Here is a 57,190-nt window from a genome sequence, read left to right as displayed (position 1 = left end):
GCTCCCGAGAAGGTCGCGGGCATCAAGATCCTGAACGTGCCCACCGACGACGGCAAGCTCACCCCCGAGCTCGTCGACCGCGAGGCGTGGGGCTGGGGCGACGAGCACCGCGCGCAGCCGCTCGTCGTGTCGATCACGCAGTCGACCGAGCTCGGCACCCTCTACACGCCCGACGAGATCCGGGCCCTCGCCGACCACGCGCACGCGCGCGGCATGCGACTGCACCTCGACGGCGCACGGCTCTCGAACGCGGCAGCGGCCCTCGACCTGCCGATCCGCGCGTTCACGCTCGACGCGGGCGTCGACGTCGTCAGCGCCGGCGGCACGAAGAACGGCGCGCTCGCGGCCGAGGCGATCGTCGTGCTCGACCCCGGGGCATCCGCGGGGCTCCCCTTCCTGCGCAAGCTCAACATGCAGCTCTCGTCGAAGATGCGCTTCGTGTCGGCGCAGCTGATCGCGCTGTACGAGGACGACCTCTACCTGCGCAACGCCCGCCACGCCAACGCGATGGCCGCGCGCCTGCGCTCCGCCGTCGAGGCCGGGCTCGCGGACGGGTCGATCGCCGGGGTGCGCTTCAGCCAGCCGACGCAGGCCAACGGCGTGTTCGCGATCCTGCCCGACGGCGTCGCCGACCGGCTGCGCGAGTCGTTCCGCTTCTACGACTGGGATGCCTCGAAGAACGAGGTGCGCTGGATGTGCTCGTTCGACACGACCGAGTCGGACGTCGACGCCTTCGTCGCCGAGCTCTCGCGCCTCACGCGCGGCTGAGGCTCAGCGCAGGGCGCCGACTCCGCGGCCGCGCCTGCACGTCCCCCGTCGCCGAGTCACCGCCGGATTGCCGAAACACCACTCGAATGCCGACTTTTCGGTGGTGATTCGGCAGGTGGATGGTGATTCGGCGTCAGACGCGAGGCGCCCGGCTCAGCGCGAGGCGCCCGGCTCAGCGCAGGGCGCCGACCGAGGCGAGCGCCTGCCGCACGAGCGTCGACCGGCCGCCCTCCATCTCGGCGGCGAGGGCGTCGGATGCCGCCTCTTCGGGCGACATCCACGTCACCTCGAGCGCGTCCTGACGCGGTTCGCACGTGCCCGTCACCGGCACGACGAAGGCGAGCGACACCGCGTGCTGCCGGTCGTCGTGGAACGCGCTGACGCCCGGGATCGGGAAGTACTCCGCGACGGTGAACGGCGCGGGCTGCGGCGGCAGCAGCGGGAAGGCCATCGGGCCGAGGTCGTTCTCGAGGTGACGGAACAGCGCGTCGCGCACCGTCTCGCCGTACCGCACACGGCCCGACACGATCGTGCGCGAGATCTCCCCCATCGGTGTCGCGCGCAGCAGGATGCCGACCTCGGTCACCGCCCCCATGCCGTCCAGTCGCACCGGCACCGCCTCGACGTAGAGCATCGGCAGACGCCGACGCGCCTCCGCGAGCTCGACGTCGCTCAGCCAGGCCGGATTGCTCGCAGACCCCGGCCGCCCCATCGACGAGCCGAGCCCCCGCAGCGGATCGCGCGCGGCCCCCTCGTCGTCGCGCTCGTTCGGGTCGGGGTCGGGAGTGCGGACGGCCATGCCTCCATGTATACCCGAGCGGATGCCGCACCGCCCCGCTCGTGCGCCGGTGCCGCCGGAGCGGTGTCGGCGCCCTGGTGCAGGATGGACGCATGGCCGCCGCCTCCCCGCTCGATCCCGACGTCGTCCTGTGGTCCGCGCCCGCCGAGGAGCGCGGCGACCGCCCCCTGCTCGTGCTGCTGCACGGGTACGGCTCGCACGAGGGCGACCTGTTCGGGCTCGTGCCGCACCTGCCGCCGGAGTTCGTGACGGCCGCGGTCCGCGCGCCGCTCGCGCCGCGGTTCCCGATGCCCGGGTACTCGTGGTTCACGATCGACGGCGTCGAGAGCCGCGACCACGGCGAGGTCATCGCCTCGACCGAGGCGGTCTGGGATTGGGTCGACGAGGTGCGGGGGGACGCGGCATCCGTCGGTCTCCTCGGCTTCTCGCAGGGCGGTGTCATCGCGCTGCAGATGCTGCGGATGCGGCCACGCGGCGCGGCGTTCGCCGTGAACCTCGCCGGCTACGCGTTCCCCGAGCCGCATCCCGGCGACGCCGAGCTCGCCGAGGTGCGCCCGCCGGTGTTCTGGGGGCGCGGCGCGCGCGACGAGGTCATCCCGCCGCGGTTCGTCGACCACACGGCGCAGTGGCTGCCGGGCCACGTCGAGCTCAGCGGACGCGTGTACCCGAACCTGGCGCACAGCGTCTCGGAGGAGGAGCTCGGCGACGTGCGGGTGTTCCTCGAGAAGCAGCTCGCGAAGCGCGCGGGCTGATCGTCAGCCCGCTGCGGCGAGCGCGACGAGGAACGCCGCACGCCCGCGCGTGTCGAGCGGGCTGAGACCCGTCAGTGCCTCGATGCGGCCGACGCGTTTGCGCACCGTGTTGACGTGGACGAAAAGCTCTTCCGCCGCCGCCTGCACCGAGCCGTCGAGGCGGCAGAGGTGTTCGAGTGTCTCGACGAGCACGGTGCGGTGCCGGGCGTCGTAATCCGCGATCGGGGCGAGGAGCCGGTCGCGGAACGGGGCGAGCTGCTCCGGGGTGAGCCGCTCGATGAGTCCGTCCCAGGTCGCGAGGTCGCGCGGGCCGCGCGAGGCCCCGTGGCGGGAGGCGAGGGACGCCGCGGCCACCGCCTCCCGCAGCGCGCCGGCGAGCGCGCCGGGGTCCGCGGGACCGCTCCATCCCACGTCCGTCCCGAGCAGGTCGTCCGGCGGCGGACCCGGCCGGGTCGCGGGCACGATCGCGATCGAGTGGCCGGCGGTCGTCCCGACGAGCGAACGATCCCCGGGTCGCAGGACGCGCCCCCGAGCGGCCAGCACCCACACACCGGGCACGACGCCCAGCGCCGCCTCGAGTTGCTCGCGCAGGACGACGGGACTGGCGAGCCCTCGACGGACCATGTCGAGGATCGCGCCCACCGATTCGCGCGCGAGTTCCTCGGCGTCATGGCGCTGCTGCTCGTGGGCGATCCGACGCGTGATCTCGAGGAACGGGACGTCGGGAGGCACCGACAGGACGGCGATCCCCGCCGCGTTCGCCGCCGCGATGAGCGCTGGGGGGACGGCCGAATCCACGACTCCCAGGGCGTACCCGATCGCCGCGGGACGCGTGCGGAGGACGGCGGCGACGAAGGCGCGCTGGGAGGCGGCATCCCGCATCGAGATCCCCGAGGTCAGCACGAGCTCGCCGCCGCGCAGATACGGGGAGGGATCGAGGAGGTCGGTCGGAAGCCCCCACCGCACCGTGCGGTCGAGGCCCACCGGGTCCCCGACCAGATCGACCCGCGGCTGCCCCCAATGGATGAGATCCGAGACCCGGAGGACGTCGACGTCCGTGTCGCCGAGGCTCGGGGCGGCGGAGGTCATGCCGCCCACGGTACGACCGGGCCGTTTCCCGCCCATGACGCGCCCGTTTCGGGCGGGTGGAGATCCGTACACCCGTCGCCGCGCCGGGCTGTCACCCGGTCCACTCTTCGAGCCCGCGCAACGGATCGGAAACACGGCGCGGGTGTGATGTGACCACTCGGAAAGGAGTGCTCATGACCTCGACCACAGCGGCATCCGCCGCCCCGGAGCGCGTCGACCGCGACTACCCGCTCGGCCGCGTCCCCCTCAGCGCCCGGCAGGGATGGTTCGCCATCCTCGTCGTCGTCGCCGGCTTCATCTTCTTCACCCCCACCATGGTCACCGGCGGGCAGGTCGCCGGGGCGTTCGGCTTCGCCGCCTTCGTCGGCCTGGCCGCGATCGCCTCGGTCGTCCTCGCGCTCTACATCGCGACACTCGGCGCGACCAGCGCCGCGACCGGTCTGTCGACCGTCCTGCTCGCACGGCTCTCCCTCGGCCGCGTGGGGGGCAAATGGGCCTCGATCGTCCTCGGCGGCACGCAGGTCGGCTGGTACGGCATCACGGTCGGCATCTTCGCCGACCTCCTCGCCTCCGCGATCGGCTGGGAGGTCTCGTGGCCGCTTGCGATCTTCGGCGGCCTGCTCATGGCGACGACGGCCTACTGGGGCTTCAAAGGCATCGAGATCCTGTCCTGGGTCTCGGTCCCCCTCATGTTCGCTCTCTGCATCTGGATCACCGTGGTCTCGGTGGACGAGGTCGGCGGCTGGGGGGCGATGCTCGCGACGACGGGCGACGGCTCGATCTCGCCGGGTCTGGCCCTCACGATGATGATCGGCACCTTCATCTCGGGCGGCACGCAGGTCGGCAACTGGACGCGCTTCGCGAAGAGCCCGCGCACGGCGTTCCTCATCTGCCTCGGTGTGCTCCTCGTCATCGAGACCGCCATGCTCGTCTTCGGCGGCATCGGCGCGATCGCCTTCGGCGAGGCCGACTTCACCGCCCTGCTGTTCACGATGGGACTCGCGCTCATGGGCGTCCTGCTGCTGACCTTCAACCTCTGGACCACGAACGACAACACGGCCTACGCCTTCGGCGTCGCCGGTGCCGAACTCGCGAACCGCAACGACAAGCGCCCCTTCATCATCATCGGCGTGGTCGTCGGCATCGCGCTCGCCGTCACCGGCGTGGCGAACGCGCTGATCGGGTTCCTCGTGACCCTCGGTACCGTCATCCCACCGCTCGGCGGGGTCATCATCGGCACGTACCTGTTCGTCTGGCGGCGACGCGACCCGGGCACCGACGTCACCCGCGTCGGAGCCTTCGTGTGGCCGGGCATCGTCGCATACCTGCTCGGCACCGCCGCGGCGGCGTTCGGCGCCTTCACCGGGAGCGGCAGCCCCGCCGTGCAGGGGATCATCGTGGCCATCGTCGCGGCACCGCTCTGCCACGCGGCGGCGCGCCGCATCACGGGCGCCCCGACGGCCGATGCGGGATCCGAGCCCGTCGAGGCGGAGGTCCGCGCATGACCGGCACCTTCATCCGCGGCGCCCAGGTGATCACGATGGATGCCGCGACGGGATCCACCCCCGTGGCGCGGGACCTCCGCATCGAGGACGGCGTCTTCGTCGAGATCGGCACGGACCTCACCCCACAACCGGGCGACGAGGTCATCGAGGGGGCGGGCATGCTCGTCACCCCCGGGTTCGTCAATGCGCACACCCACTCGTGGGAGTACCTCTACAAGGGCCGCTACGACAACATGCCGCTCGAGCTGTGGATGCTGTACTCCTACCCGATCCTCGGCGGCGCCCCCACGAGCCCCGACATCGTGCGGCTACGCACGCTCATGTTCGCGATGGAGTCGATGAAGAACGGCGTCACCACGCTCGTCGACGACGTCCTCGAGACGCCCGGTCAGGACCTCGACCAGCTCGCGGCCGTCGCGCGAGCATACGAGAGCATCGGCATCCGGGCGAACGTCTCGGGTCACGTCATCAACCGGCCCTTCGTCGACACGCTGCCCTTCGTGACCGACTGGCTGCCCGACGAGCTCGTCCGGCAGGTGCGGGCGCAGCCGGTGCTGACGGCCGACGAGTACCTCGACTACTCGCGGACCGCCTTCGAGCGCCACCACGGCACCGCCGGCGGGCGCGTTCGGTACATGCTCGCGCCCTCCGGTCCGCAGCGGTGCACCGACGACCTGCTCGTCGGAGCCACCCAGCTCGCGGCCGAGTTCGACGCCGAGGTGCACATCCACGTGCTCGAGACGAAGACGCAGGCGGTGACGGGTGACGAGCTGTACGGCGGGCAGACACTCGTCGAACACCTCGACACGATCGGTGCGATGAGCCATCGGACCACGTTCGCGCACGGCATCTGGGTCACCGACGAGGACATCGAGCGCATCGCGCGACGCGGCACATCCGTCTCGCACAACACGATCTCCAACCTGAAGCTCGGGTCCGGCGTCCTGCCGTGGCGGCGCTACCACGATGCAGGCGTCAACCTCGGCCTCGGCACCGACGGATGCTCCTCGAGCGACACGCCCCGTCTGATGGAGGTCATGAAGACGGCGGCGCTGCTGCACAAGGTCACTGAGCCCGATCCGGCCCGGTGGTCCACGGTCGACGAGGTGCTGACGGCCGCGACCATCGGCGGTGCGCGGAGCGCCGTTCTCGACCGCACCGTCGGCTCCATCGAAGTGGGCAAGCGCGCCGACCTCGTGATGTTCGACACCGGCACGCTCGCCTTCCTCCCGACGAACAGGCTCGAGAACCACCTCGTCTACAGCGAGAACGGCTCGTCCATCGTGCGGGTCATGGTCGACGGCGTGACCACCGTCCAGAACGGCCGGCTCACGCTGATCGACGAGGACGCCGTGATCGCCGCGTTCCGTGCCGAGATGCCCGGCATCCGTGCGGAACAGGACCGGCTGGACCGCGTGAACGACGCTTTCGCGCCGGCGTTCTCGCGCATGTACGAGCTCGCGTCGGGCCGTCAGACCGCGGTCAACCGTTGGACCGGTGACGAGCGGGCCTGGGTGCACGAACGGGTGTGATCCGAGCGGATGCCGGGGCTCGCCGCCGTGCAGGTGGGGCGAACCCTGGCATCCGCTCGTCTTCGTGGCTACCATGGGCGAGTCCCTGTCCCGAGTGTGAGGAAGAGCCGTTGAAGGCTGTCGACGCGATCGCGCTGTGATCCCGCGCTGACCCGTCGACCCTCCTCGAGGACGATTCCGACGGTCCGCCCGGTGATCGATTCACCGACCGGCGCGGACCGTCCCCCTTCGACCGCAGCACCTCGTGCTGCCCGGATGCATGAAGCGCTGCCTCCGTATCGTCGAGGCCGGCGTCCGCGCACCCCCATCACAGGGAGGCGCTCATGCCCACCACTCTCACCTCCGCGGTCACCCTCGACCGCGTCACCTACGCCTGGCCCGACGGCACCGTCGCGCTGAGCGACGTGTCCGGCGCCTTCGGCGGCGGCCGCACCGGCCTCGTCGGGCGAAACGGCAGCGGCAAGTCGACGCTGCTGAAGCTCATCGCGGGGACCCTCGTCCCGGCATCCGGGTCCATCTCGACGGCCGGACGCGTGGACCTGCTGCCGCAGCAGCTCACGCTCGACACCGGGCGCCGCGTCGCCGACGTGCTCGGGATCGCGCCGGTGCTCGACGCCGTCCGGGCGATCGAGCGCGGCGACGTCGACGAGCGGCACTTCGACACCGTCGGCGACGACTGGGACGTCGAAGCGCGCGCGACGGCGGCCCTCGCCGAGGTCGGCCTGCCCGACGGGGCGCTCGACCGCCGTGTCGGCGAGCTGTCGGGCGGCGAGGCGGTGCTCGCCGCGCTCGTCGGCGTGCGGCTGCGCGGCGCCGAGATCGCGCTGCTCGACGAGCCGACGAACAACCTCGACCGCGACGCGCGGGCGCGGGTGCACGAACTCGTGCGCACGTGGCGCGGCACGCTGATCGTGGTCAGCCACGACGTCGCGCTGCTCGAGGAGCTCGACGACACCGCCGAACTCTACGAGCACGAGCTCTCGGTGTTCGGCGGCCCGTACTCCGCGTGGAAGGCGTGGCTCGACACCGAGCAGGCCGCGGCCGTGCAGGCCGAGACCGCCGCGCGGCAGCTGCTCCGGCGCGAGAAGCGCGACCGGCAGCAGGTCGAGGCGGCGATCGCCATGCGGAACGCGCACGGCAAGAAGCTCGCCGCGAAGAAGGCGGCGCCGAAGATCGTGCTGGGGGCCATGAAACGCTCCGCCGAGGTGACCGCGGGCAAGCTCCGCGTCGAGGCGAACGAGAAGGTCGAGGCCGCCCGGGCCGCCGTCGACACCGCCGGCCGGCGCGTGCGCGACGACGACACGGTGCACATCGACCTGCCCGACCCCGGCGTCGGCACCGGTCGGCGCATCGCGACGATCGGCGACGGCGAGCGCTCCTGGACCATCCAGGGGCCCGAGCGCGCGGCGCTCGTCGGGCCGAACGGCGCAGGCAAGACGACCCTGCTCGAGCGGATCGTCGCCTCGGCGGTCGGCGACGGCATTCCGTACTCAGGCTCGGCGGATCGAGAGCCGCTCGCAGGTGCCGATGCGGCGCGAACCGCGGGCGGTGCCGACTCGGCGGGACTGAGTTCGGAACGCGGGGCGGCGGCGCCCGCGGTGCCGTTCTCCGGTGACGAGGGGGCCGATCCTGCTGAGGCGAGGCCGGACACGGCATCCTTCCGGAGTTCGGTACGGGCCGAGGCGCACACCGACCGGGTCGGATACCTGTCGCAGCGGGTCGACGGGCTCGACGAGGCAGCGTCGGTGCTGGCGAACGTCCGCGCCGGAGCGCCCGGGGTCGGCGACGCCGAGCTGCGGAACCGGCTTGCCCGGTTCCTCATCCGCGGCGACACGGTGCTGCGGCCGGTATCGGCGCTGTCGGGCGGCGAGCGGTTCCGCGTCGCACTCGCCCGGCTGCTGCTCGCCGACCCGGCGCCGCACCTCGTGGTGCTGGACGAGCCGACGAACAACCTCGACCTCGACACGGTCGACCAGCTCGTCGACGCCGTGTCGGCGTATCGGGGCGCCGTGCTCGTGGTCAGCCACGACGACGTGTTCCTCGACCGGATCCGTCCCGATCTCACGCTGGAACTGCGGGACGGCCGGATGACGGAGCTCTGACGCGCGGGCCGGGGCGCAAGCCCCGGCCCGATGTCGGTGGTCCGCGTGATGATAGGAGCATGGCGGACGTGCTCGAGCGCTTCAGTCCTGCGACGCAGGACTGGTTCCGCGGCGCCTTCCACGCCCCGACCGCGGCGCAGGCCGGCGCCTGGCAGGCGATCTCGGCGGGCAAGCACGCCCTCGTCGTCGCGCCCACCGGCTCGGGCAAGACGCTGTCGGCATTCCTGTGGGCCCTCGACCGCATCTTCCGCGACCGTGTCGCCGAGGCGCCGAGGCAAGACGCGAAGCCGACGAAGAAGCGAGCGGATGCCGCATCCCCCCGCACACGCGTCCTCTACGTCTCCCCGCTCAAAGCGCTCGGCGTGGACGTCGAGCGCAACCTCCGTTCCCCGCTGGTGGGCATCGGCCAATCGGCCCGGCGGCTCGGGATGCCGGCGCCCGACGTCACGGTCGGCGTCCGATCCGGCGACACGCCCTCCGCCGACCGGCGCCGCCTGCTCGCGGATCCGCCGGACATCCTCATCACGACGCCCGAGTCGCTGTACCTCATGCTGACCTCGCAGGCGGCCGAGACGCTGCGCGGCATCCACACCGTCATCGTTGACGAGGTCCACGCCGTGGCCGCGACGAAGCGCGGCGCCCACCTCGCCGTCAGTCTCGAGCGGCTCGACGCCCTGCTCGACACCCCGGCGCAGCGCATCGGACTGTCGGCGACGGTGCGTCCGATCGACGAGGTCGCCCGGTTCCTCGGCGGCGCGGCTCCGGTGGACATCGTCGCGCCGAAGGCGAGCAAGGCCTTCGACCTCTCGGTGGTCGTCCCGATCGACGACCTCACGAACCCGCCCCCGCCGCCGGGTGCGCCCGAGGAGGAGGCGCCCGTCGCGACCGATGACGACGATGACGGCGACGGCGGCAACTGGTACACGCCGCCGCAGTCGTCCGAGATGACAGGGTCGGTCTGGCCGCACGTCGAAGAGGCGATTGTCGACCGCATCCTCGCGCACCGCTCGACGATCGTGTTCTCGAACTCGCGCCGGCTCGCCGAACGGCTGACCGGCCGGCTGAACGAGATCTACGCCGAGCGCGTCGGCATCGACGTGCCCGACCCGACCGTGCCCGCGGCGATGAGGGTCCCGGGAGCAGAGGCTCCGGGCGTCGCGAATGCGACGTCTGGAGGAGCGGTCAGGGCGGCGCAGGCGGGGGCGTCGGCCGGCGTCGAGGCGATCCTCGCGAAGGCGCACCACGGCTCGGTGTCGAAGGAGCAGCGCGCGCAGGTCGAGGACGAGCTGAAGTCGGGTGCGCTGCGCTGCGTCGTCGCGACGAGCAGCCTCGAGCTCGGCATCGACATGGGCGCCGTCGACCTCGTCATCCAGGTCGAGGCGCCGCCCTCGGCGGCCTCCGGTCTGCAGCGCGTCGGCCGCGCGGGCCACCAGGTCGGCGAGGTCAGCCGAGCCGCGCTTTTTCCCAAGCACCGCGGCGACGTCCTGCACACCGCGGTCGTGACCGAGCGGATGCTGGCGGGCCAGATCGAGGCGATCTCGGTGCCGCAGAACCCGCTCGACATCCTCGCCCAGCAGACGATCGCCGCCTCGGCCGTGGCCGTCCTCGACGTCGAGGGGTGGTTCGAGACGGTCAAGCGGTCGGCCCCGTTCCGTTCGCTGCCGCGCTCGGCCTATGAGGCGACGCTCGACCTGCTCGCGGGGCGCTATCCGTCCGACGCGTTCGCCGAACTGCGCCCCCGCGTCGTGTGGGATCGGGATGCCGGCACCATCACCGGGCGGCCCGGTGCGCAGCGCATCGCGGTGACGAGCGGTGGCACGATCCCCGATCGCGGACTGTTCGGCGTCTTCATCTCGGGCGAGGCCCGCAACGCCCGCGTCGGCGAACTCGACGAGGAGATGGTCTACGAATCCCGCGTCGGCGACGTCTTCACCCTCGGTACGACGAGCTGGCGGATCGTCGAGATCACCCACGACCGCGTCAACGTCCTGCCCGCGTACGGGCAGCCCGGCAAGCTGCCGTTCTGGCACGGCGACGGCCTCGGCCGCCCCGCCGAGCTCGGCGAAGCGCTCGGCAAGTTCTCGCGCGAACTGTCGACGGCGAAGCCCGAGAAAGCGACCGAGCGGCTGCGCGAGTCGGGCCTCGACGACAACGCGATCGGCAACCTGCTGGCCTACATCGGCGAGCAGCGCGAGGCCACGGGCAGCCTGCCGACCGACAAGACACTGACCGTCGAGCGGTCCCGCGACGAGGTCGGCGACTGGCGCGTCATCCTCCATTCCCCGTACGGCATGCATGTGCACGCCCCATGGGCGCTGGCCGTGAACGCGCGCATCCGCGAGCGTCTCGGCGTCGAGGGCGCCGCTGTCGCCAGCGACGACGGGATCATCGCGCGCGTGCCCGACACCGACGCCGAGCCGCCGGGCGCAGAACTCTTCGTCTTCGACGCCGACGAGCTCGAGCAGCTCGTGACCTCCGAGGTCGGCGGCTCCGCGCTGTTCGCCTCGCGCTTCCGCGAGTGCGCCGCCCGGGCTCTTCTCCTGCCGCGCCTCAACCCGAACAAGCGATCGCCGCTCTGGCAGCAGCGGCAGCGCTCCGCGCAACTGCTTGAGGTCGCGAAAGAGCATCCGACCTTCCCGATCATCCTCGAGACCCTGCGCGAGGTGCTGCAAGACGTCTACGACCTGCCCGCCCTGCTGCGCATCGCGCGGAGCATCGCGGGCCGCCGCATCCGCCTCGTCGAGACGACGACGAGCTCCCCGTCGCCCTACGCGCGCGACCTGCTCTTCGGATATGTCGGGGCGTTCATGTACGAGGGCGACTCGCCCCTCGCCGAGCGGCGCGCGGCCGCGCTCTCGGTCGATCCGGCGCTGCTGAGCGAGCTGCTCGGCAAGATCGAGATGCGCGAACTGCTCGATCCGGGGGTCATCGAGCAGTACGAGCGCGAACTGCAGCGACTCGATCCGACGCGGCGGGTGCGCGGCGTCGAGGGTGTCGCCGACCTGCTGCGCCTGCTCGGTCCGCTCTCGGCCGCCGAGGTCGCCGAGCGGCTCGAGGGCGCGTCCGTCGATCCCGACGCGCCGGCGCCGGCCGCGACCGAAGCGGATGCCGCCGCGCTCCTCGACGAGCTCGTCGAGGCACGCCGGGCGATCCGCGTCACCTTCGGCGGCGTCGCCCGCGTCGCCGGCATCGAGGACGCGGGCCGCCTGCGCGACGCTCTCGGGGCGGCGCTGCCCGTCGGCATCCCGACCGCCTTCCTCGAACCCGTCGCCGATCCGCTCGCCGACCTCGTCGCCCGCTACGCGCGCACGCACGGCCCGTTCCGCACCTCCGACGTCGCGACCCGCCTCGGCGTCGGCGGTGCGGTCGCGCGCCTGACGCTGCAGCGACTCGAGGCGCAGGGGCGCCTGGCGAGCGGATTCTTCCTGCCCGCCGACTCCGCGCACACCGACGACCTGGAATGGTGCGACAGCGAGGTGCTGCGCCGGATCCGGATGCGGTCGCTCGCCGCAATCCGCGGCAGCGTCGAACCCGTCGCCCCCGACGCGCTCGGCCGCTTCCTGCCGGTGTGGCAGCATCTGACGCGTCCGCTCGAGGGGGTCGACGGGGTGCTCGCCGTCGTCGAGCAGCTGGCGGGTGTGCCGCTGCCGGCGAGCGCGTGGGAGTCCCTCATCCTCACCTCGCGCGTCCGCGACTACTCCCCCGCACTGCTCGACGAGCTCACCGCGACCGGCGAGGTGCTGTGGTCGGGTCACGGCTCGCTGCCCGGCCGGGACGGCTGGATCGCCCTGCACCCGGCGGACATGGCCTCCCTCACCCTCCCCGCCCCGGAGGACGAACCGACACCGTTCGAGCAGTCGATCCTCGACGCGCTCGGCGCCGGCGGCGCCTACTTCGCGTCGCAGCTCGCCGGGATGGTCGAGGCCCCGAACGAGCAGTCCGTCATCGACGCGCTGTGGAATCTCACCTGGTCGGGGCGAGTCACGAACGATACATTCGCCCCGGTCCGCGGCCTGCTCGGAGGCGGGTCACAGGCCCACCGCGTGACCCGACGCACGCCGCGCACGCGCATGTTCCGCGGCACGCCGATCGCGGCAGCTGCACGACCCGCACCGCAGCGGCCCGCGATGGTGGGGGGTCGGTGGTCGCTGCTGCCGGCGCCTGACACAGACGCGACGCTGCGGGCGACGGCGACGGCGGGCCTGCTGCTGGAACGCTACGGCGTCGTCACGCGCGGCCCGGTGCAGTCCGAGGGGGTGCCCGGCGGGTTCGCGCAGGTCTACCGCATCCTCGCCGGCTTCGAGGATGCGGGGCACTGCCGCCGCGGCTACTTCGTCGAGAAGCTGGGCGCCGCGCAGTTCGCCACCTCCGCCACTGTCGACCGGCTGCGGGAGTTCGCCTCCGTCCCCGAGCCCGCGCCGCTCACGGCACGGACCCTCGCGGCGACCGACCCGGCGAACCCGTACGGTGCGGCGCTCACCTGGCCCGCGCTCGAGGGTGTGAACCACCGGCCCGGGCGCAAGGCGGGCGGGCTCGTCGTGCTCGTGGACGGCGCCCTCGTGCTGTACCTCGAACGCGGCGGGCGCACCGCGCTGGCCTTCACCGACGACGAGGAGGTCCTCGCCGCCGCCGCCCGCAGCCTCGTCGACACCGCCCGCGCGCGGAAGCTCGACACCCTCACGATCGAGCAGGTCAGCGGCGCCTTCGTCTACACGACCGCCGCGGGCCGCGCCCTGCGCGACGCCGGGTTCGTCGAATCGCCGAAGGGCCTCACGCTGCGGCGCGGGGCTCGCGAGCCGCAGCGAGCGTAGGGAGGCCGCATGCCCGAGGGCGACACCGTCTTCCGCGCCGCGCGGAAGCTACACGAGGCACTCGCCGGCCACGAGGTGACCCGTTTCGAGGTGCGGGTGCCGCGCAGCGCGACCGTCGACCTGCGCGGCGAGACCGTGCGCGAGGTCGTCCCCCGCGGCAAGCACCTGCTCATGCGGATCGGCGCGCAGACCCTGCACTCGCACCTCAAGATGGAGGGCCGCTGGCACGTCTACCGGCCCGGGCAGAAATGGCGCGCGCCCGCGTTCCAGGCGCGGGCGATCGTCTGCACCAGACCCGCGGATGCCGTCGGTTTCGAGCTCGCCATGGTCGAGGTCCTGCCGACCGCCGACGAGGGCCGCGTCGTCGGACACCTGGGGCCCGATCCCCTGTCCGCCGACTGGGATGCCGCCGAGGCGGTGCGCCGGGTCGCCGCCGACGAGCGGGCGATCCACGTCGCGCTGCTCGATCAGCGGAACGTGGCCGGGTTCGGCAACGAGTACGCCAACGAGCTGCTGTTCGTGCGCGGCATCCGTCCCGCCGCCCTCGCCCGCGAGGTCGACGTGGCGGGTCTCATCGACACCGGGGTGCGGATGATCCGCGCGAACCGCGACCGGCAGGGGCGGACCTTTACCGGCGACAACCGACCCGGCAAGCAGACGTGGGTCTACGGACGCGGCGGCAAGCCGTGCCGCCGGTGCGGCACGCTCATCCAGGGGTCCGAGCTCGGGGCGCGCGCCACGAGCGAGCGGATCGTCTTCTGGTGTCCCGTCTGCCAGCCGTGACGGAGGCTCACTCCTCGGGCGGCAGCCCCTCGATGCGGTAGCGGCGTTCGATGCCCGCCGTCGCACGGCCCCACTCGCTCTCCGCCGTGCGACGCTGGTGGGCGCGGAACGCCTGCGCGTCGGTGAAGAGCTCCTCGACCGACCAGGCGCGACCCCCGCCGAGCGGCGTGATCTCGAACAGGAGGCATCCGGGCTCGGCCCGCGTGCGCTCGATGTGCGCGTCGAGGTGGCGACGCACGGCATCCGCTTCTTCCTGCGTGTGGCAGATCATGCGGCCCGACAGACGGACGCCTCCGATGTCGACCATCAGTGACCGATGTACCGGCCGGGCCGGTGGTTGAGAGCGAGCACGAGATTCAGCACGACGGCCCCCGCAGCGCTGAGCAGGACGTTCGGCCACGGGACCACGAGGAGGGCGAGCAGGATGACGAGGACATCGAAGACCATCATGGTCCACCCGACGCGGATGCCGGTCGCATCCTGGATGATCAACGCCACGACGTTGACGCCGCCGAGGCTCGCGCCGTGGCGGAAGACGATGAGCAGCCCGATGCCGGCGAGGAGGTTCCCGGCGACGGTGCCGAAGATCGGGTCGATGCGCTCGACGACGAGGAAGTGCTCGATGAGCACCGAGAACCCCGAGACGGCGCCGATGCAGACCAGGGTGCGGAGCGCGAAGTCCCAGCCGCGCTTCCAGACGGCGAGGACGCCGAAGGGCAGGTTGACCACCGCGAACAAGGCCCAGAAGGGCCACAAGACCGCATAGTTCAGCAAGAGCGAAAGGCCGGCGGTTCCGCCGGTGACCGCGGTGCTGAGGTGCAGCAGGAACAGGCCGAGCGAGACGGTGAAAGTGCCCGTCGCCAACCCCACGACGTCGTCGAGCCACGAATGAGGAGCGGCCTTCTGCTCGAACACGAGCGACGGACCTGTCTCGGGGGCGTCGGCGTCGATCGGGTCTGCGGGCGCGGTCACCGAATCAGGTTACCCAGCGGAGGTCAACCCCATGATTTCGGTGGTCTCAGGGGAATGAAATGCCTTGTGGGACGTTGTATCCGTCAAGGAGGACCCGTGGGCAAGAACTACATCGACATCGAGAACGACCGAGGCGAGACGCTGCGCTACCGCAAGCACGCCAACGGACGTGGCTTGATCGCGAACGGCGCCAAGGTGCACCCGAGCGCGGTCGTCGAAGCGGGCGCCTACGTCGAACCGGGAGCGCAGATCGCTGCGGGGGCGCGGATCGGACGCGGCGTCTGGATCGAACCCGATGCCATGATCGGCCCGAACGCCGAGATCGCGCCGCACGCGCACATCGGCCCGGGCGCCGTGATCGGCGCGGGCGCGAAGATCGGCGTGCGCTGCTTCGTCGGGGCGGGCGCCCGTGTGGCGAACGAGTCGCTGATCGGCGACGACGAGAGCATCGGCGACGGCGAGCGTGTCGCGACCGACCGTCGCGGGCTGCGACTGGCGGCCTGACCTGATCGGACGACCCGACCCTCACCCGGTCGGGTCGTTGTCCGTGCCGCGGGTTAGCCTCGGCTGGTGAGTACTCCCCGGTCGCGTCGTGTCGTCCTGGCGGCCGTGATCGGGATGCTGGTGCTCGCCGGGCTCTGGGTGGCGTGGTCGGCTGCGCCCGAGCCCGCGGGTGTTCCCGAGGACACGGGTGTCCCCGAGGACGCGGTCGCCTACACGGTCGAACGGGTGGTCGACGGCGACACCCTCGTCGCGCGAGGGCCGGACGGCGAGGTGCGCGTGCGCCTCATCGGCATCGACGCCCCCGAGGCCCGGCCCGAACCGGAGTGCGGAGCGGATGCCGCGACCGCCCGGCTGCGGGAACTCGCCCCCGACGGGAGCCGGGTCTGGGCGACCGCCGACCGGGAGCCGGTCGACCGGTACGACCGTGCGCTGCGCTACCTCTGGACGCCCGACGGGGTGTTCGTGAACGAGACGCTCGTCGCCGAGGGCCACGCCGAGACCCTCCGCATCCCGCCGAACACGCGCTACGCGACGCGGTTCGCCGACGCCCAGCGCACCGCCGAGGCGGAGGGCCTCGGCCGGTGGGGGTCGTGCTGAGACCCGCGCGGCTACGCTGACAGGCATGGCGACACGCGGCGGACCCCAGCGCAAGGGCGGCCGCCCCGGCGCGGGCAAGGCTTCGGCGAAGACGTCGGCGAAGCCGAAGTCGCGCGCGAAGGCCGTGCCGCAGCCGGCGACCGTCGCGGCACCTCCCGCGGGACCGTTCCGGCTGGGCGCCGTGCCCGGCGCGACACCCGGCAAATGGATCGACACCTGGAAGACGCGGATGCCGCGCACGCCGCTCGAGCTCGTCCCCCTGCTCGTCGCGGAGCAGCGCGGGGCGTTCGAGCGGGGCGAGATCGACGCCGCGATCGTCCGGTTGCCGATCGACCGGGACGGGCTGCACGTCATCCCCCTGTACGAGGAGACGACGGTCGTCGTGTGCGCCGCGGACTCGCACCTGACCGCCGCCGATGAGCTGACCGTCGAGGACCTCGCCGGCGAGGTGCGGATCGTCCCGCGCGACGACGTGCTCGGCATCGACGTGCCGGGCACCGAGCCGCCCCGCTTCGCCGCACCTGCGACGACGGGCGAGGCGATCGAGACCGTCGCCGCCGGCGTCGGGATGGTCGTCGTGCCGATGTCCCTCGCACGGCTGCATCACCGCAAGGACGTGACGTTCCGCCCGCTCGCGGGGGCCCCGGCATCCGCTGTCGCCCTGGCGTGGCCGGCGGACGAGACGACCGAGCTGGTCGATGCGTTCGTGGGCATCGTGCGGGGCCGCACCGCCAACTCGTCCCGCTGACACACGGCGTTCGGCCTCCGACCGGGCATTTAGACTGGACGGATGGCCCCGCTCGTCTACCTCTGCGTGCGCCCGCAGGTGGATGCCGCGGACGGCGAGTACGCGTCGTTTCAGCACGCGATGGGCGTCGACGAGACCGGGCTCGAGCGGTGGAACCTCGTCGAGGACGACCTGCCCGCCGACGCGTTCACCCGGTGGCGCGGATTCGTCGTGGGTGGGAGCCCGTACAACACGACCGATCCCGGCGACACGAAGCCGGTGGAGCAGCGGCGGATCGAGGCGGGCCTCGGTGCGGTCGCGCAGGCGGCCGCGGCGGGCCGGACGACCGCGCTGTTCACGTGCTTCGGGATCGGGGTCGCCTCGCGCGCGTTGGGCGGCGAGGTGACGCGGGACTACCCGGAGGGGACGGGGCCCACCGGCATCCGTCTCACCGAGGACGGTCGACGCGATCCGCTGTTCGGCGACCTGGCACCCGAGTTCAGCGCGCTGACGGCGCACAAGGAGGGCACTTCGCGGTTGCCCGCGGGTGCCGTGCTGCTCGCCACGAACGACGACTGCCCGGTGCAGGCGTACCGGCTGGGCGAGCGGCTGTACGCGACGCAGTTCCACCCCGAGCCGACCGGGGTCGCCTTCACCGAGCGGATGACGATCTACCGCAACCACGGCTACTTCGACGCGGACGAGTACGACGCCGTCGCGGCGCACGTGCTGTCGGCCGACCTCGCCGAGCCGCAGCGTCTGTTGCGCCGTTTCGCTGCCATGTTCTGACCCGGTCGCCGGGCATCTGCACGATGCGTGGTACTGATGTGCACATGCGAGCCGCGTGAGGCGACACCGACCCCACGGGTCGTGCGGACGTCAGGCGCGGGCGAGGGCGAGTTCGCCGCGGCGTCCGCGGATCCAGAGCGCGATCGGGACGAGCACGACGACGGCGGCCGCGATGAACGCCGCGATGGCGATCGGGGTCGACTGGGGCTCGCTCACGGTGCGGCCGACGCCGATCCAGAGCAGGCCCCACGCCGAGGCGAGGGCCGGGGCGAGGCGGCCGCCCGTGCCGATCGCGCTGGCCGCGGCGATGAGGGCGACGACGATGAGGACGGCAACGCCCCACGCGTTCGCGGCCTGACCCCACGACTCGGGAGCGACCTCGGTCGTGAGCCAGGCTGTCGTGTTGGCGACCGTCGCCAGCGTCACCCATCCGAGGTGAAGCCCCACGGTGACGTCTGTGAAGAACGTCTCGGCCACCGTCCGCGGCGGGTTCAGGACGAGCAGACGCATGGTCCAGCCGAGCGCGACGAGGAGCGCGACGATCGTCACGACGGTCAGCAGGAGCGTCGTGTACTGGGCCGCGAGCAGCCACAGACCGTTGAGGACGGCCGTCAGGGCGATGGGGTGGCCGACGCGACGCTGACGATCGCTGCCCCGCTGCGACGGCAGCGCCTGCCAGACCGTGTACGCGATCATGAACGTGTAGATGACGCTCCAGATCGAGAACGCGGAGCTCGCCGGCGCGAGCACGGTCGAGGTCGCGGAGAGCGCGCCGTTCTGCAGATCCTGCAACGGGGGTGCCGCCGAAGATGCCCGAGCCGAACAGCGCGGCGATGATCATGAACGTCACCGCCGAGATGACGACGATCTGACGGGTCAGGTCGGAGGAGCGGGATGCGGTGGAGCTCATCATGGCGCGACGGTACGTCGCGCCCCGGCGGCGCAGCGAGCTCTTGACAGTCGGATGCCGGGGCGCCCAGCGCGGTCGCGGGTGTCACGGATTCGGATGTGCGCGCCGGATTCGGACCACACCAGCGGTTGGCATCCGAATCCGGGGACGTTCTCCGAATCCCGGGGACGGCGAGATGGATGACGGGGTGGGGTGCGGGCGCGGGCGGGCGGCCGATGGGCTCGCAGAGCGGTTCGCCGTGGGAGGCACGGTGTCCGACGCTGCGACGTGGTCCGGGCGAGACGCTGAGTGCGATCCGCGCGTGCTCATCCAGCACCTCGGAAGATGAGAGGACTCTCATTTTCGAGGTGTCCACATCATGTGATCCGGGCCGGTTTCGACGGGGTGGATGTCGGTGGTCGGTGGCAGAGTGCAGGTATGACGGATGCGGCGGAAACCCCCGGTGGCAAGGACTATCTCGCCCCCCTGGCGGGCATCGTCGCGGATGCGGGTGATGTGGCCGTCGAGCTTGCGAGGGCGCAGGTCCGGGAGCTGCGGATGCTGGCCACCGCCGGCCGTCTCGCCGAAGCGCAGATCGCGCAGCGCAACGCCCGCGTGCAGGTCCACGACATGGCGTTGCGGTCCATCGCGGCCGAGGTCGGCGGGGTGATGCGCGTGACGGATCGGACCGTCCAACGCCGGATCGGTGAGGCGCGGACGTTGATCGAAGGGTTCCCGGCGACCGTCGAGGCGTGGGAGCAAGGCCGCATTGTTCGGGGCCACGCGATCGCGATCCTCGAGACCGGGACGAGTCTGCCGGCGGAGATGTGGGCGGAGTTCGAACAGGTCGCGATCACCCGGTGCGAGCGTGATACTCCGAACCGGGTGCGAGGCGAGTTGGAGATCCTCGCGCACCGGATGCATCCTCGCTCGTTCGCGGAACGGCACGAGGAAGCCGCCGCTGGCAGGTGCGTGCGGATCGTCCCGGGGCGGGATGGGATGAGCGATGTGGTCGCGACCCTCCCGACGGTGATCGCCGAGGGTATCCACGACCGGCTCACGCAGCAAGCGCGAGCAGTCATCGACACCCGCGACGAACGGGCCGCCGCGTACGGCGGGGCAGGTGTCGCGTTCGGAGACGCCGCGACGGGCGTAGACGTCGGCGATGGCCACGGCGACAGCGAGGATGCCGCCACTGTCGTTGCGACAGATCAGCGTTCGATCGATCAGGTCCGTGCCGACGTCTTCGCCGACCTGCTCCTCGCCGGAACGCCTGCCCTCGACGACACCCGCGACACCGCCGCCGGACCGCTGGGCGCGATCCGCGCACGCGTACAAGTGCTCGTCCCCGCCGCGACACTCACCGGTCAAGATGACGGGCCCTGTGACCTCACCGGCCGGTCCCCCATCGACCCCGCCACCGCACGGACGCTCGCCGGCGGCACCGGGATGTGGGAACGCCTGTTCCACGACCCGACCACCGGCGTCACCGTCGCGACCGACTCGTACCGCGTCCCGTCCGGAATGCGCCGGTTTCTGCAAGCCCGCGATCAGCACTGCCGGTTCCCCGGATGCCGCGTCGCCGCCATCCGCTGTGAGGTCGACCACACCCACGATCACGCGCTCGGCGGACGAACCGAACTCTCGAACCTCGCCCACCTGTGCCAACGGCATCACTCCATGAAGCAGTTCACCACCTGGAGAGTGCGACAACTCAAGGGTGGAGTCCTGGAATGGACCTCACCCCTCGGCAGGACCTACCGCGAAGACGCACCTACCCCGGCCGTCGCGTTCACCCCTGCCGCACCACCACCGCCCCCGCCGCGGGCTCCAGCGGAACCCGCACCCTTCTGAGGAACACCGCACACCGTCTCACCCGCACGCGGAATCAGGGACGCTCTGCGCATCCGAGACATCTGCACCGCGGCGAGCTCCGCCCGGGACAAGACCGACGCATACACACCCCGGGTGTTCCGCTGCCTGCGGGAACCAGGCACCCCGCCAACCGCCAACGCCAACGCCAACGCCAACGCCAACGTCAGTCCCAGCACCAGCGCACGCGCCGGCGCCGGCGCGACCTACTCGCCGATGACGACCGCAGAGTCCGGCGCGACGACGAGTCGATCGCCGTCGCGACCGGGGTCGGTCGACGCGATCCAGACGTCGCCGCCCGGCACGTCCCAGGGCTCGCTCGACAGGTTCACGACCACGCGGGCACCACCGCGTTGGAGCATGTACCGGTTGCCCGACGCCGTCGGCAGCACCTCGGCATCCCGCCCACCGGGACCGGGATGCGTCAGCTCGGGGCGCGAACGCCGCAGCTCGGCCAGCCGCCGGTACAGATCCAGCAACCGCGCGTGATCGCCGACCTCGAGCTCCGACCAGTCCAGCTTCGACCGCTCGAACGTCGCGGGCTCGTTCGGATGCGGCACGATGCTCTCGTCCCAGCCCATCTTCACGAACTCCTCGATGCGTCCCTTCGCGGTCGCCTCGGCGAGCTCGGGCTCGGGGTGCGACGTGAAGAACTGCCACGGCGTCGACGCGCCCCACTCCTCGCCCATGAACAGCATCGGCGTGCCAGGAGCGGTCAGCGTCAGCACCGCGGCCACCGCCAGCCGATCCGTCGACAGCGTCGCCGTCAACCGGTCGCCCGCCGCGCGGTTGCCGATCTGGTCGTGGTCCTGCGCGTACGTCACCAGCCGCCACGACGCCGACTCGTCGGGCACCGGCTTGCCGTGATCGCGCTCCCGGAACGACGAGTAGGTCCCGTCGTGGAAGAAGCCCTTCGTCCACACCTTCGGCAGCGCCTCCGGATCGGCGAAGTCCTCGTAGTACCCCACCGTCTCCCCCGTCAGAGCCACGTGCACGGCGTGATGCCAGTCGTCCGACCACTGCGCCGTCAGGCCGTACCCGTCGGCCTCGCGCGGCAGGAACATCACCGGATCGTTCATGTCGCTCTCGGCGATCAGCGTCAACGGCCGTCCGACGTGAGCGCTCAGCGCATCGGTCCGCTCCGCGATCTCCTGGAGGATGTGCACCGGCTGCGCGCCCGACTCGTGCAGCGCGTGCACGGCGTCCAGACGCAGACCGTCGACGTGGAAGTCCCGCATCCACATCAGCGCGTTCTCCACGATGAACGACCGCACGGCCGCCTCGTCCAGGTTCAGACTGTCGCCCCAGGTGTTCCGCGACCCGTCCCGCAGGTACGGCCCGTACTCCGGCAGGTAGTTGCCGCTCGGACCCAGGTGGTTGTAGACGACGTCCTGGATCACCGCGAGACCCGCGGCGTGCGCGGCATCCACGAACCGCTGATACGCGGCCGGGCCGCCGTAGGTCTCCTGCACGGCGTACCACAGCACGCCGTCGTAACCCCAGTTGTGGGTGCCGTTGAAGGCGTTCACCGGCAGCAGCTCGATGTGCGTCACACCGATGTCGATCAGATGGTCGAAGCGGGCGATCGCGGCATCCAGCGTCCCATCGGGCGTGAACGTCCCCAGGTGCAGCTCGTAGATCAGCCCGCCCGCGAGCTGACGACCGGTCCAGGCGTCATCCGTCCACGAGAAGGATGTCGCATCGAACCACGCCGACGCCTCGTGCACCCCGCGCGGCTGCCGCCGCGACCGCGGATCCGGCCGCAGGTCGTCGCCCTCGCCCAGCACGAAGCCGTACTCGTCGCCGTCCGCGAGCACGACATCGGCACGCCACCAGCCGTCGCCGGCCGCCACCATCGCCACGTCGTCCACCCCCGGACGGCGCAGCCGCACCCGCTCGACCCGCGGAGCCCAGACCTCGATCACGATGCGTTCCCCTCGAAGACATCCGCCGGCGCCAGCAGCGCGACGGGATAGGTGTCCAGCAGATCGGCCAGGCGCACGCGCCCACCCTCGACACGACGGCCGGTCAGCACGTCGACCATCGCACCGGAGCGCGTCAGCAGCTCGGTGTCGCCCCAGCCGCCGCGCGCGGCGAGACCGGCGGGCAGGCGCGTCGCCACCGCGACGGCCCCACCGCGGTCGAACGCGACCGCGTGCTCGGCGGCGTCCCCCGCCGCCGTCATCGGCGTGTACCGCGCGAACAGCTCCGGGCGGTCGCGCTTCAGCCGCAGCGCGCGCGACACCACGAGCAGCTTCGCCGCGCCCGAGCCGTCGACGGGCGGCATCCACCCCTCGTCGAGGCGCGCGAGCAGCCGGCGACGCTCCGCGAAGTCGACCTCGCGGCGGTTGTCGGGGTCGACGAGCGAGTGGTCCCACAGCTCGGTGCCCTGATACACGTCGGGCACACCCGGCCCCGCGAGCTGCAGCAGCTTCAGCGACAGCGAGTTCGACCGGCCGAGCGGCGCGATCTCGTCGACGAACCCTTCGACGATCGCCCGCGCGTCGCCGAAGGCGGCGTCGACGAGGTGGTGCATCTTCTCCTCGAACGCCTCGTCGGGCTCCGACCACGTCGTGCTGTTCCCGGCTTCACGCGACGCCTTCTCGGCGTACGCGTGCAGCCGCTCGCGCGACGCGGGCCACGCCCCCACGATCGCCTGCCACAGCAGGTTGTCGAAGGGTCCGTCGCCCGTCGACGAGACCCCGCGCAGCGCGTCGAGCACCTCGGCCCACCGCTCGGTCATCTCGGCGAGCACCGACAACCGTGCACGCACGTCCTCGCTGCGCTTCGTGTCGTGCGTCGACAGCGACGTCATCGCCGCGGGCCACGCCGCCTGACGGTGAGCGGATGCCGCGTGGAACCCGTCGGCATCCACCGCCCACTCGGTCGGGTCGCCGCCCACCTCGGTGAGCGTGCCCAGCCGGGTGAACCGGTAGAAGGTCGTGTCCTCGACGCCCTTCGCCATGACGGGGCCGGTCGTCTGCATGAACCGTCGCGTGAACTCCGCCTCGGGCGCCGCGACGAGCCGGGCCGCGATCGCCTCGAAGGCGGCGGCGAGCTCGGGGCGCCGTCGCGACGCCAGCGCGACCGCCGCGTCGACCTCCTCGGTTCCCGCCGGCAGGTACGCGCGGTACACCGGGAAGGCTGCGAGCAGCTCGGCGAGCGCGTCGAGCCACTGCTCGTCCGACGCTCCGCCGCGCTCCCCCGCGGGCACGAGCGCCGCGAGCCGCAGCACCTCGGCGTGCAGTCCGTCGGTCGCCCACGCGAGCTTCGCGTCGTGCATCATGTCGGCGTAGTCGGCGTCCTGGCCGCCCCGCAGCCGGGCGTCGAGCTCGGTGAGCGCCTGCTCCCCGGCCGGGTCGATCAGCACACGGTCGAGCACCGCCATCGCGTCGTACCCGGTCGTGCCGTCGGTCGCCCACCACGCGGGCAGCTCCTCGCCGTGCTCGAGGATCTTCTCGACAAGCACGTACGCGCCGCCTGTCGCATCCGCCAACAGGTCGAGGTATCCGCCCGGGTCGGCCAGGCCGTCGGGGTGGTCGACCCGCAGTCCGTCGGCGAGACCCTGGCGGATCCACCGCACGATCTCGACGTGCGACGCGTCGAAGACCGCAGGGTCCTCGACGCGCACCCCCGCGAGCGTCGTCACGGCGAAGAAGCGACGGTAGTTGAGCTCCGCGTCGCCGCGCCGCCAGAACAGCAGTTCGTAGTGCTGCCGGGCGAGCACGTCGCGTACGTCACCTTCGCCGGTGCCGTCCGCCAGCGGGAACTCGTGGTCGAAGTACCGCACGACTCCCGCTGCGGTGTCGACCTCGATCTCGCCGTCGTCGATCGCCTGCTCGAGCTCACGACCCAGCACCGGCAGCCGCAACCGCCCGCCGAGCGCCCAATTGACGTCGAACGCGGCCGCGTGGGGCGAGCCCTGACCGCGCCGCAGAACATCCCACCACCACGGGTTCTCCCGCGGGGCGGACACGCCCTGATGATTCGGCACGATGTCGATGAGGATGCCGAGGTCCGCCGCCCGGGCAGCGTCGGCGAACCGCTGCAGACCCTCCGCGCCGCCCCGTTCGGGGTCGACGACAGTCGGATCGGTCACGTCGTAGCCGTGGTCCGAGCCGCTCGTCGCCTGCAGGATCGGCGACAGGTAGGCCCAGTCGACGCCGAGGTCGCGCAGATAGCCGGTGAGCTCGGCCGCGGCATCCAGGTCGAAACCCTTGCGGATCTGCAGCCGGTACGTCGACCGGGGAGTGCTCCGTCGCCCGGTCATCAGTGGGGCAGCTCGATCTGCGGCGCCTCAGCGGGGATCACGTCGACCGCGCCCGTCAGGGCGGCGAGCGAGGCCGCGACGGACGGATCCGGCTCGACGGTCTCCTCGACGTGGTCGCGCAGGACGACGAGCGCACGACCGCCGACCGAGACGGTGCCGCCCGGGTCGACGAGGGGGGCGTCTGCCGCACCGCCGGCGGTGTCGACGATCACCTCCCAGCGGGGGCTCGCCGACTCTGTCGGCACCGTGAAGTCGATGTCCTCGTCGCTCGCATTGAAGAACACGAAGAAGTGCCGGTCGTGGATCTCCTCACCGCGACGGTCGCGTTCGCGGATGCCGTCGCCGTTGAGGAACACGCCGACCGCGCGCCCGAACCCGGAATCCCAGTCCTCGGGCTGCATCTCGGAGCCGTCGGGGCGGATCCACGCGATGTCCGGGAGCGGCGCCCCCTCCTCGCGCCGCACCGGTCGGCCGTCGAAGAACCGCCGACGCCGGAACGTGGGGTGCTCGCGCCGCAACCGAGCGAGCACCGAGGTGAACTCGATGAGCGGCTGGTCGACGGAGCTCCAGTCGATCCAGGTGATCTCGTTGTCCTGCGCGTACCCGTTGTTGTTGCCGCCCTGCGTGCGGCCGAGCTCGTCGCCGTGCGCGATCATCGGCACGCCCTGGCTCAGCAGCAGCGTCGCGAGGAAGTTCCGCTGCTGCCGCGCCCGCACCCGCAGGATGTCGGGGTCGTCGGTCGGCCCCTCGACGCCGTGGTTGTAGGAGCGGTTGTGCGATTCGCCGTCGTTGCCGTCCTCGCCGTTGGCGTCGTTGTGCTTCTCGTTGTACGACACGAGGTCGCGCAGCGTGAACCCGTCGTGCGCGGTGACGAAGTTGATGGATGCCACCGGCCACCGCCCGTCCTGCTCGTACAGGTCGGCCGACCCCGTCAGGCGCAGCGCGAACTCGCCGAGCGTCGAGGGCTCGCCGCGCCAGAAGTCGCGGACGGTGTCGCGGTACTTGCCGTTCCACTCCGTCCACTGCGGGGGGAAGTTGCCGACCTGGTACCCGCCGGGGCCGATGTCCCACGGCTCGGCGATCAGCTTGACCTGGCTGACCACCGGGTCCTGCTGCACGAGCTCGAAGAAGGTCGACAGGCGGTCGACGTCGTAGAACTCGCGGGCGAGGGTCGAGGCGAGGTCGAAACGGAAGCCGTCGACGTGCATCTCGAGCACCCAGTAGCGCAGCGAGTCCATGATCAGCTGCAGCGCGTGCGGGTTGCCGACGTTGAGGCTGTTGCCCGTGCCGGTGTAGTCGGTGTAGTACCGCTTGTCGTCGTCTTCGAGCCGGTAGTACGCCATGTTGTCGATGCCGCGCATCGACAGCGTCGGGCCCATGTGGTTGCCCTCGGCGGTGTGGTTGTAGACCACGTCGAGGATGACCTCGATGCCCGCGGCGTGCAGCGCCCGCACCATCGCCTTGAACTCCTGCACCTGCTGGCCGACGCCGCCGCCCGCCGAGTACGTGTTCTGCGGGGCGAAGAAGGCGATCGTGTTGTAGCCCCAGTAGTTCGAGAGGCCCTTCTCCTGCAGCGTCGAATCGTTGACGAACTGGTGCACCGGCATGAGCTCGAGCGCCGTCACGCCGATCTTCTTGAGGTGCTCGATGACGACGGGGTGCGCGATCGCGCTGTACGTGCCGCGGATGTCCTCGGGGATGTCGGGGTGCGTCATCGTGAGACCCTTGACGTGCGCCTCGTAGATGACGGTCTCGGCGTACGGGGTCTTCGGCTGCCGGTCACCCTGCCAGTCGAAGAACGGGTTGACGACGACGCCCTTCATGTTGGCTGCGGCCGAGTCCTCGTCGTTGGTCGAGTCGGGGTCGCCGAACGTGTAGCTGAACACCGCCTGCCCCCACTCGACCTGGCCGTCGACGGCCTTGGCGTAGGGGTCGAGGAGGAGCTTGTTCGGGTTGAAGCGGCATCCGTTGGCGGGGTCGTACGGGCCGTACACGCGGTAGCCGTACCGCTGCCCCGGCTGCACCGACGGCAGGTAAGCATGCCAGACGAACGCGTCCACGTCGATGAGCTCGACGCGGGTCTCCTGACCGCTCTCGTCGAACAGGCAGAGCTCGACTTTCTCGGCGCCCTCGCTGAACAGAGCGAAGTTCGTCCCATTGCCGTCGAAGGTCGCTCCCAGGGGGTAAGCGGAACCGGGCCAAACCTGCATGCGCACTCCCGTGTTAGGTGGAAGGCCACACTACCCAGGCGAGGTTTCCGCCCTCCGGCCCTTGACAGGTCAGCGCAGCGACAGCATGTCGTCGAGGTACGCCGCGAGGGGCCGCGGCGGCCCCGTCGTGCTCCACGCGACGTGCGGCACGCCGTCCACGAGGGACAGGATGCCGGAGCTCTCGCCGCGGTCGACGGCTGCGGCGTCCATCTCGGCCCAGCCGAGGTGCAGCACCTCACCCTCGGCGAACCCGCCGCGGAAGGCCGCCGCGGCTCGCTCGGAGCGTGCCCGCTGCGCTTCGGCCGTGTACCCGCGGACGGCGTCGTGCCGGGCGCGCAGGACCTCTCCCGTGGCGAACACCCGGTCGTCGCCGATCAGCAGGACCCCGACGTGCCACGCCTCGGTGACCGGGAGGATGCGGGGCGCCCGACCGATCCCGAGGATGCGGCGGTTCGCCGCCCAGTCCCCCAGTCGCTCCCGCGGGGAGCCGGCGAGCCGGGCGCGCGCCGCGTCGAGCAGACCGACCGTGGTCGTCGAGGCATCCGTCACCGTCGTCAGACGAGGCGGGTCGGCGCGACCGCGGCGCCGCCGCGGATCTGCTGATGCAGCCGCGCCATGCGCGCGTCGAGTTCGGCGGCGGCGTCGGCGGCGTCCTTCAGCTGGCCCAGCAGGTGCTCGGGCACCTGCCGCTCGTACTTGTAGTAGATCTTGTGCTCGAGGCTCGCCCAGAAGTCCACCGCGATCGTGCGGAACTGCACCTCGACCGGCACGTCGACCCGCCCCGTCGAGAGGTAGACGGGCACCTCGAGGATCGTGTGCAGGCTCTTGTACCCGTTGCCCTTGGGTGTCGCGATGTAGTCCTCGACCTCGCGCACCGTGATGTCGTCCTGCGCCGTGAGCAGGTCGAACAGCCGGTACACGTCGCTGACGAAGCTGCAGGTGATGCGGATGCCGGCGATGTCGGTGATGTGCGCGCGCACCGAGTCGAAGTCGGGCTCGATGCCGCGGCGCTGGATCTTCTCGACGATGCTGTCGGGCGACTTCACCCGGCTCGAGACGTGCTCGATCGGGTTGTAGTCGTGCGTCTCGTGGAACTCCTCGCGGAGGATCGAGATCTTCGTCTCGATCTCCTGCAACCCGAACCGGTACTCCATGAGGAACCGCTGGAACTCGTCGCGCATCGCCCGGAGGGAGGACGCCGACACCGTGATCTGCTGCTCGTCGAGCGGAGTGGACATGGTGCGACGCTATCGGGAACCACTCTGAGCGTGCTGTGAGGGCGGCGCCGTCGTCGCCCTCGGCACGAGCGCCGTCGGCAGCCGCAGGTGCGTCGCGGCCGGGGTCGCCCCGCCCATCAGCTCGAGCAGCATCGTGACCGCTTCCGCACCGAGGCGTTGCATGGGCTGGCGCACCGTGGTGAGCGCCGGCTCCGACTGCGATGCGTCGGGGACGTCGTCGAAGCCGACGACCGAGAGGTCGCCCGGCACCGACAGGCCGTGCTCATGGGCGACGCGGATGACGGTGAGCGCCGACACGTCGTTGGCGGCGAACACCGCGGTCGGCCGGTCCGAGCGACGCAGGAGCCGGGTCGCGGCTTCACGCGAGATGTCCTCCACGTACTCTCCGACGCCGACCAGGGACGGATCGAACGGGATGCGGGCGTCCTCCAGCGCGCGGCGGTACCCGCCCTCGCGCAGCATCGACGACCGCAGGTCCGGGCGGCCTGCGACGAACCCGATGCGTCGATGCCCGAGCGAGATCAGGTAGGCGACCGCGTGACGGGCGCCGGCGAAGCTGTCGGATTCGACGGTGGGGAGGTCCGCAGGCCCCGTGTGGGGATCGATCGCCACCACGGGCACCTCGGCGGTCACGTTGACGACGGTCGGCGTCACCATGATCACGCCGTCGACGAGCGTCCCGCTCAGCCGACTGAGCGATCGCCGCTCCCACCCCTGGCTCGACACCTGCCGCGACCCGCTGTAGGCGAGCAGGTCCAGCCGCGAGTCGCGCAGCGCCGCTCCGACACCCTTCAGCACCTCGGCCGAGAAGGGCTCGAAGTCCGCGACGAGCACGCCGACGACCCCCGTCCGACGTGCGCGCATGCTGCTCGCGACGAGGCTCGACTCGTAGCCGAGCTCCTCGACCGCACCCAGCACGCGCTGCACCGTCGCCGGCGCGACACCGTAGCGACCGTTGACGGCTTTCGAGACCGTGGCGACCGACACACCGGCCGCCGCGGCGACATCGTGGATGGTGGTACGCCTGCGCATGCCTCGAAGCGTAGCCCCATGGAAAACATTTTCGAAAACGTTTGACGTCGACCACAACAATTCCGACACTGGAGCAAGCCCGGCACGCACCGCCGGGACCACCCGCACCTCGAGGACCGAGCGTGCACTCAATGAGGAGATTGGTGATCACATGAGGACCAGACGGTTCGCAGTGGGCGTCGCGGCCTTCGCGGCGGCGACCCTCGCGCTCAGCGCATGTTCGGCAGGAGGCGGCGGCGGCAGCGGCAGCGGCGACGTCGAGATGACGCTGTGGCAGAACTCGACCACCGGCCCCGGTCAGCAGTTCTGGAAGGACGCGATCGAAGCTTTCGAGGCCGAGAACGAGGGCGTCACGATCACGATGCAGTCCGTCCAGAACGAGGACATGGACGGCAAGCTGCAGACCGCGCTCAACGCCGGCGACCCGCCCGACATCTTCCTGCAGCGCGGCGGCGGCAAGATGACCGCAATGGTGAACGCGGGCCAGCTGATGGACCTCACCGACCTGATCTCGGACGACGTCCGCAGCGAGGTGTCGGAGGGCTCGTTCGCCGCCGAGACCTACCAGGACAAGGTGTGGGCCATGCCCCTCTCCGTCCTCCCCGGCGGCTTCTTCTACAGCCAGGACGCCTTCGACGCGGCCGGCATCGCGGAGAACCCGACCACGATCGACGACTTGAAGGCCGCGGTCGAGGACCTGAAGGGCACCGGGATCGCCCCGATCGCCCTCGGCGCGAAGGATGCCTGGCCCGCCGCTCACTGGTACTACTTCTTCGCCCTTCGCGAGTGCAGCCCCCAGGTGATCGAGGAGACCGGCGACTCCAAGGACTTCAGCGACGAGTGCTGGACGCGCGCCGCTCAGGACCTCACGGACTTCGCCGCCATCCAGCCGTTCAACGAGGGCTTCCTGACGACCGCCGCCCAGCAGGGCGCCGGCAGCTCGGCGGGCCTCATCGCCAACCGCAAGGCCGCGATGGAACTCATGGGCGCGTGGGACCCGGGCGTGATCGCGTCCCTCACCCCCGACGAGAAGCCGCTCCCCGACCTCGCCTGGTTCCCCTTCCCCGAGATCTCGGGCGGCGACGGCGAGCCGGGCTCCATGATGGGCGGTGTCGACGGCTACTCGTGCGCCGCGCAGGCGCCCAAGGAGTGCGCCGACTTCCTCAACTTCATCGCCGGCTCCGAGCAGCAGACGAAGTACTACGAGGCCTTCCAGTCGCCGCCGGTCAACTCGGTCGCGCAGGAGGCGGTGGAGGAGCCGTACCTGCAGCAGATCCTCGAGGCGTACAACAACGCACCGTTCGTTTCGCAGTGGCTCGACACGGTCCTCGGCCAGAACGTCGGCAACGCGCTGAACGTCGCGGTCGTCGACCTGCTCGCGGGAGGCAGCGACCCCGAGAAGTTCATCGCCGCCGTCAACGCCGCAGGCGCACAGGGCTGAGCATGACCGTTCGCGAGATGTCCGTCTCGGACACCCCTGCTCTCGCGGCGCACGCCGGGGGCGGCGACTCGTCGCCCCCGGCACGGCCGCGGTCCCGCCGCCGGCGGGGCCTCGGCTGGTCGGGGCGCCTCGAGGTGCTCCTGCTCGCCGGGCCCGCCGTCGTCTTCTTCGTCGGGTTCGTGATCCTGCCGGTGCTGATGGCCGCGTACTACGGCTTCTTCCGCTGGTCCGGGTTCGGGCCGGCCACCGAGTTCGTCGGGCTGAAGAACTACATCACGATCTTCAGCGACCCGAACTTCCAGAGCGCCCTGCTGCACAACGCTTTCATCGTCGTCATGTCGATCGTCTTGCAGGGACCGATCGCGATCCTGCTGGCACTGCTGCTCAACCGCAAGATGCGGGGGCAGTCCGTCATCCGCGTCCTCATCTTCGTGCCGTACGTCATCGCCGAGGTGGTCGTCGGCACCGGGTTCAGCCTGCTGCTGTCGACGGGCGGCGCGGCCAACGGGATGCTCGAGAAGCTCGGCCTCGGCGGACTCGCGCAGGACTGGCTCGCCGACCCGGCGATCGCCATCTGGACCCTCATGGCGATCCTCACGTGGAAGTACGTCGGCTTCGCCGTCATCCTCTTCCTCGCGGGCCTGCAGGGCATCCCCGAGGAGCTCTACGAAGCCGCCGCGATCGACGGCGCGTCGTACTGGCAGATCCAGCGCCGCATCGCGCTGCCCCTGCTGGCTCCGACCCTGCGCATCTGGGCGTTCCTGTCGATCATCGGCGCGCTGCAGCTGTTCGACCTCGTGTACATCATCTGGGGTCAATACGTCTCGTCGGTCGCCGGCACCAACACGATGGCGATCTACATGGTCGTCACCGGTCGCAACGCCGGGAACTTCGGCTACGGCAACGCCGTCGCCGTCGTGATCTTCGTCATCTCGCTCATCGTCGCGCTGTTCTACCAACGCTTCGTGCTCCGCCGCGACACGGCCGGGGCGATCACAGAGAGGGGCGTGCAGTGAGCGCCACCATGACCCTCGTCACGGCTCCGCCCGTCGACACCCGCCCGCGCCGTGCACCCAAGAAGGCGCTGCCGTGGGGCTCGCCGGTCGTCTACTTCGTCGCCCTCGTCGTCATCGCCCTCATGCTCGGGCCGGTGATCTACATCATCCTGGGCGGGTTCCGGTCGAACTCGGCGATCACGGTCGACCCGGCCGGCTTCCCCGATCCGTGGAACGTCGAGAACTACGTCGGGGTGATCACGAGCGGTCAGTTCTGGGGGCAGGTCGGGAACTCGACCATGGTGGCGCTCGCCACCACCGTCGGCGCCGTCGCCCTCGGCCTCGCCGCGAGCTACGTCATCGCGCGCTACAGTTTCCGCGGCCGCGGTGCGCTCTACGCCCTGTTCGCCTCGGGGCTCATGTTCCCCATCACCGTCGCGATCACGCCGCTCTACATCGTGATCCGCTCGCTCGGGCTCATGAACTCGCTGCCGGGCATCATCCTCCCGCAGATCGCGTTCGCGCTGCCGACGACGATCATCATCCTGGTGCCGTTCCTGCGGGCGATCCCCGACGAGATCCAGGAGGCGGCGTCGATCGACGGCTGCAGCCGACTCGGGTTCTTCTGGCGGATGGTGCTGCCGCTCGCGGTGCCCGGCGTCATCACCGTCGGCATCCTCGCCTTCATCGGCAGTTGGAACGCGTACCTGCTGCCGCTGTTCATCCTCAACAACGAGGCGTCGTTCACGCTCCCACTGGGCGTGCAGGCGTTCTCGTCGCAGTACTCCGTCGACACGGCGCGCGTGCTGGCGTTCACCTCGCTGTCGATGCTCCCCGCGCTGCTGTTCTTCAGCCTGTTCGAGCGGCGCATCGTCGGCGGCCTCACCGGAGCCGTGAAGGGCTGACATGACGGACACGACGGTGCGCGCTTCGGCGCGCGTACGCGACCTGCTCGCGCGGATGACGCTCGAGGAGAAGACGGCGCAGCTCGTCGGCTACTGGGTCGACCAGGGCGGCGAGGTCGTCGCTCCCCTGGCCGACGAGATGGTCACGACGACGAAGTACGCGGATGCCACGACCCACGGCCTCGGCCACCTCACCCGGGTCTACGGCACACGCCCGGTCGATCCGGTCGAACGGGCCGCGTGGTTGTGGCGGGAGCAGCGTCGCCTGCAGACCGAGACGCGCCTGGGCATCCCCGCGATCGTCCACGAGGAGTGCCTGACGGGCCTCGCGGCGTGGCAGGCGGCGACGTATCCGACCCCGCTCGCGTGGGGCGCCTCGTTCGACCCCGACCTCGTGGCCGAGATGGCCGTCGCGATCGGAGAGTCGATGCGGGAGCTCGGCATCCATCAGGGGCTCGCTCCCGTCCTCGACGTCATCCGCGATCCCCGTTGGGGGCGCGTCGACGAGTGCATCGGCGAGGATCCGTACCTCGTCGGGACGATCGGGACGGCCTACGTCCGCGGTCTGCAGTCGACGGGGGTGGATGCCACGCTGAAGCACTTCGTCGGATACTCGGGCTCGCAGTCCGGTCGCAACCATGCGCCGGTCCACGCGGGACCCCGCGAGCTCGCCGACGTCTTCCTGCCGCCGTTCGAGATGGCCCTCCGCGACGGCGGCGCGCGATCGGTCATGAACAGCTACGCCGAGATCGACGGAGCTCCCGTCGGCGCGAGCCCGTACTACCTGAGCGAAGTCCTCCGCGGACGCCTCGGGTTCGAGGGACCGGTCGTCGCGGACTACTTCTCGGTCGCCTTCCTCCACTCCACGCACGGCGTCGCCGCCGACCTCGGCGAAGCGGCGGAGCTCGCCCTGCGCGCGGGGATCGACGTCGAGCTGCCGACGCTCGACGCCTTCGCCGGTCCCCTACGGGACCGCATCCGCTCGGGGGCGCTCGACGAGGGCGTCCTCGACGACGCCGTGCTGCGGGTGCTCGCGCAGAAGGAGCGCCTGGGTCTGCTCGACGCGGACTTCGCCGAGCCTCCCGCGAGCGTCGACCTCGACGGGCCGCGCCACCGCGAGCTCGCGCGGCGCCTCGCCGCCGAGTCCGCCGTCCTGCTCGCGAACGACGGCACGCTGCCCGCGGCAGCGCCGGGGCGCATCGCCGTCCTCGGCCCGAACGCCGACTCGTCCGAGGCGCTCATGGGCTGCTACTCGTTCGTGAACCACGTGCTCGCCCACCACCCCGGCACCCCCGCGGGCATCGAGATCCCGACCGTCCTCGACGCGCTGCGCGCCGAGTACCCGGCGGCGCGGATCGAGTCGGTGCGCGGGTGCGACGTCGAGGGCGAGGACGCGGCGGGCATCGCGGATGCCGTGGCCGCGGCATCCCGGTCCGACCTGGCGATCGTCGTGGTCGGCGACCGCGCCGGCCTGTTCGGCCGCGGCACCGTGGGCGAGGGCAACGACGTCGACGACCTCGAGCTGCCGGGTGTCCAGCGGCGCCTGGTGGAGGAGGTCGTCGCGTCGGGCACCCCCGTCGTCGTGCTCGTCCTCTCGGGGCGGCCCTACGCGATCGGGTGGGCGCTTGACGGCGCCGCCGTGCCCGCGGCGGTCGTGCAGTCCTTCTTCCCGGGCGAAGAGGGCGCCGACGCCCTCGCGGGGATCGTCTCGGGTCGGGTCACCCCGTCGGGCCGCCTGCCCGTCTCGCTCCCCCGCTCGGCCGGTGCGCAGCCGTTCACCTACCTGCACCCGCGCCTCGGCGGACGCAGCGAGATCACGAGCGCCGACCCCACGCCGGTGCGGCCGTTCGGGTTCGGACTGACCTACACGACGTTCGCGTACGAGGACCTGCGGGTCGCGACACAGACCGCCACCGGCGACGGACTCACCGCGACGGTCACGGTGCGCAACACCGGCGAGGCCCCGGCGACCGACATCGTGCAGCTGTACGGTCACGACGTCGTGGGCACGACGACACGGCCGTCGGCGCAGCTGCTCGCCTACCAGCGCGTGCCGCTGGGCCGGGGGGAGGCGGCGACCGTCGAGTTCCGCGTGCCGCCCGCCCGCCTCGCCTACGCCGGCCGCGACGCGGTGCGCGCGGTCGAGCCGGGACGCGTCGACCTGTGGGTCGGGCCCTCCAGCGCCGACCGCGAAGCGACGGCCTCGGTCGAGTTCACGGGTGAGGCGTACGTCATCGGACCGGACGACGCGCGGCTGGCGACGGCATCCGTCCTCGAGGGTGCCGCCGTCAGTCGGTAACGACGAGGATCGCGCCGGCTGCGAGCCGGTCGGCCGAGCCTCCGGCGGCGATCGTCGACGCCGGCGGTGATCTCGTGACGTCGGCCGAGGTCGGTGATCTCGATGGTGTGGTCGAGGTAGTTGTCGCGCTCGTCGCCCGGCCGTTCGTCGGGATGCCGGCCCGGGTGGGTCGCGAACTGGCCGCAGACGAGCTGCAGGTAGTCCGAGCTGCCGCGGTACGAGTCGGCGATCCCGCCGTGCCAGCCGGCGAGACCGGTGCCGGCCTCCACCGCGGCGCGCAGGCCCGTGAGCGCGGCATCCGAGATCGACGACATCGTGACCGCCTGGACGACGAGATCCGTCTCGGCCATCACGGCGGCGTCGGCGTAGACGTCGTTGGACTCCTCGACGCGTACCTCGAAGCCGTTCTCGGCGAGGAACGGGCGGAACATGTCCGTCGCCGCGACGGGGTGGTGCCCGTCCCAGCCGCCGCGGAAGATGAGCGCGCGCCGGCCCGTCACCGCAGCTCGGCCGCTCGTCGCGCGGCGACGCGGTCGTAGCGCTCCCGCACTTCGGGACGGGGGTCGGATGCCGCATCCCGGTCCATCTCGACCGGCCACTCCGGCCACGACCCGGCGAGCACGGCGGCCGCCTGGCGGGCCGCGCCCTGGGCGACGTACTCCCCCGGCGACGGTACGGCCACCGGCACGTCGAACACCTGGGCCGCGACGGCGGCGACCGCGGGGTTGCGCGCCGCGCCGCCCACGAGCAGCACCCGCTCGGTGGCGACACCGAGGCTCCGGATCGCCTCGAGCCCCGTCGCGAGACCCGCGAGCATGCCCTCGACGGCGGCGCGGGCGAGGTTCTCCCGCGTCGTGTTCTCGAGCGACAGACCGTCGAGGGACGCGCGCGCCGTGGGCAGGTTGGGCGTGCGCTCCCCCTCGAACCAGGGCACGAGCACGACACCGCCGGCTCCGGGCTCGGCGGCGGCCGCCAGCTCGGTGAGACCGTCGTGGTCGACGCCGAGCAGACGCGCGACGGCGTCGAGCACCCGCGCCGCGTTCAGGGTCGCGACCAGCGGCAGGAACCGTCCCGTCGCGTCGGCGAACCCGGCCGCGGTCCCGGTCGGGTCGATCGTCCGGGTGTCGCTGACGGCGAAGACCGTGCCCGACGTACCGATCGACACGACGACGTCGCCCGCCGTCGCACCGACGCCGAGGGCGGCGCCGGCGTTGTCGCCCGCACCCGGCCCGACGCGGCGGCCGGCGGCATCCGTCACCCACTCGAGCGGGCCGAGCACGCGGGGCAGCACCGCGTCGTGACCGAGCGCCGCCGCGAGCAGGTCGCGGTCGTAGCCGTCCGACGCGGGGTCCCAGTAGCCGGTGCCCGAGGCATCCGAGCGATCGGTGACGAGCTCGTCGAGCTGCGGATTCCCGGGACCGAACCCGCGCAGGCGCCACGTCAGCCAGTCGTGCGGCAGGGCGACCGCGGCCACCCGCGCCGCATTCTCGGGCTCGGCGCCGCGCAGCCAGCGGAGCTTGGTGATCGTGAACGACGCGACCGGCACCAGACCCGTGCGCTGCGCGAGCGTCTCGGCGCCGAACTCGGCCGTGAGATCGGATGCCGCCTGCCCCGAGCGCGTGTCGTTCCACAGCAGCGCGTCGCGCACCACCGTGCCCGCCGCGTCGAGCGCGACCATGCCGTGCTGCTGGCCCCCGATCGACCACGCCTCGACGTCGTCGATGCCCCCGGCATCCGCGATCGCGCTCTGCAGCGCGGTCCACCACGCCTCGGGGTCGACCGAGGTGCCCTCGGGGTGCGACGCGCGACCGGAGCGGACGACCGCCCCGGTCGCGGCGTCGACGATGACGACCTTGCAGGACTGCGTCGACGAGTCGACGCCCATGACGAGCGTCACGTCAGCGCGCGCCCAGCAGGTGCTCGGTCGCCAGCTGCTGCAGGCGGACGAAGCCGCCGCCCTTGCCGCCGAGGTAGACGCTCGGGTCGAAGTCCTCGTACGCGGAGCGGTCGGCGAGGAAGTCCTCGTACGTCTCGCCCGGGTTCAGGGTCGGGGTCGAGAGCTCGTCGACCTTGGCCGCCGCGAGGGCTTCCTGCACCTCGGGGTCGGCACGGAACGCCTGCGCCCGCTCCTTGAGGAGGAGGTAGGTGCGCATGTTGGCCGCGGCCGATTCCCAGACGCCGGTCTCGTCCTCGGTGCGGCTCGGCTTGTAGTCGAAGTGGCGCGGGCCCTCGTAGGCCGGGACGCCACCGGGGCCGCCGTTCTCGAGCAGGTCGACGAGCGCGAACGCGTTGTGCAGGTCACCGTGGCCGAACACGAGGTCCTGGTCGTACTTGATGCCGCGCTGACCGTTGAGGTCGATGTGGAAGAGCTTGCCGTGGTAGAGCGCCTGGGCGATGCCGGCGGCGAAGTTCAGGCCCGCCATCTGCTCGTGACCGACCTCGGGGTTGAGGCCGACGAGCTCGGGCCGCTCGAGCGAGTCGATGAAGGCGATCGCGTGACCGAGCGTCGGCAGCAGGATGTCGCCGCGCGGCTCGTTCGGCTTCGGCTCGATCGCGAAGCGGATGTCGTAGCCCTTGTCGGTGACGTAGTCGCCGAGCAGGTTGACGGCCTCGCGGTACCGCTCGAGCGCCTGGCGGATGTCCTTCGCGGAGTCGTACTCGGCGCCCTCGCGGCCGCCCCACATGACGAAGGTCTTGGCGCCGAGCTCGGCCCCGAGGTCGAGCTGGCGGAACACCTTGCGGAGGGCGAAGCGGCGGACGTCGCGGTCGTTGGCGGTGAAGCCGCCGTCCTTGAACACGGGCGCGCTGAAGAGGTTGGTCGTGACCATCGGGACGATCATCCCGGTCGCGTCGAGGGCGCCCTTGAGGCGGTCGATCTCGCGCTGGCGCTCGGCGTCGCTCGACCCGAAGGCGAACAGGTCGTCGTCGTGGAAGGTGAGGCCGTACGCGCCGAGCTCGGCGAGCTTCTCGACGGCGTGGACGGTGTCGAGCGGGGGTCGCGTCGGCCCGCCGAAGGGGTCGGTGCCGTTGTAGCCGACGGTCCACAGGCCGAAGCTGAACTTGTCTGCGGGGGTGGGGGTGACCATGTCGCTCCTTCGCGAACCATTAATTGTTGTTAGCAGCAACGTATACCAGGCGCGCCGCCGCCACAAACCCCACGTGATGGCTATGGTGGGTCCGTGACCGAGCAAGGGCGAACCGTTGAATCCGTCCGGCGCGCCAACCTCGGCAGCATCCTGGGGATCGTTCACCGCGAGGGCCCGCAGTCCCGCGCCGCGCTCACCGAGTCGACCGGACTGAACCGATCGACCGTCGCCGACCTCGTCGCGACCCTCGTCTCGTTCGGCCTCGTCGTCGAGCGCGCACCCGACCCCTCGCATCGCGTCGGCCGCCCCTCCCCCGTCGTCTGCGTCGACCCCGCCGTCGTCGCGATCGCCGTCAACCCCGAGGTCGACGCGCTCGAGATCGCCGCCGTCGGCCTCGACCGCGGCATCCGCGCCGTCGTCGACCTGCCGCAGGAGCACCTCCTCACCCCCGAGGCGACCGCCGACCTCGTCGCCGCGCAGATCGCGACCTGGCGCCGAGCCGAGCTGGCGGACGCCCGCATCCTCGGCGTCGGACTCGCCGTGCCCGGGCTCGTCCGGGTCGAGGACGGCCTCGTCCGCGACGCGCCGCACCTCGGCTGGGTCGACGTGCCCCTGCGCGACGTCGTCGCGGCGGCCACCGGCATCCCTGTCGTCGTCGGCAACGACGCCACCCTCGGCACCGTCGCCGAGCACCTCTTCGGCGCCGCGATCGGCATCGACAACGCGGTCTACCTCAACGGCGGCGCGAGCGGCATCGGCGGCGGCATCATCGTGAACGGGATGCCGGTGGTCGGCGCCGGCGGCTACGCCGGGGAGTTCGGGCAGAACCGCCCCGGCATCGCCACCCTCGCCGACCGGCGAGCCCGCGACGGCGTCCTGGAGGACGAGGTCAGCCGCGCCCGACTGCTGTCGGTCGTGGGACTGGGCCGCGGAGACGACCGCGAACTCGGCGACGCGCTCGCGGCGCAGATCGACACCCCGTCGGTGGCGGGAGAGGTCGAGCGGCAGCGCCGCATCCTGGCCACCGCACTGGCGAACGCCGTGAACGTGCTGAACCCCTCCGCCGTCGTGCTCGGCGGCTTCCTCGCGGTGCTCGCGGGGCTCGACGTCGCAGCCCTCGAGCAGGCCGTGCGCGCGCAGGCGATGCCCGCCTGCGGCGAGGACCTGCGGATCCTGCCCGCCGGCCTGGCGGATCACCGCCTGCTCATCGGCGCCGCCGAAGCCGTCTTCGAAGGCGTGCTGGCGAACCCGCAGCCCGTCTGAGCGGCGCGCGGCCCTCGCCGCGTGTGCCGGATGCAGGGTGAGATGCCCCCGGGGCGCGTCGACACCCCGGTATGCAGCACTGAACCTGCGCTCGGCACACCAACGGCGAACCGTTCTCCGGAGGGATGCGAGGAACGTGCCCCGCAATGCTTCCCTCGAGGCGATCCATCCGGAGAACGGCCCGAGATCCGTCGCCGACGGCGTCAGTCGCCGAGACGCCAGCTGACGAACGGGACGCCGGCGACGCCGTCGCGCGTGCGGTCCGTCGCCCGCCGACCGCGCGCGAGTTCCGCCGGGCGACCGCCGCGGATCTCGTCGAACCGCTCGTGGCGGGCCGACCCGATCCCCCGATCGAAAAGGTCCGGCAGGACGTACAGGCTCAGCAGCTCGACGGTCTCCCCCAGCCGCACGTGCAGGAACCCCGTCGGTCTCTCGTCCTCGGCGACGAGCCGCCGCCACATCGGCTCACGGTCGCGCGCCGCGGCATCCTCGACGGTCGCCGCCCGGAACATCGTCAGCGGGGGCCGGGTTTGACCGACAGGTCGGTGATGACGGCGTCGCGCGGCAGGTCGAGGGCGGTGAGCACGGCGGTGACGACGGATGCCGGCTGGATCCAGGCATCCGCGTTGTAGTCCTTCCCCTCCTGCGCGTGGACCTGGGCCTGCATCGGCGTCGCGGTGCGACCGGGATAGACCGTCGTGACGCGGACGCCGTGGGCGGCTTCTTCGCCGCGCAGCGCATCGGCGAGCGCCTTGAGCCCGTGCTTCGACGCGGCGTACGCGGCCCACTGCGGGTGGGCGGTGAGCCCGGCGCCGGAGTTCACGAACAGCACCTGCCCCCGCGCGGCGCGCACGCGCGGCAGCAGCAGGCGCGTGAGTTCGGCGGGCGAGACGAGGTTGACCGCGAGCTGGTCCTGCCACGAGTCGACCGTGAGGTCCTCGACGTGCCCGAGGTCGACGATCCCCGCCGCGTGCACGACCGCGTCGATCCCATCGGGAAGATCGGATGCCGCAACGGCCGCGGCGAGCGATGCGGGCTGCGCGAGGTCGGCGACGATCACCGCCGCGCCGGGGTGCGCGGCCGCGAGGTCCTCCGCCCGGTCGGCGTCGCGCGCCACGAGGACGAGGCGGTCGCCCCGCGCGGTCAGGCGCTCGGCGAGGAGCTGCCCGATGCCCGATCCGGCACCGGTGAGGACGATGGTGTGCGGCATCCCCTCATCCTGTCATCGGAGGTTCCCGAGGAGATGCGGCTTCCCGAGGACCGATCGGGCCGAAAACCTCCTCGGGAACCGTCATCTCCTCGCGAAGCGACGCCCGTTCAGTCCCCCAGCAGGGCGCGCCGCGCCATGCCGGCGAGGATGCCGCCCGCCCGCTCGCCGCTGGGCGCGGCCGAGTGCGGGGTCGAGTTCAGCAGCCCGAAGGCGGCCAGCAGTCGCGTCTCCCGCTCGGCGTCGGCGAGGTCTGGCCGGAGCGCCGCGAACGGCCGGTCCCACTCCCGCACGTACTCGCGCTGCAACCGCCGCACCTGCTGGTTGACGTCCGCCGGCAGGTTGGCGAGTTCCCGGTCCTGCACGCGGATGACGTCGGCGTCGCTCGTCGCGAACTCGAGGTGGAACGCGATGAGCGCCTCGAACACCTGCCGCGGGTCTCCGCCCGAGGCGGTCAGCGCGCGCCCGCCCTCGAGCAGCCGCTCGCTCGCGTCGAGGAGCAAGTCGCAGAGCAGCGCCTCTTTGCTCGCGAAGTGCCGGTACAGCGCCGGACCGCTCATGCCGACGGCATCGCCGAGGTCGGCGGTCGAGACGGCGGCGAAGCCGCGCTCGGCGAACAGCCGCGCGGCCGACGCCATCAGCTCGGCCCGCCGGTTCGCCTTCTGCGTCGCCCGCCAGGTCGTCATCGCGACAGGGTCCGCCGCGCCTGGCGCAGCACGGGCTCGTCGATCATCCGCCCGCGGAACCGGAACACCCCGGGCTGCCGCGTCGCCTCGTCGAGCACCGCCTCGGCCCACTCGACCTCGTCCGGGGTCGCCGCGTAGGCACGGCGGATGACCTCGACCTGGGAGGGATGGATGCAGGCGGTCGCCGCGAACCCCGAGGCCGCGGCATCCCGCGCCTCGTCCTCGAGCCCGGCGGTGTCGGCGATGTCGAGGTGCACGGCGTCGATCGCGTCGATCCCCGCCGCCGCGGCGGCGATGAGCACCCGCGAGCGCGCGTACCGTGCGACGTCGCGGTAGCGCCCATCGTCGAATCGGCTCGAGCGTCCCCCGATGCCGGCGACGAGGTCCTCGGCGCCCCACATGAGTGCGTCGACGAGCGGATGCCGCGCCAGCGCGTCCGCGTTCTCGACCCCGCGCGGCGTCTCGCAGAGCGCGATCACCCGGTACCCGTCGAGCGCGTCGGCCTGGGAGGTCTCTTCGGCCTTCGCAAGCATCAGCCGACGGAACGGCGTGCCCTGCAGAGCCGCGAGGTCGCGCGCGAGTTCGGGAGTGGATGCCGGGTTCACCCGCACGATCACGCGATCGGCGTCGACGTCCGCCGCCGCGAGCGCCGTCCGCGCGCCCGTTTTGCCCTCCGGCGCGACGGCGTCCTCGAGGTCGAGGATCACGGTGTCGGCGGCCGCGAGCGCCTTCGCGTACCGCTCGGGACGGTCGGCGGGGCAGAACAGGAGCGCGGGACCGAGGCTCATGCCGCGGCCTCCGGCGACATCCGCATGAGCGTCGACCGACGTGCCGTCGCGACGACCTGGTCGTGCTGGTTGCGCATCGTGTGCAGGAACTCGACGATCCCCTGCCCGGGGCGCGACGTCGACGCGCGCTTCGACGCGACGACGGTCTCGGCGTACAGGGTATCGCCGTGGCGGACGGGGGCGGGGAAGGTGACCTCCGAGAAGCCGAGGTTCGCGACGATCGTCCCCTGCGTGAGCTGCGCGACCGACAGGCCGACGAGCGTCGACAGGGTGAACATGCTGTTGACCAGCCGCTCGCCGAACTCGGTCTGCTCGGCCCACGCGGCATCCAGGTGCAACGACTGCGTGTTCATCGTCAGCGTCGTGAACAGCACATTGTCGGCCTCGGTCACGGTGCGGCCGGGGCTGTGCACGTAGACGGCGCCCTCCTCGAGCTCGTCGAAGTACAGACCGCGCTGCACGATGCGCCGGGGCACGTCCTCACTCATGCGTCCTCCTCCTGCGTCGGGGTCACGACGGCGAGCGTCTGCCCGCGGCCCACGCTGTCGCCCGTCGCGACCCGCAGCGCCACCGTACCGGCGACCTCGGCCCGGACGACATGCTCCATCTTCATCGCCTCGACGACGACCACGGCGTCACCGGCCGACACCACCGCGCCGTCGGCGACCGACGTCATCACGACGACGCCCGGCATGGGCGAGACGAGCTCGGGCACGGCCGACGCATCCGCGTCGCGGCGGTGGTCGAGGCTCACCCGGCGCACCTCGCGCGCGCGTCCGCCGCGCGAGAGCCACAGGGCGTCGCCGTCGACAGTCGCGACGACCGTGGCGCTGCGATCGCCGACCCGCACCGCGAACCGGTCGCCGAGGTCCCGGACGGATGCCGCGACCTCCGTCCCGTCGACGATCACCCGGTCGCCGACGAGCTCGACCGCGCGCTCCTCGCCGCCGGCCGCCAGCCGGTACCGCCGCGGCGCGGGTGGACCCAGCCGCCACCCGTCCGCCCGGTGCCACGGATCGTCCCCGCTGGGGACGGCGGTGTCGAGCAGCAGCGCCGCCTCGACGAACACGTCGTCCGGATCGCCCGTCGCGACGAGCCCGTCGAGCTCGCGGGCGATGAGCCCCGTGTCGAGCTCGCCCGCCGCCACCGCCGGCAGCTCGAGCAGCGCGCGCAGGAACGAGAGGTTCGTCTCGAACCCGAGCACCGCGGTGTCGCCGAGGGCGGCGACGAGCCGGCGTCGCGCCTCGTCGCGGGTCCGGCCCGTGGCGATGACCTTCGCGAGCATGGGGTCGTAGTCGACAGACACGTCGAGCCCGTCGGCGAGGGCGCTGTCGACCCGGATGCCGGGGCCCACCGGGTGGACGACCCGCACGACGCGTCCGCCGGTCGGCAGGAAGCCCGCCGCGGGATCCTCCGCGTACATCCGCGCCTCGATGCTGTGCCCGCTGAGCACGACGTCGTCCTGCCCGAACCCGAGCGGCTCCCCCGCGGCGATCCGCAGCTGCGCCGCGACGAGGTCGATGCCGGTGACCTCCTCGGTGACGGGGTGCTCGACCTGCAGGCGGGTGTTCATCTCCATGAAGAAGAACTCGTCGGCGCGGTCCGCCGCCACGATGAACTCGACCGTCCCCGCACCTCGGTAGTCGACGCTCCGCGCGGTCTCGCACGCGGCCTGCCCGATGCGCGCGCGGGTCGCCTCGTCGAGCAGCGGCGACGGCGCCTCTTCGATGACCTTCTGGTGCCGACGCTGCAGCGAGCACTCCCGCTCGCCCAGGTGCACGACGTTGCCGTGCGCATCGGCGAGCACCTGCACCTCGATGTGCCGCGGGGTGTCGACGTAGCGCTCGAGGAACAGGGTGTCGTCGCCGAAGCTCGCGCCCGCTTCACGGCGGGCGGCGGCGAGCGCGGCCGGCAGGGCCGCGGCATCCGTCACGACGTGCATCCCCTTGCCGCCGCCGCCCGCGGACGGCTTGATGAGCAGCGGATAGCCGACCTCGGGCGCCGCGGCGATGAGCTCGTCGTCGGTCATACCGGCTCGCGCGACGCCGGGCACCGTGGGCACGCCGCGCGCTTCGACGGCGTGCTTCGCGGCGATCTTGTCGCCCATCGTGCGGATCGCGTCGGCGCTCGGCCCGATGAAGACGATCCCGGCCCGCTCGCACGCCGCCGCGAAGGCGGTGTTCTCGGACAGGAACCCGTAACCGGGGTGGATCGCCTCGGCCCCCGTCGCTCCGGCCGCGGCGATCACCGCGTCGATGTCGAGGTAGCTCTGCGCGGCGGGCGCGGGCCCGAGCCGCACGGCCTCGTCGGCGAGCACGACGTGGCGGGCCCCGGCATCCGCGTCGCTGTAGACGGCGACCGAGCGGATGCCGAGCTCCCGGAGTGTGCGGATGACGCGGCAGGCGATCTCGCCGCGGTTCGCGACCAGGACGGTGGAGAACATGCGCATCACATCCGGAAGACGCCGTAGCCCGGCGCGTCGAAGGGGGCCCGCAGGCAGACGTCGAGGGCGAGACCGAGGGCGTCGCGGGTCTCGGCGGGGGTGAGGATGCCGTCGTCCCAGAGCCGTGCCGTCGAGTAGTACGGGCTGCCCTGCAGCTCGTACTGCGCACGGATCGGCGCCTGGAATGCCGCCTCGTCGTCCGCCGACCATTCCCCGCCGCGCGCCTCGATCTGCTCGCGGCGGACGGCGGAGAGGACGGATGCCGCCTGCGGACCGCCCATGACCGACACCCGCGCCCCGGGCCACAGCCACAGGAACCGCGGCGAATAGGCGCGCCCGCACATCGAGTACGTGCCGGCGCCGAACGACCCGCCGACGACGACCGTGAGCTTGGGCACCGAGGCGCACGCGACGGCGTTCACCATCTTCGCGCCGTGCTTGGCGATGCCGCCCGACTCGTACTCGCGCCCGACCATGAAGCCGGTGATGTTCTGCAGGAAGACGAGCGGGATGCCGCGCTGGTCGCACAGCTCGATGAAGTGCGCGCCCTTCAGCGCCGACTCCCCGAACAGCACGCCGTTGTTCGCGAGCACGCCCACCCGGTGACCGTGCAGGCGCGCGAAGCCGGTCACGAGCGTCTCGCCGTACTCCCGTTTGAACTCATGCCAGCCGCCGTCGACGATCCGGTCGACGATCTCGCGGGCGTCGTAGGGCGTCGTGAGTTCGACGGGGACGACGTCCGTGAGCGTGGCCGGATCGGCCGCGGGCGGCGTGACCGGCTCGGGCTGCTCGCGCAGGGGTGCCGGGGCGGGGAGGGTCGCGACGATGTCGCGGACGATCTGCAGGGCGTGCTCGTCGTTCTCGGCGAGGTGGTCGGTGACGCCCGAGACCTTCGTGTGCAGGTCGCCGCCGCCGAGGTCCTCGGCCGAGACCACCTCGCCGGTCGCCGCCTTCACGAGCGGCGGTCCGCCGAGGAAGATCGTCCCCTGGTTGCGCACGATGACGGTTTCGTCGCTCATCGCAGGCACGTACGCGCCGCCGGCGGTCGACGAGCCGAGCACGGCGGCGATCTGCGGGATGCCGTCGCGCGACATCCGGGCCTGGTTGTAGAAGATGCGCCCGAAGTGGTCGCGGTCGGGGAAGACCTCGTCCTGCATCGGCAGGAACGCGCCGCCCGAGTCGACGAGGTAGATGCACGGCAGCCGGTTCTCGGCCGCGATCTCCTGCGCGCGCAGGTGCTTCTTGACGGTGATCGGGTAGTAGGTGCCGCCCTTCACCGTCGCGTCGTTCGCGACGACCATGACGTGGCGACCGTGGACGAGCCCCACCCCCGCGACCACGCCACCGGCGGGACACTCGTCGTCGTACAGGTCCAGCCCCGCGAGCGCGCCGACCTCGAGGAAGGGACTGCCGACGTCGAGCAGGGTGTCGATGCGGTCGCGGGCGAGGAGCTTGCCGCGGGCGGTGTGCCGCTCGCGCGCCCGCTCGGGCCCGCCGCGCGCCGCCTCGGCGCGACGGCGCTCGAGCTCGGCGATCAGATCGGGATACGTCGTGGGGGCTGTCATCGTCGACGGCACCTCCGAGGAGAATGCTTCAGTTAACGTTCGTTAACCGAAGGAACGATAACACCGCGACCGCCGCTCCGGAAGGGTCAGGCTTCGAGGATCGCCCGCAGCGACACCCGCACCGGGAGCGGCGAGGATGGAGGGATGACGACTTTCGACGACCCCGTGCTGCAGGCGATGGCGATGCGGCGGTCGCTCGCGAAGGTCGGGCCGGGCGCGCCCACCGACGACGACCTGCGCGACCTGCTCGCCGCCGTCACCCCCGTCGCCGACCACAAGGCGCTGCGACCCTGGCGTCTCATCACCCTCCGCGGCGACGACCGCGCACGCCTGGGCGACGCGCTCGACGCCGCCGGCGGGGTCGAGCGCGAACCGGGCGACCGTAACGGCAAGCCGTTCCGTGCCGATCTGCTGATCGCCGTCGTCGCGAGCCCGAAGCCGCACCCCGCCGTCCCCGTCTGGGAGCAGCAGGCGACCGCCGCAGGCGCAGCGCACCTGCTCGAGCTCGCGCTCTGGCGCGCGGGGTGGGGCGTCATGTGGCGGACGGGGCTGCTCGTGAACTCCCCCGAGGTGCGCGCGCTGCACGGACTCGCGGACGACGAACTGCTCATGGGGTGGCTCTACGTCGGCAGCATCGACCCCGACCTGCGCGCCCGGATCGACGAAGCGCCGAGGAAACCGCTCGATCCCGAGCCGTTCCTCGGCGCTCTGCCGCGCTGACGTGCGGCGTCAGCCGCGACGCATCGTCGCGGTGACGGGGCAGTCGAACGGGTCGCGCGCGGCCAGACCCACCCGGTTGAGGTAATCGATGACGATCGCGTACGACCGGCCGAGGCTCGTCTCCGTGTACGGGACGTCGAGGGTGGCGCAGTGCTCCCGCACGATGTCCCGCGCCTTCGAGAGGTGGGGGCGGGGCATGTTCGGGAAGAGGTGGTGCTCGACCTGGTAGTTCAGGCCGCCCATCAGCCAGGTCGCCCACCAGCCGCCGCGGATGTTGCGCGACGTGCGCACCTGCTTGCTGAAGAAGTCGAGCTTGGCGTCGGGGGCGATCACCGGCATCCCCTTGTGGTTCGGGGCGAAGGACGCCCCCATGTAGACGCCGAACACGGCGAGCTGCACGCCGAGGAAGGCGAACGCCATCCCGATCGGCAGCAGCAGGAAGACCGGGACGGCGACGACGGCCAGCCGCACGATGATTATGCCGATCTCGAGCCAGCGCGCCTTGACGTCCTTCTCGGTGAAGAGGTACTTCAGGCCCAGATGATGCAGGTTGAGCCCCTCCAGAGTCAGGAGCGGGAAGAAGAGCCACCCCTGCCGCTTCGTGATGGCGCGGCGGATCCCGCGGGCCGATGCGGCATCGGCATCGAGGAACGAGATCGTGTCGATCTCGATGTCGGGATCCTTGCCGACGCGGTTCGGGTTCGCGTGATGACGCGTGTGCTTGCCGGTCCACCACGCGTAGCTGATCCCGACGACCCCGGCGGCGAGGATGCGTGCGAGGCGGTCGTTGGCGGGGCCGGAGGTCAAGATCTGACGATGCGCCGCCTCGTGGGCGAGGAACGCGACCTGCGTGAAGATGATGCCGAGAGCGCCGGCCATCAGCAACTGGTACCAGGTGTCGCCGAGCAGGATGAAGCCGGTGACTGCGCCGCCGAAGGCGAGCAGCAGGGCGACGCCGACGGCGAGGTAGAAAATCGGCGTCCGGCGCAGCAGTCCCGTCTCGCGGACGATGCGCGAGACGTCGGTGAACGCCTTCGCCATCGGAGGGAACTGCGCTGTTCCGGAATAGGTCTGACGGACGGGACCGAGACGTGACTCGGCGACGGATGAAGCGATGGGGGCACCTGCTCGGAATCGGGTGTCCGCTGCGGCGGAGAGGAAGCAACTGACGGATGCCGATCGCTGAGGGCCACGCTACGGTGCCGCCCATCGCCATCACGGCATGCATCGGCGATCCCCACGGGACTGCCAGGCCCCGCCCAGACTCGGGGGTCAGCTCTCCCCCGAGCGCGCGGACGCCGTCTCGGGGAACCGTTGCACCGGCACGATGACGACGTCGTGCATCTTCCAATCCAGGGCACGGCACTCGGCCTGCGCCTGCTCGATCTCGGCGAGGCGCGGCATCCGTCCCCGTCGCGGCCGGACGAACGCCTCGACGTGGAAGAACTGACCCTGATCGCGGGTGCGGGTGCGTACCTCGTCGACCCAGCGCAGCGACGACAGGTGGTCATGGATCCGGTCGATGTCGGGATGCGGCTTCGCGTCGTCGAAGGTGGTCGCCCGTGTGTCCATGAGGTCGGTGATCGCGCCCTTCGTGTTCTTCACGCCGTCCCAGAGGATGCTGCCCGAGATGAAGATCGCCGCCGCCGCATCCGCCCACCAGATCCCGAGACCGATGCCACCGACCCCGACGATCGAGCCGACCGCCGTCATCCAGTCCGCCTTGTTCATGTCGGCGTCGGCATAGAGCACCTTGTTGTGCAGCTGCCGCGCGAGCCGCATCTTGACCCGTCCGAACCAGATGGGCAGCGGGATCGTCGCCGCCATGACGGCCATCATGAACCAGCCGAGCCACACCGACTGGCCGAACACCTCGACCGAGCCGATGGGCGGGCGCTCGCCGCGGACGAGGGTCAGCGCGGAGTCGACCAGGAGGAACGATCCCATGGCGAACAACGCCACTCCGGCCACGAGGTGGGCGACCCCGACCGAGCGGAAGTAGCCGTAGGGGTAGCGCGGGTTCGCGGCGCGCGCCATCACCCGCACGGCGACGAGGAAGGCGAGGGGCGGGGCGAGCGAGAGCATGTCCTCGACCCACGCGGCGCGCATCGCCTGCGAGCTGCCGGTCACGACGCCGACGACGGGGATCGCGACGGCGAGGAAGGCGATCGTCGCCCACTCCATGCGCACGGCGCTGCGCAGTGCGCGTCGACCGTCGTCGTCGAGGCCGTCCCGGAGCGCGTCGCGCCTCATCCGCGGGCCTCCTCGCGTAGGAACACCTCGAGCTCCATCAGGAACCCGTTCTCGCCCGCTCGCGTCAGCATGACGTGCTTCTCGACCTCGCCCGAGGGACTCGTCGTCTCGCGATACACATCCGTGACCGCCGCGTCATCCTTCCACGGCGTCGCGTCGGTGAGTCCGCCCACGACGACATCGAGGCTCCCGGCGTGGAGCGCGTCGACGAGGACCTCCTCGGTGCCCGCGCGCCACTCGACAGCGGCGCCGTGCCGCGCCGCGAACCGCTCGAGGAGCGCGACCTCGCTTCCGGACGCCCGGCCGTCGCCGGTCGAGGTCCACGGCGGGTTCTCGGTCACCCCCGCCCGCAGCACGCCGCTCTCCGCCACGCGATCCAGCGTGCCGTCGGTGTCGGCGGGTCGGACCCCGCAGCCCACGAGCCCCAGGGCGACGATGAGGGATGCGGCGACGGCCGCCTGCGCTCGACGTGACATCCGAACCTCCTCGGCGTCACCCTAGAGAGGCGCCCGAACCGCCCTCACCGGGGTTGACAGCCGCGCGGTCGACGGAACCGCGGCGGAAGGTCAGCCGACCGGCTGCTCGGCGATCGGCGACGACGACGAGCGCCCGTTGACGTCGAGGTAGAGCTGACGCTCGGTCACGGACACCGTGACGGCGTTGCGTCGCTCGAGAGCGGATGCCGCATCCTCGACGAAGTCCTTCTCGAAGCTGTAGAGCGGGATGTCGGCGCCGCGGTGGATGGTCTTGCCCGCCCACGCCTGGGCCAGGCGGTTCGGCTCGCGGTGCGTGTACACGGCCACGCGGCCGGCCGCCTTGCTGCCGGTGTGGAGTCGCGCGGCATCCGGAGCCCCCACCTCGATCCACGCCGTCAGGCGTCCCGTCGCGTCGCGGACGAGGACGGCCGGTTCATCCGTCGCGGCGATGCCCTCGCTGAACGCGATCCCCTCCTCGTATTCGAGGGAGTACGCGAGCACGCGCAGCAGGACGTTCGCCGCCGTCTCGGACGGGTGCCGCGCGAGACGGAGCGAGAGTTCCTCGTAGACGCCGCGGTCGACGTCGGCGAGTTGCACGGCGAAGGTGTGCATCGTGGATCCGATGGCCATCCGTCGAGCCTAGGCCCGGGATGCCCCGTGACGCGGTCACGGGACATAATGGTCGCATCCCGACCGGCGATCCAGAGCGAGGAGCCACGCGCATGCCGTTCCACAGCCAGGAGATGCTCGAGCAGTGGCTCGAGGAGTTCGCCGCGCTGGGTTACTCGATCAGCGAGCGCGTGAAGGTCATTCCCCAGGACGGCGCCGACGGCCGCGACACGGGCCTCATCGCCCTCAACCTGCTCGACTCGATGACCCTGACCTATCTCCAGCCCGAGCCGCTGGGGTCCATCCACTGGGGCATCACGTTCGAGGCGCGCGAGACCGACCTGAAGATGGATGCCGGGCGCACCCTCGAGCTGTCCGCCGAGCTCGCCATGGTGTCGACCCTCTGCACGTTCCTGCAGACGAAGTCGCTCACAGAGGTCGAGGTCGAAGCCGGCTCGGTCGATCCCGAAGCGCTCGGTCTCTGATGGACGAGAGCCTGCAGTCCGAGCTCCGCGCGCTGCAGGCACGGGCCTACGGCCCGGGCGACGGCCTGGCCGGCGACGACGCCGCGCGCCGGCGGCTGGAAGAGCTCGAAGGCCGTGCGCGGCGGGAGCGGGATCACCCGCCCGTCGTCGACCAAGTGCCCGCATCCGTTCGTGCTTCGACGCCGCACCCCGAGGTTCCCCCGCTGCCGCCGGTCTCCCCCGCGGACGCCGCACGCGCCTTCGCGGCGCCCCCGCGCAAGGCAGAGCGCGCAGCCGACGAACGTGGGCGTCGACGCCTGAGGGGTCTCGCCTGGGTCGGGTCGCTCGCGATGGCGGCGACCCTGGCGGTCGGAGTGACGGCGGCCGTGACGAGCCGTCCGGTGTGGACGGCGGCATCCGTCCCGCCCGGGACCGACATCCGGCACGTCGCGACCCTGACGGAGGATCAGGACCGCGGATGGCCGGACGGATACCTCGGCGGCACCGCCGACGGCGTCGTGTTCGAGTCGATCGGCGAGATCACCCCCGTCGTCGGATCCATGCCGACCGGTACGGGTGTGACCCGGTGCATGCAGTTGCTCCCACCACAGGCGTGGGAGCCCTCGGGCGAAGAGGGCAGCGTGTGGGGCGGATACGGCGGATGCAGCGTCGAGCCGTTCTCCGTCACCGCCACCTTCGTCGTCGGGCCCGAGGCGCCGTCGGCGCTGCGGGAGAGGTTCGCCGAGGGGACGCGCCTGCAGTTCGTGGCCGGCGACGGTGTCATCGAGGTGTTCTCCGCGGACGCGCCGACCGCCGAGGCGACGAACTGACCGCCTCGGCCGTCCGACGTCGTCAGGCCGCCTGGTAGGTGAGGCAGTCGGCGGACTCGGCTCCGGGTCCGACGCGGACAGCAGATGCCGTGCACTCGAGCGACGAGTTGAAGACGCACTCCGAGCGCTGACAGGCGCCGACGTGGCTGACGACCTTGTCGAGTCCACCCTTCGTGCCGAGCGGGATGAAGGTCGCGCACTCGGCATCACCGGGGGCGCCGCCGATCGTCACCGCCGCGGCGTGGCAGTGCGAGTGGTCGTTGTAGGAGCAGCCGAGGGCGTTGCACTCGGACACGCGGGGCAGGTCGTCGAGGGTCATGCTCATGGAAGCCTCCAGGGTCGTGGTGGTTCGAGGGTATTCCGCGACCCCCGGAGGTTGGACAGCCTTAGTCGCGAGAAATCTGCCCGATCAGTCGCCCTTTCGAAGTTAGGTGAGCCTCGCCTCTCGGGGTCGTGACTCAAGGTCCGCCGAGGCGTGCCACAGGCTGTCGACTTCCACATCCGGCACCGCCGAGGAGCGCGGAAATGGTAGATTCCCTGCATTCCGCAGCGCGCGGAAAGCCCGGATCGGACGCTAAACCCGACGCGGGCGACGGGGAACATCGGCGCGAGGTGGTCGGCGCGAGAAAGCGGCGTGCTCGTCCCGACGGAGGGAGAAGGGTACGCATGGCTCTCGCTGCGTTGTCCGCCGACCTTCCGCCCGCCCTCCCGCTGTGGCCTCAGCTCGCGCTCAGCCACGTCGAGAGGGCCCTCTCGGAGCCGGACCGACCGCTGCGCCTCGTCGTCATCGGTCCTGCGGGGTCCGACAAGTCGCCGCTGCTCGCGCAGATCGCCGATCGCCTCCCCACCCTCCCCCACACGCGGATCATCGACGACGGCCATCTCCTCGCCGACGACGAGCTGCACGCGCTGACCGCCTCGCTCGACGACCCGCGTACCGGGCTCATCCTCGCCTGTCGGCCGTCGCCGTGGCCGCCGACCCTGACGGCGCTGATCCGACGGATCGAGCAGTCGCACCCCGCCCTCGCCCTCGGTCAGGTGGACACCGAGGACGTCCTCCGCGCGCTGTCCGCAGCCGGACGCTCGATCGACACCGGCTGCGTCGGCGCGATCGTGCAGATGGCGGCATCCGTCACCTGGCTCGTGAAGGAGGCCCTCTCCGCGCACGGCGACGGCTTCTGCCACGACCACTCCCACGAACGGGTCGCCCGCGCCGTCGGCGAAGTCATCGCCCTGCGGCTGGACACCCTCGACCCCGAGACAGCGCGCATCGTGCGTCTGGCAAGCCTCGCAGGCGACGACCTACCCCCCGCCATCGACGGGGCGGCCACGGAGTCGCTCGCCCGCGGCCACGCCGAGGGACTGTTGCTGCGCGGCGGGCGCCCCGTGCCGATCGTCCGGACGACCGTCGCCCGGATGACCCCCGTCGCCGAGCTCATCGACCTGCTCGACACCGCCCCGCTCTCGCCCCTCGACCCAGAGATCGCCACCTCTCTCGGTGGTCATCTGGACCCGCGATTGGCTCTCGCCCTCCGCAGCCAGGCCGACGAGACGGCCGGCTATGATCCGCTGCGCGCCACGGAGCTCTACGACGCCGCGCTCGCGGCCGGCGACGACGCGCCGCTCATCGCGATCCGCAAGGCTCGGATGGCCTGGCATCGCGGGGATGTCGACGAGGCCGCATCCCTCGTCGACGCCATCGTCCGGGAGGCCACCGGGGACGAGGGCGACGAGGCCCTGCGCATCCTCGGCTCGGCGTGGAGCGCCCGCGGCCTGCTCCGCGCCAGCGCCGCGACCTACCACGCCCAACCGACCACGGACTTCGTCCTGCGTGCGCAGGGTGCGCTCTCGGCCTTCGGCACCGGCGACGCGGGCCCGATGCACGACACGCTCGGCATCGTCGACAGCGGAGTGAGCGGCATCCCGACCACCCTCCACGTCGCCTACGTGAAGCTGCTGCGGGGGCTCGCGGCATCCCTCGCCGCCGCGACGGGCACCGCCTTCAACGAGCTCATCCGGGCCAGCGCGACGTACGGCGATTCGAACGAGCACGGGCCTGTGCCCGAGCTGCCCGCCGTCATCGCGGCGATCGGCGCGATCAACATCGGCGAGCTCGATACGGCCGGCAACCTCCTCGCCGATGCGCTGATGGAGGAGCACGGCGGCCCCTGGGCCCGCTCGCGATTGCTTCTGTGGGCCGCGTGGGTCGCGGTGCACCGGCAGCATCCGGAGGAATCCGCGGCGCGACTCGCCGACGTCGACGCCTCGGCCCTGCCGTTGAGCAGCCGCGAAGTGCTGGTCCGCGACTCGGTCATGCTCGCGCACGTGCGGCGCTACGGGTCGCTCGACGAACTGCGTGCGCTGTGGGAGCGGGTGCGGGACGACGTCCGCCATGTCGAACCAGACCTCTACCTGCTGCACCCGCTGCGCGAGTTCATCGAGACCGCCCCGCTGTTCGACGACTCGGAGCGTGTCCTGCCCGCGATCGAGGCGCTGACGGACATCCTGCGCGGTCTCGGCGACCCGTCGATGTGGTCGACGCCGTTTCACTGGTCGACCTACCATCGGGCGCTGCTCGCACGGGATGCGCATGGACAGGCGCACGCGGCGCGCGCGCTGTCAGCCGCGGCACGCGGCTCCCGTCTCGCCGCCACCCTGTCGGTGGCGGTCGGCGAGTGGTCGCGCAGCCGCGTCGACGACGGCGACATCGATCGCATCGAGCAGATCGCCTCGCGCCTGGCCGAGGTGGGGCTCGCCTGGGAGGGCGCACGGTTGGCGATCTCGCTCTCCGAGCGTTCCCGCGATCGCCGCGCCGGCACGCGCCTCGCCACCTTCGCCCGCGCTCTGCACCCGAACGCCGGACCGGGGGTCTCGGGCAACGACGTGGCCCTCGGCGACAGCGGGCTGTTGAGCGCCCGGGAGCGCGAGGTCGCCGGCCTGGTGCTCAGCGGCATGACGTATGCCGAGATCGGCGAGGCGATCTTCATCTCACCTCGGACGGCCGAGCACCACATCGCGCGCATCCGCCGCCGGCTGGGCGCGACCTCGCGCACCGACCTCATCGCGAAGCTGCAGGCGATCGTCGGCACCGACGACGGCGCGACCGACGCGGGCGGCAGCCGCTGACGAGGACCGCTCGAGAAGGGCGGACCCCCTCCGGCCAGTTCAGTGGGGACTGCGGCGGGAGAGGGTCCGCGAAACCATCCAGGTCGCCGGAGACGCGCAAGTTTGGGGACAGTACGCGTCGAGACCGCTTGGGGAACGGTTCGGCAACCGATGGGGGATGGCTCTCACATGCTAAAGGAAAGCGCACCGCCGGAACAGGCATGACGCCGGATCTTGAGGTGAACGACGAGGATCAGGCGGCCGGACAACCGATCCCACCCGAGCGGACGTCGACGGGAGCGAGGAGCGGCGTGTGCAGAAGCCGTGGCTCCGCACCGTCCGTCTTCACGTCGGGACCGGCCACGAATCGGAAGGTCAGCACGTCGGATCCTCCCGGCGACAGCTCGACGCGATGGGTGACCGAGAGACGACCGTCGTCCTGCGCATCGACGGATGCGACGGGCGCGCCGTCGAGCGTCACGCCGCCGGCGAACCAGCCGCGCGGCGTCACGACCGTCACCGTGGGCGCGATGTTTCCCGCCTTCACGCCGTAGGCCCCGCCGCCGGTGACACTGAGGGGCAGCGACGACGCATCCGCCGCCGCCAGGGTGTTCCCCAGGTCGACCACCACCTCGACCTCCCGCAGGCCGTCGGCGCGACAGACACCCGAGCGGGTCTCCAGCCCGACGGTCAGGTAGGGCGTGAGCTTGCCTCCGGTGGCATCGTTGAAGTACACGGCGAACGCATCCGGACCGGCCGCGTCGAGGCGGGCGAGCGGACCGGCGAACGCCGTGCCGGCGAGAACCGCCTGCTGCTCCGCGTCGCGGCTCCAGATCGAGATGCGCCCCTCCTCGACGACGCCGGCGAGCGCGGTGACCAGCGTCAGCGGGCGTGCGCGCTCGGTCACCGCCGCGAAGACGGCCCCCGCGGCATCCGCGAAGTACCGGCTCTGCGCGTCCTGATCGAGGGTGCGGTACGGCTCGACGAGCAGCCGGTAGATCGCGTTCGACTGATCGAGCGCACCCGATCGCGTCTCGACGGGGCCGACCGCCTTCAGGATCGCTGCGAGGACGACGGGGTCCATCGACACCACGACATCGGGGGCCGACCCGCCCGATCTCTGCCACCACGCGGCGGCGAGGTTCGCCGTGACACGGAAGTCCGCGGTCATCGACGTGTTCTGCACGTACCGACCGATGCCGTCCCCGAGCGCTCGGACCTCGGCGGCAGGCACGGCGGCGAGCGGCTTGTCGGACGGCGAGAAGTCCGACGAGTCGCGCTGGGCTTCGAGCGAGAGCATGCCGTCCCTCGCCCGGAGTTCGAGGAACGTCCCGGTGATGCCGCCGCCGGTACGCAGTTCGGCGGTGTTCTGGAGGACGATGAGGATGCGACGGTCGCCGTCGGCCCCGAGCATCGCCGGGACCAGCTCGGCAGCCTGCGCGGCTCCGTCCATCGCCGTCCGGAGATCGTCGACGGCATCGGTCACGCGCTCGACGCCGTCGGCGAGCCGGGGGATCAGGGCGGTACGGTCGATGCCCGCCAGATCGCGCGCGATGTCGTCCTGCGTGGCGGCCGCCCGACTCAGCGCCGGGGCGGCCTCGCGCAGGGCGTGGACCGCGGCGGGGGCGTCGGCATCCGTCAGCCGCCGCGCCGTCTCGAACATCGTCGGCGCGACCTCCTCGCCCATTCGGACGATCGCGGTCGCCGCGCGACGCGCCGCCGAGAGATTCGCCCCCACCCTCGGGATCGCTTCGGCGGCGGACCAGACCGGATCGTCGGGGATCGCCGGCGCGATCTCGGCGACGAGTCGGGATGCCGCGCGTTCAGCTCCGTCGATGTCGCCCTCGGCGACGACCGTCGTGGCGACGGCGGCATCCTCCGTCGCAGCGGTCATGGCCTGCTGCAGGTCCCAGGCGGATCGCCCGACATGGACGACGGCGACCACGGCGCCGAGGAGGAGGAGAGCGCCGGCGACCCAGAGGAGTCGACGGCGCCTCGTCACGACTCGACCCGGCGGCGGCGAGCGATCAGGAAGAGCCCTCCGGCGACGGCGGCGGCGCCACCGACGGCGGCCGCGATGGGCCACTGCCCGCCCGTGAATGCCAGGGTTCCGGGAGTGCCGCTCGAGGCGACCCCCGTCGGCGTGGCGCACGTGTCGGAGTAGCCCGGGTAGGCCAGCGGCACGGCGATGCTCTCGTCGCCGACGCGCAGCTGGGCGGTCACGGCCCCCGTGGTCCACGCGGCTGCGTCGTCGCGCGGGGTCCACTGATCGCCGGAGCGCACCCAGCCGGGAAGGGCCTCGACGGTGCCGTCGCCGTCGACCTCGACGCCCGGCCAGAGCACGGTGCCGTGCCCTTCACCGGCGTCGTCCACCGTGAGCGGCACCGAGAGCTGGTGACCGTCCCCGAAGATGACGAGCTCGGCGGACGGCGCCGACGCGGTACGTGCAGCCGCCGATGCATCCACACGGACGATCGAGTAGTCGATCGCCGGTGCCTGGTGGACGCACAGCGACTGCACGACCGACCCGTTCAGTCCCGACTCGTCGGGAGTGTTCGGGACGTACGACCCGTCGGCCGCGAATGCCGGTGCCGAGCCGGCACCGACGATGACGGCGCCCACGATCGCGGCACGCCAAAGTTCCCCCCACATGTCTGCCTCCCCAAAGGCGACGAGGCGGCGCCTCGGATGGGCGCTCGCTCGTTCTTCAGCCGCCACGTTACCGCCGGTGCCGCCGGCGGACCTCCCGTGTTCTGCCCCGCAACCCCCTAATCCTCCTCCCTACTTGTCCCCCATCTGGGGGACAGGAGATTA

At 71.7% G+C, this 57,190-nt stretch carries 48 protein-coding genes and 1 pseudogene (1 of these 49 only partly in view); 21 read left to right on the top strand and 28 right to left on the bottom strand.

Annotated elements, in window-relative coordinates:
• Positions 1 to 768: the 3' portion of a low specificity L-threonine aldolase gene (locus Q9S36_RS11245; protein WP_311285217.1), read on the top strand. 300 nt of this gene lie to the left of the window's left edge; 768 of the gene's 1,068 nt are visible here — the last part of the coding sequence; its start codon lies beyond the left edge, outside the window; it ends in the stop codon at positions 766 to 768.
• Positions 769 to 940: 172 nt separating this feature from the next.
• Here Q9S36_RS11245 and Q9S36_RS11240 read toward each other — a convergent pair whose 3' ends face one another.
• Complete coding sequence (locus Q9S36_RS11240; protein WP_217529510.1) at positions 941 to 1,567, bottom strand: NUDIX hydrolase family protein; 627 nt, start codon at positions 1,565 to 1,567, stop codon at positions 941 to 943.
• A 92-nt stretch (positions 1,568 to 1,659) separates the two neighbouring features.
• On the opposite strand from Q9S36_RS11240, the gene Q9S36_RS11235 reads away from it, so the two are divergent.
• On the top strand, positions 1,660 to 2,319 hold the full coding sequence (locus tag Q9S36_RS11235) for a dienelactone hydrolase family protein (RefSeq protein WP_311285216.1): 660 nt from the start codon (positions 1,660 to 1,662) through the stop codon (positions 2,317 to 2,319).
• A 3-nt stretch (positions 2,320 to 2,322) separates the two neighbouring features.
• Here Q9S36_RS11235 and Q9S36_RS11230 read toward each other — a convergent pair whose 3' ends face one another.
• Entirely contained in the window at positions 2,323 to 3,408 is a 1,086-nt protein-coding gene (locus Q9S36_RS11230; RefSeq protein ID WP_253034807.1) for a PucR family transcriptional regulator, read from the bottom strand.
• A gap of 173 nt (positions 3,409 to 3,581) precedes the next feature.
• Here Q9S36_RS11230 and codB point away from each other — a divergent pair, with 173 nt between their 5' ends.
• The 5 genes from codB to Q9S36_RS11205 all read left to right on the top strand — a co-directional run bounded on the left by codB (position 3,582) and on the right by Q9S36_RS11205 (position 14,141).
• The gene (codB, locus tag Q9S36_RS11225) at positions 3,582 to 4,913 is read left to right on the top strand and encodes a cytosine permease (protein ID WP_311285215.1); all 1,332 of its coding nucleotides are present in this window, start codon (positions 3,582 to 3,584) and stop codon (positions 4,911 to 4,913) included.
• Positions 4,910 to 6,445, top strand: coding sequence for an amidohydrolase (locus Q9S36_RS11220; RefSeq protein WP_311285214.1), 1,536 nt, complete (start codon positions 4,910 to 4,912; stop codon positions 6,443 to 6,445). Before codB ends, Q9S36_RS11220 begins: the two co-directional genes overlap by 4 nt.
• A 323-nt stretch (positions 6,446 to 6,768) precedes the next feature.
• Positions 6,769 to 8,547: an ATP-binding cassette domain-containing protein gene (locus Q9S36_RS11215; RefSeq protein WP_311285213.1), complete on the top strand. Its 1,779-nt coding sequence runs from the start codon at positions 6,769 to 6,771 to the stop codon at positions 8,545 to 8,547.
• A gap of 59 nt (positions 8,548 to 8,606) precedes the next feature.
• On the top strand, positions 8,607 to 13,358 hold the full coding sequence (locus Q9S36_RS11210; RefSeq protein WP_311285212.1) for an ATP-dependent helicase: 4,752 nt from the start codon (positions 8,607 to 8,609) through the stop codon (positions 13,356 to 13,358).
• A 9-nt stretch (positions 13,359 to 13,367) separates the two neighbouring features.
• A complete protein-coding gene (locus Q9S36_RS11205; protein WP_311285211.1) occupies positions 13,368 to 14,141 on the top strand; it encodes a DNA-formamidopyrimidine glycosylase family protein in 774 nt (257 codons plus the stop codon).
• Between the two features lie 7 nt (positions 14,142 to 14,148).
• On the opposite strand, the gene Q9S36_RS11200 is transcribed toward Q9S36_RS11205, so the two are convergent.
• Together Q9S36_RS11200 and Q9S36_RS11195 are read right to left on the bottom strand one after the other, a co-directional pair.
• The gene (locus Q9S36_RS11200) at positions 14,149 to 14,448 is read right to left on the bottom strand and encodes a putative quinol monooxygenase (protein ID WP_290440563.1); all 300 of its coding nucleotides are present in this window, start codon (positions 14,446 to 14,448) and stop codon (positions 14,149 to 14,151) included.
• Complete coding sequence (locus Q9S36_RS11195) at positions 14,448 to 15,113, bottom strand: YitT family protein (RefSeq protein WP_311285210.1); 666 nt, start codon at positions 15,111 to 15,113, stop codon at positions 14,448 to 14,450. Before Q9S36_RS11195 ends, Q9S36_RS11200 begins: the two co-directional genes overlap by 1 nt.
• 96 nt (positions 15,114 to 15,209) lie before the next feature.
• Here Q9S36_RS11195 and Q9S36_RS11190 point away from each other — a divergent pair, with 96 nt between their 5' ends.
• From Q9S36_RS11190 to Q9S36_RS11175, 4 genes are all read left to right on the top strand, one after another.
• Positions 15,210 to 15,617: a transferase gene (locus Q9S36_RS11190; RefSeq protein ID WP_064003742.1), complete on the top strand. Its 408-nt coding sequence runs from the start codon at positions 15,210 to 15,212 to the stop codon at positions 15,615 to 15,617.
• Between the two features lie 66 nt (positions 15,618 to 15,683).
• Positions 15,684 to 16,214 (top strand): thermonuclease family protein, encoded by a 531-nt coding sequence (locus Q9S36_RS11185; protein WP_311285209.1) that lies wholly within the window; start codon positions 15,684 to 15,686, stop codon positions 16,212 to 16,214.
• Between the two features lie 25 nt (positions 16,215 to 16,239).
• Positions 16,240 to 16,962, top strand: coding sequence for a LysR substrate-binding domain-containing protein (locus Q9S36_RS11180; protein WP_311285208.1), 723 nt, complete (start codon positions 16,240 to 16,242; stop codon positions 16,960 to 16,962).
• 42 nt (positions 16,963 to 17,004) lie between these two features.
• Complete coding sequence (locus tag Q9S36_RS11175) at positions 17,005 to 17,730, top strand: glutamine amidotransferase-related protein (protein ID WP_311285207.1); 726 nt, start codon at positions 17,005 to 17,007, stop codon at positions 17,728 to 17,730.
• A 90-nt stretch (positions 17,731 to 17,820) separates the two neighbouring features.
• Here the strand turns inward: Q9S36_RS11175 and Q9S36_RS11170 are convergent, their stop codons facing one another.
• On the bottom strand, positions 17,821 to 18,522 hold the full coding sequence (locus Q9S36_RS11170; RefSeq protein WP_311285206.1) for a tryptophan-rich sensory protein: 702 nt from the start codon (positions 18,520 to 18,522) through the stop codon (positions 17,821 to 17,823).
• 535 nt (positions 18,523 to 19,057) lie between these two features.
• Here Q9S36_RS11170 and Q9S36_RS11165 point away from each other — a divergent pair.
• Positions 19,058 to 20,473 carry a DUF222 domain-containing protein gene (locus Q9S36_RS11165; protein ID WP_311285205.1) on the top strand — a complete coding sequence of 472 codons (1,416 nt, stop codon included), beginning with the start codon at positions 19,058 to 19,060 and terminating at the stop codon, positions 20,471 to 20,473.
• Between the two features lie 224 nt (positions 20,474 to 20,697).
• Here Q9S36_RS11165 and treZ read toward each other — a convergent pair whose 3' ends face one another.
• From treZ to Q9S36_RS11135, 6 genes are all read right to left on the bottom strand, one after another.
• Positions 20,698 to 22,416, bottom strand: coding sequence for a malto-oligosyltrehalose trehalohydrolase (gene treZ, locus Q9S36_RS11160; protein ID WP_311285204.1), 1,719 nt, complete (start codon positions 22,414 to 22,416; stop codon positions 20,698 to 20,700).
• Entirely contained in the window at positions 22,413 to 24,761 is a 2,349-nt protein-coding gene (treY, locus tag Q9S36_RS11155; protein WP_311285203.1) for a malto-oligosyltrehalose synthase, read from the bottom strand. The genes treZ and treY overlap by 4 nt, the downstream gene beginning before the upstream one ends.
• Positions 24,761 to 26,971: a glycogen debranching protein GlgX gene (glgX, locus tag Q9S36_RS11150; RefSeq protein WP_311285202.1), complete on the bottom strand. Its 2,211-nt coding sequence runs from the start codon at positions 26,969 to 26,971 to the stop codon at positions 24,761 to 24,763. The genes treY and glgX overlap by 1 nt, the downstream gene beginning before the upstream one ends.
• Positions 26,972 to 27,040: 69 nt before the next feature.
• Positions 27,041 to 27,520: a glutaminase gene (locus tag Q9S36_RS11145; protein ID WP_311285201.1), complete on the bottom strand. Its 480-nt coding sequence runs from the start codon at positions 27,518 to 27,520 to the stop codon at positions 27,041 to 27,043.
• Positions 27,521 to 27,525: 5 nt separating this feature from the next.
• Positions 27,526 to 28,209, bottom strand: a complete 684-nt coding sequence (locus Q9S36_RS11140; RefSeq protein ID WP_311285200.1) for a GTP pyrophosphokinase family protein — start codon at positions 28,207 to 28,209, stop codon at positions 27,526 to 27,528.
• Between the two features lie 9 nt (positions 28,210 to 28,218).
• Entirely contained in the window at positions 28,219 to 29,241 is a 1,023-nt protein-coding gene (locus Q9S36_RS11135; protein ID WP_311285199.1) for a LacI family DNA-binding transcriptional regulator, read from the bottom strand.
• 151 nt (positions 29,242 to 29,392) lie between these two features.
• Here Q9S36_RS11135 and Q9S36_RS11130 point away from each other — a divergent pair, with 151 nt between their 5' ends.
• The 4 genes and pseudogenes from Q9S36_RS11130 to Q9S36_RS11115 form a co-directional block, all read left to right on the top strand.
• Positions 29,393 to 30,682, top strand: a complete 1,290-nt coding sequence (locus Q9S36_RS11130; RefSeq protein WP_311285198.1) for an extracellular solute-binding protein — start codon at positions 29,393 to 29,395, stop codon at positions 30,680 to 30,682.
• A gap of 2 nt (positions 30,683 to 30,684) precedes the next feature.
• Positions 30,685 to 31,698, top strand: a complete 1,014-nt coding sequence (locus tag Q9S36_RS11125) for a carbohydrate ABC transporter permease (protein ID WP_253035736.1) — start codon at positions 30,685 to 30,687, stop codon at positions 31,696 to 31,698.
• A gap of 8 nt (positions 31,699 to 31,706) precedes the next feature.
• The gene (locus Q9S36_RS11120; protein ID WP_217529989.1) at positions 31,707 to 32,582 is read left to right on the top strand and encodes a carbohydrate ABC transporter permease; all 876 of its coding nucleotides are present in this window, start codon (positions 31,707 to 31,709) and stop codon (positions 32,580 to 32,582) included.
• A gap of 1 nt (position 32,583) precedes the next feature.
• Positions 32,584 to 34,704: pseudogene (locus tag Q9S36_RS11115) on the top strand (glycoside hydrolase family 3 N-terminal domain-containing protein); the annotation flags it as partial.
• Here the strand turns inward: Q9S36_RS11115 and Q9S36_RS11110 are convergent.
• Genes Q9S36_RS11110 through xylA form a run of 3 tightly spaced genes read right to left on the bottom strand, consistent with a single transcriptional unit; the run spans position 34,695 to position 37,967 of the window.
• The gene (locus Q9S36_RS11110; RefSeq protein WP_311285197.1) at positions 34,695 to 35,381 is read right to left on the bottom strand and encodes a ThuA domain-containing protein; all 687 of its coding nucleotides are present in this window, start codon (positions 35,379 to 35,381) and stop codon (positions 34,695 to 34,697) included. The pseudogene Q9S36_RS11115 and the gene Q9S36_RS11110 overlap by 10 nt on opposite strands.
• Positions 35,378 to 36,778, bottom strand: coding sequence for a xylulokinase (gene xylB / locus Q9S36_RS11105; RefSeq protein WP_311285196.1), 1,401 nt, complete (start codon positions 36,776 to 36,778; stop codon positions 35,378 to 35,380). Before xylB ends, Q9S36_RS11110 begins: the two co-directional genes overlap by 4 nt.
• Before the next feature lies 1 nt (position 36,779).
• Entirely contained in the window at positions 36,780 to 37,967 is a 1,188-nt protein-coding gene (gene xylA / locus Q9S36_RS11100; protein ID WP_253034573.1) for a xylose isomerase, read from the bottom strand.
• Positions 37,968 to 38,060: 93 nt separating this feature from the next.
• Here xylA and Q9S36_RS11095 point away from each other — a divergent pair, with 93 nt between their 5' ends.
• Entirely contained in the window at positions 38,061 to 39,230 is a 1,170-nt protein-coding gene (locus Q9S36_RS11095) for an ROK family transcriptional regulator (RefSeq protein WP_311285195.1), read from the top strand.
• 203 nt (positions 39,231 to 39,433) lie between these two features.
• Here Q9S36_RS11095 and Q9S36_RS11090 read toward each other — a convergent pair whose 3' ends face one another.
• From Q9S36_RS11090 to Q9S36_RS11060, 7 genes are all read right to left on the bottom strand, one after another.
• Positions 39,434 to 39,742, bottom strand: a complete 309-nt coding sequence (locus Q9S36_RS11090) for a hypothetical protein (RefSeq protein ID WP_311285194.1) — start codon at positions 39,740 to 39,742, stop codon at positions 39,434 to 39,436.
• Positions 39,743 to 39,744: 2 nt separating this feature from the next.
• Positions 39,745 to 40,440, bottom strand: coding sequence for an SDR family oxidoreductase (locus Q9S36_RS11085; protein WP_311285193.1), 696 nt, complete (start codon positions 40,438 to 40,440; stop codon positions 39,745 to 39,747).
• A 107-nt stretch (positions 40,441 to 40,547) separates the two neighbouring features.
• A complete protein-coding gene (locus tag Q9S36_RS11080) occupies positions 40,548 to 41,123 on the bottom strand; it encodes a TetR/AcrR family transcriptional regulator (RefSeq protein ID WP_311285192.1) in 576 nt (191 codons plus the stop codon).
• On the bottom strand, positions 41,120 to 41,911 hold the full coding sequence (locus tag Q9S36_RS11075) for a CoA ester lyase (RefSeq protein WP_311285191.1): 792 nt from the start codon (positions 41,909 to 41,911) through the stop codon (positions 41,120 to 41,122). Before Q9S36_RS11075 ends, Q9S36_RS11080 begins: the two co-directional genes overlap by 4 nt.
• Positions 41,908 to 42,399, bottom strand: a complete 492-nt coding sequence (locus tag Q9S36_RS11070; RefSeq protein ID WP_311285190.1) for a MaoC family dehydratase — start codon at positions 42,397 to 42,399, stop codon at positions 41,908 to 41,910. The genes Q9S36_RS11075 and Q9S36_RS11070 overlap by 4 nt, the downstream gene beginning before the upstream one ends.
• The gene (locus Q9S36_RS11065; protein WP_311285189.1) at positions 42,396 to 44,360 is read right to left on the bottom strand and encodes an acetyl-CoA carboxylase biotin carboxylase subunit; all 1,965 of its coding nucleotides are present in this window, start codon (positions 44,358 to 44,360) and stop codon (positions 42,396 to 42,398) included. Before Q9S36_RS11065 ends, Q9S36_RS11070 begins: the two co-directional genes overlap by 4 nt.
• Positions 44,360 to 45,919 (bottom strand): carboxyl transferase domain-containing protein, encoded by a 1,560-nt coding sequence (locus tag Q9S36_RS11060; RefSeq protein ID WP_311285188.1) that lies wholly within the window; start codon positions 45,917 to 45,919, stop codon positions 44,360 to 44,362. The genes Q9S36_RS11065 and Q9S36_RS11060 overlap by 1 nt, the downstream gene beginning before the upstream one ends.
• Before the next feature lie 144 nt (positions 45,920 to 46,063).
• On the opposite strand from Q9S36_RS11060, the gene Q9S36_RS11055 reads away from it, so the two are divergent.
• Positions 46,064 to 46,639: a nitroreductase family protein gene (locus Q9S36_RS11055; RefSeq protein WP_311285187.1), complete on the top strand. Its 576-nt coding sequence runs from the start codon at positions 46,064 to 46,066 to the stop codon at positions 46,637 to 46,639.
• A 9-nt stretch (positions 46,640 to 46,648) separates the two neighbouring features.
• Here the strand turns inward: Q9S36_RS11055 and Q9S36_RS11050 are convergent, their stop codons facing one another.
• From Q9S36_RS11050 to Q9S36_RS11035, 4 genes are all read right to left on the bottom strand, one after another.
• Positions 46,649 to 47,755 (bottom strand): acyl-CoA desaturase, encoded by a 1,107-nt coding sequence (locus Q9S36_RS11050; protein ID WP_311285567.1) that lies wholly within the window; start codon positions 47,753 to 47,755, stop codon positions 46,649 to 46,651.
• A 156-nt stretch (positions 47,756 to 47,911) separates the two neighbouring features.
• Complete coding sequence (locus Q9S36_RS11045; RefSeq protein ID WP_311285186.1) at positions 47,912 to 48,892, bottom strand: cation transporter; 981 nt, start codon at positions 48,890 to 48,892, stop codon at positions 47,912 to 47,914.
• A complete protein-coding gene (locus tag Q9S36_RS11040) occupies positions 48,889 to 49,368 on the bottom strand; it encodes a transporter substrate-binding domain-containing protein (RefSeq protein ID WP_311285185.1) in 480 nt (159 codons plus the stop codon). Before Q9S36_RS11040 ends, Q9S36_RS11045 begins: the two co-directional genes overlap by 4 nt.
• Before the next feature lie 90 nt (positions 49,369 to 49,458).
• Entirely contained in the window at positions 49,459 to 49,998 is a 540-nt protein-coding gene (locus tag Q9S36_RS11035) for a YaeQ family protein (protein WP_311285184.1), read from the bottom strand.
• Positions 49,999 to 50,090: 92 nt separating this feature from the next.
• Between Q9S36_RS11035 and Q9S36_RS11030 the strand changes: the two genes are divergently transcribed.
• Positions 50,091 to 50,462, top strand: a complete 372-nt coding sequence (locus tag Q9S36_RS11030) for a hypothetical protein (protein WP_253034560.1) — start codon at positions 50,091 to 50,093, stop codon at positions 50,460 to 50,462.
• Positions 50,462 to 51,271: a hypothetical protein gene (locus tag Q9S36_RS11025; RefSeq protein WP_311285183.1), complete on the top strand. Its 810-nt coding sequence runs from the start codon at positions 50,462 to 50,464 to the stop codon at positions 51,269 to 51,271. The genes Q9S36_RS11030 and Q9S36_RS11025 overlap by 1 nt, the downstream gene beginning before the upstream one ends.
• 22 nt (positions 51,272 to 51,293) lie before the next feature.
• Here Q9S36_RS11025 and Q9S36_RS11020 read toward each other — a convergent pair whose 3' ends face one another.
• On the bottom strand, positions 51,294 to 51,596 hold the full coding sequence (locus Q9S36_RS11020) for a DUF1540 domain-containing protein (RefSeq protein ID WP_064003688.1): 303 nt from the start codon (positions 51,594 to 51,596) through the stop codon (positions 51,294 to 51,296).
• A 341-nt stretch (positions 51,597 to 51,937) separates the two neighbouring features.
• Here Q9S36_RS11020 and Q9S36_RS11015 point away from each other — a divergent pair, with 341 nt between their 5' ends.
• On the top strand, positions 51,938 to 54,397 hold the full coding sequence (locus Q9S36_RS11015) for a LuxR family transcriptional regulator (RefSeq protein WP_253034558.1): 2,460 nt from the start codon (positions 51,938 to 51,940) through the stop codon (positions 54,395 to 54,397).
• A 232-nt stretch (positions 54,398 to 54,629) separates the two neighbouring features.
• On the opposite strand, the gene Q9S36_RS11010 is transcribed toward Q9S36_RS11015, so the two are convergent.
• Positions 54,630 to 56,378: a DUF4012 domain-containing protein gene (locus tag Q9S36_RS11010; protein WP_311285182.1), complete on the bottom strand. Its 1,749-nt coding sequence runs from the start codon at positions 56,376 to 56,378 to the stop codon at positions 54,630 to 54,632.
• Positions 56,375 to 57,028, bottom strand: coding sequence for an LPXTG cell wall anchor domain-containing protein (locus Q9S36_RS11005; RefSeq protein ID WP_311285181.1), 654 nt, complete (start codon positions 57,026 to 57,028; stop codon positions 56,375 to 56,377). Before Q9S36_RS11005 ends, Q9S36_RS11010 begins: the two co-directional genes overlap by 4 nt.
• Between the last annotated feature and the right edge of the window lie 162 nt (positions 57,029 to 57,190).

The organism is Microbacterium sp. ARD31, from assembly GCF_031844425.1.
The sequence above is the reverse complement of the archived record's forward strand: the minus strand, read 5'-3'. Positions and strand labels throughout refer to the sequence as shown.

What these genes read in the sequence shown, in the direction of transcription:
- Q9S36_RS11235 (WP_311285216.1), top strand. Translation starts at nt 1,660, where the DNA reads ATGGCCGCCGCCTCCCCGCTCGATCCCGACGTCGTCCTGTGGTCCGCG.
- Q9S36_RS11075 (WP_311285191.1), bottom strand. Translation starts at nt 41,911, where the DNA reads ATGAGCCTCGGTCCCGCGCTCCTGTTCTGCCCCGCCGACCGTCCCGAG.
- Q9S36_RS11240 (WP_217529510.1), bottom strand. Translation starts at nt 1,567, where the DNA reads ATGGCCGTCCGCACTCCCGACCCCGACCCGAACGAGCGCGACGACGAG.
- Q9S36_RS11025 (WP_311285183.1), top strand. Translation starts at nt 50,462, where the DNA reads ATGGACGAGAGCCTGCAGTCCGAGCTCCGCGCGCTGCAGGCACGGGCC.
- codB (WP_311285215.1), top strand. Translation starts at nt 3,582, where the DNA reads ATGACCTCGACCACAGCGGCATCCGCCGCCCCGGAGCGCGTCGACCGC.
- Q9S36_RS11135 (WP_311285199.1), bottom strand. Translation starts at nt 29,241, where the DNA reads ATGCGCAGGCGTACCACCATCCACGATGTCGCCGCGGCGGCCGGTGTG.
- Q9S36_RS11030 (WP_253034560.1), top strand. Translation starts at nt 50,091, where the DNA reads ATGCCGTTCCACAGCCAGGAGATGCTCGAGCAGTGGCTCGAGGAGTTC.
- Q9S36_RS11085 (WP_311285193.1), bottom strand. Translation starts at nt 40,440, where the DNA reads ATGCCGCACACCATCGTCCTCACCGGTGCCGGATCGGGCATCGGGCAG.
- Q9S36_RS11060 (WP_311285188.1), bottom strand. Translation starts at nt 45,919, where the DNA reads ATGACAGCCCCCACGACGTATCCCGATCTGATCGCCGAGCTCGAGCGC.
- Q9S36_RS11070 (WP_311285190.1), bottom strand. Translation starts at nt 42,399, where the DNA reads ATGAGTGAGGACGTGCCCCGGCGCATCGTGCAGCGCGGTCTGTACTTC.
- treY (WP_311285203.1), bottom strand. Translation starts at nt 24,761, where the DNA reads ATGACCGGGCGACGGAGCACTCCCCGGTCGACGTACCGGCTGCAGATC.
- Q9S36_RS11230 (WP_253034807.1), bottom strand. Translation starts at nt 3,408, where the DNA reads ATGACCTCCGCCGCCCCGAGCCTCGGCGACACGGACGTCGACGTCCTC.
- Q9S36_RS11215 (WP_311285213.1), top strand. Translation starts at nt 6,769, where the DNA reads ATGCCCACCACTCTCACCTCCGCGGTCACCCTCGACCGCGTCACCTAC.
- Q9S36_RS11120 (WP_217529989.1), top strand. Translation starts at nt 31,707, where the DNA reads ATGACCCTCGTCACGGCTCCGCCCGTCGACACCCGCCCGCGCCGTGCA.
- Q9S36_RS11205 (WP_311285211.1), top strand. Translation starts at nt 13,368, where the DNA reads ATGCCCGAGGGCGACACCGTCTTCCGCGCCGCGCGGAAGCTACACGAG.
- Q9S36_RS11065 (WP_311285189.1), bottom strand. Translation starts at nt 44,360, where the DNA reads ATGCGCATGTTCTCCACCGTCCTGGTCGCGAACCGCGGCGAGATCGCC.
- Q9S36_RS11015 (WP_253034558.1), top strand. Translation starts at nt 51,938, where the DNA reads ATGGCTCTCGCTGCGTTGTCCGCCGACCTTCCGCCCGCCCTCCCGCTG.
- Q9S36_RS11125 (WP_253035736.1), top strand. Translation starts at nt 30,685, where the DNA reads ATGACCGTTCGCGAGATGTCCGTCTCGGACACCCCTGCTCTCGCGGCG.
- Q9S36_RS11040 (WP_311285185.1), bottom strand. Translation starts at nt 49,368, where the DNA reads ATGTCACGTCGAGCGCAGGCGGCCGTCGCCGCATCCCTCATCGTCGCC.
- Q9S36_RS11210 (WP_311285212.1), top strand. Translation starts at nt 8,607, where the DNA reads ATGGCGGACGTGCTCGAGCGCTTCAGTCCTGCGACGCAGGACTGGTTC.
- Q9S36_RS11165 (WP_311285205.1), top strand. Translation starts at nt 19,058, where the DNA reads ATGACGGATGCGGCGGAAACCCCCGGTGGCAAGGACTATCTCGCCCCC.
- Q9S36_RS11005 (WP_311285181.1), bottom strand. Translation starts at nt 57,028, where the DNA reads ATGTGGGGGGAACTTTGGCGTGCCGCGATCGTGGGCGCCGTCATCGTC.
- Q9S36_RS11055 (WP_311285187.1), top strand. Translation starts at nt 46,064, where the DNA reads ATGACGACTTTCGACGACCCCGTGCTGCAGGCGATGGCGATGCGGCGG.
- Q9S36_RS11200 (WP_290440563.1), bottom strand. Translation starts at nt 14,448, where the DNA reads ATGGTCGACATCGGAGGCGTCCGTCTGTCGGGCCGCATGATCTGCCAC.
- Q9S36_RS11175 (WP_311285207.1), top strand. Translation starts at nt 17,005, where the DNA reads ATGGCCCCGCTCGTCTACCTCTGCGTGCGCCCGCAGGTGGATGCCGCG.
- Q9S36_RS11035 (WP_311285184.1), bottom strand. Translation starts at nt 49,998, where the DNA reads ATGGCCATCGGATCCACGATGCACACCTTCGCCGTGCAACTCGCCGAC.
- Q9S36_RS11080 (WP_311285192.1), bottom strand. Translation starts at nt 41,123, where the DNA reads ATGACGACCTGGCGGGCGACGCAGAAGGCGAACCGGCGGGCCGAGCTG.
- Q9S36_RS11045 (WP_311285186.1), bottom strand. Translation starts at nt 48,892, where the DNA reads ATGAGGCGCGACGCGCTCCGGGACGGCCTCGACGACGACGGTCGACGC.
- xylA (WP_253034573.1), bottom strand. Translation starts at nt 37,967, where the DNA reads ATGGTCACCCCCACCCCCGCAGACAAGTTCAGCTTCGGCCTGTGGACC.
- Q9S36_RS11140 (WP_311285200.1), bottom strand. Translation starts at nt 28,209, where the DNA reads ATGTCCACTCCGCTCGACGAGCAGCAGATCACGGTGTCGGCGTCCTCC.
- Q9S36_RS11130 (WP_311285198.1), top strand. Translation starts at nt 29,393, where the DNA reads ATGAGGACCAGACGGTTCGCAGTGGGCGTCGCGGCCTTCGCGGCGGCG.
- glgX (WP_311285202.1), bottom strand. Translation starts at nt 26,971, where the DNA reads ATGCAGGTTTGGCCCGGTTCCGCTTACCCCCTGGGAGCGACCTTCGAC.
- Q9S36_RS11020 (WP_064003688.1), bottom strand. Translation starts at nt 51,596, where the DNA reads ATGAGCATGACCCTCGACGACCTGCCCCGCGTGTCCGAGTGCAACGCC.
- Q9S36_RS11180 (WP_311285208.1), top strand. Translation starts at nt 16,240, where the DNA reads ATGGCGACACGCGGCGGACCCCAGCGCAAGGGCGGCCGCCCCGGCGCG.
- Q9S36_RS11220 (WP_311285214.1), top strand. Translation starts at nt 4,910, where the DNA reads ATGACCGGCACCTTCATCCGCGGCGCCCAGGTGATCACGATGGATGCC.
- Q9S36_RS11090 (WP_311285194.1), bottom strand. Translation starts at nt 39,742, where the DNA reads ATGTTCCGGGCGGCGACCGTCGAGGATGCCGCGGCGCGCGACCGTGAG.